General features: G+C 69.0%; 48 protein-coding genes and 4 pseudogenes (1 of these 52 running past the window's edge). 31 read left to right on the top strand and 21 right to left on the bottom strand.

Annotation, left to right across the window (positions count from 1 at the left end; translation table 11 throughout):
• The 4 genes in view from DTB53_RS32330 to DTB53_RS32315 are tightly spaced (each overlapping or abutting the next) and all read left to right on the top strand, a layout consistent with a single transcriptional unit that may run on beyond the window.
• On the top strand, window positions 1–916 hold the 3' portion of the coding sequence (locus DTB53_RS32330) for a polyprenyl synthetase family protein (protein ID WP_012377476.1). Its footprint begins 293 nt before the window's first position; the window shows 916 of its 1,209 coding nt (coding positions 294–1,209); the start codon falls outside the window, past its left edge; its stop codon occupies window positions 914–916.
• Complete coding sequence (locus tag DTB53_RS32325; protein WP_012377475.1) at window positions 913–2,430, top strand: phytoene desaturase; 1,518 nt, start codon at window positions 913–915, stop codon at window positions 2,428–2,430. The genes DTB53_RS32330 and DTB53_RS32325 overlap by 4 nt, the downstream gene beginning before the upstream one ends.
• Window positions 2,427–3,455: a phytoene/squalene synthase family protein gene (locus DTB53_RS32320; protein WP_012377474.1), complete on the top strand. Its 1,029-nt coding sequence runs from the start codon at window positions 2,427–2,429 to the stop codon at window positions 3,453–3,455. The genes DTB53_RS32325 and DTB53_RS32320 overlap by 4 nt, the downstream gene beginning before the upstream one ends.
• The gene (locus tag DTB53_RS32315; RefSeq protein ID WP_012377473.1) at window positions 3,452–4,456 is read left to right on the top strand and encodes a Rieske (2Fe-2S) protein; all 1,005 of its coding nucleotides are present in this window, start codon (window positions 3,452–3,454) and stop codon (window positions 4,454–4,456) included. The genes DTB53_RS32320 and DTB53_RS32315 overlap by 4 nt, the downstream gene beginning before the upstream one ends.
• Window positions 4,457–4,496: 40 nt before the next feature.
• Here DTB53_RS32315 and DTB53_RS32310 read toward each other — a convergent pair whose 3' ends face one another.
• From DTB53_RS32310 to DTB53_RS32300, 3 genes are read right to left on the bottom strand one after another with little or no spacing between them, the layout of a single operon-like run.
• On the bottom strand, window positions 4,497–6,050 hold the full coding sequence (locus DTB53_RS32310; RefSeq protein ID WP_078562734.1) for an FAD-dependent oxidoreductase: 1,554 nt from the start codon (window positions 6,048–6,050) through the stop codon (window positions 4,497–4,499).
• Complete coding sequence (locus tag DTB53_RS32305; protein WP_012377471.1) at window positions 6,050–6,766, bottom strand: class I SAM-dependent methyltransferase; 717 nt, start codon at window positions 6,764–6,766, stop codon at window positions 6,050–6,052. Before DTB53_RS32305 ends, DTB53_RS32310 begins: the two co-directional genes overlap by 1 nt.
• The gene (locus DTB53_RS32300) at window positions 6,763–8,022 is read right to left on the bottom strand and encodes a lycopene cyclase family protein (RefSeq protein ID WP_012377470.1); all 1,260 of its coding nucleotides are present in this window, start codon (window positions 8,020–8,022) and stop codon (window positions 6,763–6,765) included. Before DTB53_RS32300 ends, DTB53_RS32305 begins: the two co-directional genes overlap by 4 nt.
• Before the next feature lie 173 nt (window positions 8,023–8,195).
• On the opposite strand from DTB53_RS32300, the gene DTB53_RS37120 reads away from it, so the two are divergent.
• The 3 genes from DTB53_RS37120 to DTB53_RS32285 all read left to right on the top strand — a co-directional run bounded on the left by DTB53_RS37120 (window position 8,196) and on the right by DTB53_RS32285 (window position 10,280).
• Window positions 8,196–8,519, top strand: coding sequence for a hypothetical protein (locus DTB53_RS37120; RefSeq protein ID WP_174924800.1), 324 nt, complete (start codon window positions 8,196–8,198; stop codon window positions 8,517–8,519).
• A 314-nt stretch (window positions 8,520–8,833) separates the two neighbouring features.
• On the top strand, window positions 8,834–9,196 hold the full coding sequence (locus DTB53_RS37685; protein WP_106431654.1) for a hypothetical protein: 363 nt from the start codon (window positions 8,834–8,836) through the stop codon (window positions 9,194–9,196).
• A 406-nt stretch (window positions 9,197–9,602) separates the two neighbouring features.
• A complete protein-coding gene (locus tag DTB53_RS32285) occupies window positions 9,603–10,280 on the top strand; it encodes an HNH endonuclease family protein (protein ID WP_042495199.1) in 678 nt (225 codons plus the stop codon).
• 57 nt (window positions 10,281–10,337) lie between these two features.
• Here DTB53_RS32285 and kilB (DTB53_RS38165) read toward each other — a convergent pair.
• A pseudogene (gene kilB / locus DTB53_RS38165) lies at window positions 10,338–10,514 on the bottom strand (plasmid transfer protein KilB); the annotation flags it as partial.
• Between the two features lie 24 nt (window positions 10,515–10,538).
• The gene (locus DTB53_RS32280) at window positions 10,539–11,021 is read right to left on the bottom strand and encodes a MarR family winged helix-turn-helix transcriptional regulator (RefSeq protein ID WP_012377467.1); all 483 of its coding nucleotides are present in this window, start codon (window positions 11,019–11,021) and stop codon (window positions 10,539–10,541) included.
• A 109-nt stretch (window positions 11,022–11,130) separates the two neighbouring features.
• On the opposite strand from DTB53_RS32280, the gene DTB53_RS32275 reads away from it, so the two are divergent.
• A complete protein-coding gene (locus DTB53_RS32275; protein ID WP_012377466.1) occupies window positions 11,131–11,922 on the top strand; it encodes an SDR family NAD(P)-dependent oxidoreductase in 792 nt (263 codons plus the stop codon).
• A 498-nt stretch (window positions 11,923–12,420) separates the two neighbouring features.
• Here DTB53_RS32275 and DTB53_RS32270 read toward each other — a convergent pair whose 3' ends face one another.
• Window positions 12,421–13,053: a TetR/AcrR family transcriptional regulator gene (locus tag DTB53_RS32270; protein WP_012377465.1), complete on the bottom strand. Its 633-nt coding sequence runs from the start codon at window positions 13,051–13,053 to the stop codon at window positions 12,421–12,423.
• Between the two features lie 95 nt (window positions 13,054–13,148).
• Between DTB53_RS32270 and DTB53_RS32265 the strand changes: the two genes are divergently transcribed.
• Together DTB53_RS32265 and DTB53_RS32260 are read left to right on the top strand one after the other, a co-directional pair.
• Window positions 13,149–13,928, top strand: coding sequence for an SDR family NAD(P)-dependent oxidoreductase (locus DTB53_RS32265; RefSeq protein WP_012377464.1), 780 nt, complete (start codon window positions 13,149–13,151; stop codon window positions 13,926–13,928).
• A gap of 36 nt (window positions 13,929–13,964) precedes the next feature.
• On the top strand, window positions 13,965–14,375 hold the full coding sequence (locus tag DTB53_RS32260; RefSeq protein WP_012377463.1) for a nitroreductase family deazaflavin-dependent oxidoreductase: 411 nt from the start codon (window positions 13,965–13,967) through the stop codon (window positions 14,373–14,375).
• Window positions 14,376–14,828: 453 nt separating this feature from the next.
• On the opposite strand, the gene DTB53_RS32255 is transcribed toward DTB53_RS32260, so the two are convergent.
• Window positions 14,829–16,805: a tetratricopeptide repeat protein gene (locus tag DTB53_RS32255; protein ID WP_012377461.1), complete on the bottom strand. Its 1,977-nt coding sequence runs from the start codon at window positions 16,803–16,805 to the stop codon at window positions 14,829–14,831.
• A 421-nt stretch (window positions 16,806–17,226) separates the two neighbouring features.
• Here DTB53_RS32255 and DTB53_RS32250 point away from each other — a divergent pair, with 421 nt between their 5' ends.
• From DTB53_RS32250 to DTB53_RS37675, 3 genes are all read left to right on the top strand, one after another.
• On the top strand, window positions 17,227–17,430 hold the full coding sequence (locus DTB53_RS32250; protein WP_042495195.1) for a hypothetical protein: 204 nt from the start codon (window positions 17,227–17,229) through the stop codon (window positions 17,428–17,430).
• Window positions 17,431–17,835: 405 nt separating this feature from the next.
• Window positions 17,836–18,522 carry a hypothetical protein gene (locus tag DTB53_RS37680; RefSeq protein WP_176737654.1) on the top strand — a complete coding sequence of 229 codons (687 nt, stop codon included), beginning with the start codon at window positions 17,836–17,838 and terminating at the stop codon, window positions 18,520–18,522.
• 37 nt (window positions 18,523–18,559) lie between these two features.
• Window positions 18,560–18,961, top strand: a complete 402-nt coding sequence (locus DTB53_RS37675; RefSeq protein ID WP_236586447.1) for a hypothetical protein — start codon at window positions 18,560–18,562, stop codon at window positions 18,959–18,961.
• A gap of 203 nt (window positions 18,962–19,164) precedes the next feature.
• Here DTB53_RS37675 and DTB53_RS32240 read toward each other — a convergent pair whose 3' ends face one another.
• Window positions 19,165–19,494 (bottom strand): hypothetical protein, encoded by a 330-nt coding sequence (locus DTB53_RS32240; RefSeq protein WP_012377459.1) that lies wholly within the window; start codon window positions 19,492–19,494, stop codon window positions 19,165–19,167.
• 194 nt (window positions 19,495–19,688) lie between these two features.
• Here DTB53_RS32240 and DTB53_RS32235 point away from each other — a divergent pair, with 194 nt between their 5' ends.
• The 5 genes from DTB53_RS32235 to DTB53_RS38140 all read left to right on the top strand — a co-directional run bounded on the left by DTB53_RS32235 (window position 19,689) and on the right by DTB53_RS38140 (window position 23,976).
• The gene (locus DTB53_RS32235) at window positions 19,689–20,543 is read left to right on the top strand and encodes an RNA polymerase sigma factor (protein WP_012377458.1); all 855 of its coding nucleotides are present in this window, start codon (window positions 19,689–19,691) and stop codon (window positions 20,541–20,543) included.
• Window positions 20,540–22,504 (top strand): SsgA family sporulation/cell division regulator, encoded by a 1,965-nt coding sequence (locus DTB53_RS37915; RefSeq protein ID WP_012377457.1) that lies wholly within the window; start codon window positions 20,540–20,542, stop codon window positions 22,502–22,504. The genes DTB53_RS32235 and DTB53_RS37915 overlap by 4 nt, the downstream gene beginning before the upstream one ends.
• 730 nt (window positions 22,505–23,234) lie before the next feature.
• Complete coding sequence (locus DTB53_RS32220) at window positions 23,235–23,603, top strand: hypothetical protein (protein WP_075025147.1); 369 nt, start codon at window positions 23,235–23,237, stop codon at window positions 23,601–23,603.
• Window positions 23,604–23,671: 68 nt separating this feature from the next.
• Window positions 23,672–23,833 carry an RICIN domain-containing protein gene (locus DTB53_RS38145; RefSeq protein ID WP_012377454.1) on the top strand — a complete coding sequence of 54 codons (162 nt, stop codon included), beginning with the start codon at window positions 23,672–23,674 and terminating at the stop codon, window positions 23,831–23,833.
• Complete coding sequence (locus DTB53_RS38140) at window positions 23,830–23,976, top strand: hypothetical protein (protein ID WP_012377453.1); 147 nt, start codon at window positions 23,830–23,832, stop codon at window positions 23,974–23,976. The genes DTB53_RS38145 and DTB53_RS38140 overlap by 4 nt, the downstream gene beginning before the upstream one ends.
• A gap of 175 nt (window positions 23,977–24,151) precedes the next feature.
• On the opposite strand, the gene kilB (DTB53_RS38160) is transcribed toward DTB53_RS38140, so the two are convergent.
• A complete protein-coding gene (gene kilB, locus DTB53_RS38160) occupies window positions 24,152–24,451 on the bottom strand; it encodes a plasmid transfer protein KilB (RefSeq protein ID WP_494402648.1) in 300 nt (99 codons plus the stop codon).
• A 160-nt stretch (window positions 24,452–24,611) separates the two neighbouring features.
• On the bottom strand, window positions 24,612–25,040 hold the full coding sequence (locus tag DTB53_RS32210; protein WP_012377452.1) for a peptidoglycan-binding domain-containing protein: 429 nt from the start codon (window positions 25,038–25,040) through the stop codon (window positions 24,612–24,614).
• A gap of 1,027 nt (window positions 25,041–26,067) precedes the next feature.
• On the opposite strand from DTB53_RS32210, the gene DTB53_RS32205 reads away from it, so the two are divergent.
• The 3 genes from DTB53_RS32205 to DTB53_RS32195 all read left to right on the top strand — a co-directional run bounded on the left by DTB53_RS32205 (window position 26,068) and on the right by DTB53_RS32195 (window position 28,484).
• Window positions 26,068–26,643 (top strand): hypothetical protein, encoded by a 576-nt coding sequence (locus tag DTB53_RS32205; RefSeq protein ID WP_141727140.1) that lies wholly within the window; start codon window positions 26,068–26,070, stop codon window positions 26,641–26,643.
• Between the two features lie 9 nt (window positions 26,644–26,652).
• Entirely contained in the window at window positions 26,653–27,528 is an 876-nt protein-coding gene (locus tag DTB53_RS32200) for a DciA family protein (protein WP_012377449.1), read from the top strand.
• Window positions 27,529–27,716: 188 nt separating this feature from the next.
• Window positions 27,717–28,484: a DUF5131 family protein gene (locus DTB53_RS32195; RefSeq protein ID WP_012377448.1), complete on the top strand. Its 768-nt coding sequence runs from the start codon at window positions 27,717–27,719 to the stop codon at window positions 28,482–28,484.
• 78 nt (window positions 28,485–28,562) lie between these two features.
• Here DTB53_RS32195 and DTB53_RS37665 read toward each other — a convergent pair whose 3' ends face one another.
• The 4 genes and pseudogenes from DTB53_RS37665 to DTB53_RS32175 form a co-directional block, all read right to left on the bottom strand.
• On the bottom strand, window positions 28,563–29,636 hold the full coding sequence (locus tag DTB53_RS37665) for a three-Cys-motif partner protein TcmP (protein ID WP_042495184.1): 1,074 nt from the start codon (window positions 29,634–29,636) through the stop codon (window positions 28,563–28,565).
• Window positions 29,637–29,763: 127 nt separating this feature from the next.
• A pseudogene (locus DTB53_RS37660) lies at window positions 29,764–30,198 on the bottom strand (ALF repeat-containing protein); the annotation flags it as partial.
• 316 nt (window positions 30,199–30,514) lie between these two features.
• Entirely contained in the window at window positions 30,515–30,766 is a 252-nt protein-coding gene (locus DTB53_RS32180; protein ID WP_012377445.1) for a hypothetical protein, read from the bottom strand.
• 107 nt (window positions 30,767–30,873) lie between these two features.
• The gene (locus tag DTB53_RS32175) at window positions 30,874–31,467 is read right to left on the bottom strand and encodes an isochorismatase family protein (protein ID WP_012377444.1); all 594 of its coding nucleotides are present in this window, start codon (window positions 31,465–31,467) and stop codon (window positions 30,874–30,876) included.
• Window positions 31,468–31,661: 194 nt separating this feature from the next.
• On the opposite strand from DTB53_RS32175, the gene DTB53_RS32165 reads away from it, so the two are divergent.
• Together DTB53_RS32165 and DTB53_RS32155 are read left to right on the top strand one after the other, a co-directional pair.
• Window positions 31,662–32,866 (top strand): IS3 family transposase gene (locus DTB53_RS32165; RefSeq protein WP_106431653.1). Its coding sequence is split into 2 segments (ribosomal slippage): window positions 31,662–31,953 and window positions 31,953–32,866, totalling 1,206 coding nucleotides; the frame shifts between segments, so codons are not numbered across the junction.
• Window positions 32,867–33,241: 375 nt separating this feature from the next.
• Window positions 33,242–34,579 (top strand): NsdA family TPR-like regulatory protein, encoded by a 1,338-nt coding sequence (locus DTB53_RS32155; RefSeq protein ID WP_042497937.1) that lies wholly within the window; start codon window positions 33,242–33,244, stop codon window positions 34,577–34,579.
• Between the two features lie 348 nt (window positions 34,580–34,927).
• On the opposite strand, the gene DTB53_RS37655 is transcribed toward DTB53_RS32155, so the two are convergent.
• Window positions 34,928–35,065: a hypothetical protein gene (locus DTB53_RS37655; protein WP_236586297.1), complete on the bottom strand. Its 138-nt coding sequence runs from the start codon at window positions 35,063–35,065 to the stop codon at window positions 34,928–34,930.
• A gap of 38 nt (window positions 35,066–35,103) precedes the next feature.
• Window positions 35,104–35,853: an IS5-like element ISSgr2 family transposase gene (locus tag DTB53_RS32145; protein ID WP_012377440.1), complete on the bottom strand. Its 750-nt coding sequence runs from the start codon at window positions 35,851–35,853 to the stop codon at window positions 35,104–35,106.
• A gap of 164 nt (window positions 35,854–36,017) precedes the next feature.
• Here DTB53_RS32145 and DTB53_RS32135 point away from each other — a divergent pair, with 164 nt between their 5' ends.
• Both DTB53_RS32135 and DTB53_RS32130 read left to right on the top strand, forming a co-directional pair.
• Window positions 36,018–36,806, top strand: coding sequence for a hypothetical protein (locus tag DTB53_RS32135; protein WP_012377439.1), 789 nt, complete (start codon window positions 36,018–36,020; stop codon window positions 36,804–36,806).
• A 236-nt stretch (window positions 36,807–37,042) separates the two neighbouring features.
• Window positions 37,043–37,911 (top strand): IS5 family transposase gene (locus DTB53_RS32130; RefSeq protein ID WP_106431652.1). Its coding sequence is split into 2 segments (ribosomal slippage): window positions 37,043–37,382 and window positions 37,382–37,911, totalling 870 coding nucleotides; the frame shifts between segments, so codons are not numbered across the junction.
• A gap of 419 nt (window positions 37,912–38,330) precedes the next feature.
• Here DTB53_RS32130 and DTB53_RS32120 read toward each other — a convergent pair.
• Window positions 38,331–38,814 (bottom strand): annotated as a pseudogene (locus tag DTB53_RS32120) (transposase family protein); the annotation flags it as partial.
• Between the two features lie 18 nt (window positions 38,815–38,832).
• Window positions 38,833–39,474, bottom strand: coding sequence for a hypothetical protein (locus tag DTB53_RS37650; RefSeq protein WP_236586450.1), 642 nt, complete (start codon window positions 39,472–39,474; stop codon window positions 38,833–38,835).
• Between the two features lie 640 nt (window positions 39,475–40,114).
• Between DTB53_RS37650 and DTB53_RS32110 the strand changes: the two genes are divergently transcribed.
• The 3 genes from DTB53_RS32110 to DTB53_RS32100 all read left to right on the top strand — a co-directional run bounded on the left by DTB53_RS32110 (window position 40,115) and on the right by DTB53_RS32100 (window position 42,951).
• Window positions 40,115–40,378 (top strand): helix-turn-helix transcriptional regulator, encoded by a 264-nt coding sequence (locus DTB53_RS32110; protein ID WP_012377433.1) that lies wholly within the window; start codon window positions 40,115–40,117, stop codon window positions 40,376–40,378.
• Window positions 40,379–40,535: 157 nt separating this feature from the next.
• Entirely contained in the window at window positions 40,536–41,399 is an 864-nt protein-coding gene (locus DTB53_RS32105) for a DUF6083 domain-containing protein (protein WP_075025239.1), read from the top strand.
• A gap of 82 nt (window positions 41,400–41,481) precedes the next feature.
• Entirely contained in the window at window positions 41,482–42,951 is a 1,470-nt protein-coding gene (locus DTB53_RS32100) for a UvrD-helicase domain-containing protein (RefSeq protein ID WP_012377431.1), read from the top strand.
• A 506-nt stretch (window positions 42,952–43,457) separates the two neighbouring features.
• Here the strand turns inward: DTB53_RS32100 and DTB53_RS32095 are convergent.
• From DTB53_RS32095 to DTB53_RS32085, 3 genes and pseudogenes are all read right to left on the bottom strand, one after another.
• A pseudogene (locus DTB53_RS32095) lies at window positions 43,458–43,945 on the bottom strand (glycoside hydrolase family 30 beta sandwich domain-containing protein); the annotation flags it as partial.
• 612 nt (window positions 43,946–44,557) lie between these two features.
• A complete protein-coding gene (locus tag DTB53_RS32090; RefSeq protein WP_003969235.1) occupies window positions 44,558–45,691 on the bottom strand; it encodes an IS630 family transposase in 1,134 nt (377 codons plus the stop codon).
• A gap of 87 nt (window positions 45,692–45,778) precedes the next feature.
• A complete protein-coding gene (locus DTB53_RS32085) occupies window positions 45,779–46,066 on the bottom strand; it encodes a hypothetical protein (RefSeq protein WP_003969236.1) in 288 nt (95 codons plus the stop codon).
• 54 nt (window positions 46,067–46,120) lie between these two features.
• Here DTB53_RS32085 and DTB53_RS32080 point away from each other — a divergent pair, with 54 nt between their 5' ends.
• The 3 genes from DTB53_RS32080 to DTB53_RS32070 all read left to right on the top strand — a co-directional run bounded on the left by DTB53_RS32080 (window position 46,121) and on the right by DTB53_RS32070 (window position 57,469).
• Window positions 46,121–46,852 carry a MerR family transcriptional regulator gene (locus tag DTB53_RS32080; protein WP_003969237.1) on the top strand — a complete coding sequence of 244 codons (732 nt, stop codon included), beginning with the start codon at window positions 46,121–46,123 and terminating at the stop codon, window positions 46,850–46,852.
• A gap of 506 nt (window positions 46,853–47,358) precedes the next feature.
• Window positions 47,359–50,901 (top strand): laminin G domain-containing protein, encoded by a 3,543-nt coding sequence (locus DTB53_RS32075; protein WP_012377427.1) that lies wholly within the window; start codon window positions 47,359–47,361, stop codon window positions 50,899–50,901.
• A gap of 151 nt (window positions 50,902–51,052) precedes the next feature.
• Window positions 51,053–57,469: an RHS repeat-associated core domain-containing protein gene (locus DTB53_RS32070; protein WP_012377426.1), complete on the top strand. Its 6,417-nt coding sequence runs from the start codon at window positions 51,053–51,055 to the stop codon at window positions 57,467–57,469.
• Window positions 57,470–57,671 lie beyond the last annotated feature (202 nt).

The raw sequence follows: 57,671 nt of genomic DNA, 5'->3' as shown, positions 1-57,671 counted from the left end.
CGGGGCTGAAAGCGAGGCCGCGTTGCGGCTGGGCGTGGCTCTGGAGCTGATTCAGACCTGCGCTCTCATCCAGGACGATGTGATGGACCGTTCGCACACCAGGCGAGGGCGGCCTGCCGTCCACATCGCTCTGGCGGAGCAGCGGGGCCTTGCGGCCGGCTCCGGTCCGGGTGCGGCATTCGGCGCGTCTGCCGCGGTGCTCGCGGGCGACCTCGCGTTGGTGTGGGCCGACGACACGGTGGGGGAGACGTTCCTGCCGCCCGGCCGGCGACGGCAGGTCCGGGCTCTGTGGCGGTCCATGCGTGGCGAGATGATCGCCGGGCAGTACCTGGACCTGCGCGGCCAGATCGGCGGCGGTGCCTCGGCGGCGCGTGCCCTGCGCACCGCTCACCTCAAGAGCGCTCTGTACTCGGTGGAGCGGCCGGTAGCGCTGGGAGCTGCCCTGGCCGGGGCCGACGAGTGGACCACCGATGCTCTGCGCTCGGCGAGCCGGTACGCCGGTATGGCCTTTCAGCTTCGTGACGATCTGCTGGGAGTGTTCGGAGATCCGGCGGTCACCGGGAAGCCGTCCGGCGACGACATCCGTGAGGGCAAGCCGACCTACTTGCTGGCGGTGGCCCGTACCTGTGCCGACGCCGCCGGAGACCACCGGGCGCTGGCCGTGCTGGAACGGGCCGTCGGAAACCCTGACCTTGACGAGGACGGCCTTGAGGAGGTGCGCTCCGTGCTGGAGTCCACCGGTGCCCGCGCTCTGGTGGAGGACAAGGCGGAGCGCCTGGGGGAGCGCGCGGCCCGCAGACTGGCCCAGACCGAACTCGACGCACACGCCGGCGAGCAGCTGCTCGGCTTGCTGCACTCGGTGGCGGGGACCCGTGCCGTCGCTCTCACCATGATCCAGGAAGGCGGCACACAGTGATCATGATCAAGGGCCCGGTCGACCACGTCGTGGTGGTCGGTGCGGGACTGTCCGGGCTGTCTGCAGCGCTTCATCTGCTCGGCGCGGGTCGCCGGGTGACCGTCGTCGAACGGGACACGCTGCCCGGCGGGCGGGCCGGTCTCCGGGCGGAGGGCGGCTACCGCATCGACACCGGGCCGACCGTGCTGACCATGCCGGACCTCGTGGAGGACGCGTTCGCCGCCGTCGGCGACACGATGGCCGACCGGCTGGAGCTGATCCAGCTCGACCCGGCCTACCGGGCCAGGTTCGCGGACGGGTCGCAACTCGACGTGCACACCGACGGAGCGGCGATGGAAGCGGCCGTGGAAGAGTTCGCCGGGGCCCGCCAGGCGGTCGGCTACCGGCGGCTGCGGAAATGGCTGGAGCGGCTCTACCAGGTGCAGATGCGCCGCTTCATCGACGCCAACTTCGACTCGCCCCTCCAACTGCTGCACCCCGACCTCGCGCGGCTCGCCGCCCTGGGCGGGTTCGGCCGGCTCGACGCCCGGATCGGGCGCTTCGTCTCCGACGAGCGGCTGCGCCGCGTCTTCTCCTTCCAGGCGCTGTACGCGGGGGTGCCTCCGGCCCGGGCCCTGGCCGCCTACGCGGTGATCGCCTACATGGACACGGTCGCCGGGGTGTACTTCCCGCGCGGCGGCATGCACGCGCTGCCTACCGCGATGGCCGACGCGGCCGCCGAAGCGGGAGGCGAGTTCCGCTACGGGCAGACGGTGACGCGGCTGGAGCGTTCCGGCGACCGCATCACCGCGGTCGTCACCGACCGGGAGCGCATTCCGTGCGACGCAGTGGTCCTGACCCCCGACCTGCCCGTCAGCTACCGCCTCCTGGGCCACGCCCCGCGTCGGCCGCTGCCGCTGAGGCATTCACCGTCCGCGGTGATTCTCCACGCGGGCACGGACCGTACGTGGCCGGATCTCGCGCATCACACGATCTCCTTCGGGGCCGCGTGGAAGAGTACCTTCCGCCAGCTCACCCGTACCGGCGAGCTGATGTCGGACCCCTCGCTCCTGATCACCCGGCCCACGGCCACCGACCCCTCCCTCGCCCCGCCCGGCAAACACCTCCACTACATTCTCGCGCCCTGCCCGAACACCACCATCGGGCCCGGCGTCCGAGAGTGGAAGGAGCTGGGCCCCCGCTACCGGGACGAGCTGCTCGGGTGGCTTGAGCGGCGCGAGATGCCCGGTCTGAGCGCGGCGATCGAGCGGGAAGGACTGGTCACCCCCATCGACTGGACCGCCCAGGAGCACGCGGCCGGCACGCCGTTCGCCGTGGCCCACACCTTCCCCCAGACCGGCCCGTTCCGCCCGCGCAACCTGGTGCGGGGCACCGCCAACGCCGTCCTCGCCGGGTGCGGCACCACACCCGGTGTCGGCGTGCCGACCGTGCTGATCTCCGGGAAGCTGGCCGCCCAGCGGATCACCGGCCCACCTGCCGCCCCCGCCCGCCGCACGAGAGGCACTGCCGCATGACCGCCCGTGAGCTGGACGCCGCAGGCATCCACGAGCCCGGCCTCCGCACCGCCTACACCCACTGCCGCCACCTCAACGCCCGCCACGGCAAGACCTACTTCCTCGCGACGCGGCTCCTGCCCGTCGAACGGCGGGCGGCCGTACACGCCCCGTACGGCTTCGCCCGGTGGGCCGATGACATCGTGGACGACCTCGACTCGACCGCCACCGTTACAGAGCGCGCCGCGGCCCTGACGGCGCTGGAGGGACAGCTAGAGAACGGGCTGCGCGGCGGGCGGGCCACCGAACCGGTGATCCAGGCGCTCGCCGACACGGCCGGCCGCTACGGCATCGACCACCGGCACTTCGCCGACTTCCTGGCCTCCATGCGCAGCGATCTCACGGTCACCGGCTACGCCTCGCTGAACGATCTGGGCGGTTACATGCACGGGTCGGCCGCGGTGATCGGCCTGCAGATGCTGCCGGTGCTCGGAACGGTGACCCGGCACGAGGAAGCCGCCGGGCCCGCGGCCGCGCTCGGTATCGCTTTCCAGCTCACCAATTTCCTGCGGGACGTCGGCGAGGACCTGGACCGCGGCCGGCTCTACCTTCCGGCTGACCTGATCGCCGCCTACGGAGTGGACCGGGCACGCCTGGAATGGAGCCGGCGCACCGGTACGCGCGACCCCAGGATCACCGACGCGCTGCGGGCGTTCGCCGCCCACACAAGGACGGTCTACCGCCAGGCCCTGCCGGGGCTGGGGATGCTGGACCCGGTCGCCCGGCCCTGCATCCGTACGGCGTTCGTGCTCTACAGCGGCATCCTCGATGCCATCGAGGCCGAGGAGTACGCGGTCCTGCACCGCCGCGCCGTCGTCCCACGCCGACGCCGGGCGGTCGTGGCGCTGGACGGGCTCGCCCGCGCGCTCGCCGCCCGCGCCCCCGCCCGTCACCGGACGAGGACCGTCGCCGCCCGGTGCCCTGCCCCGCCGGCCCCTACCGTCATCACCGAGATCGCCACGCCGGTGCGAGGGGAGGCCGCGTGAGGCCGTCCGCGCGACGCCGTATCCCGTTGCGACTGCGGCGAGCACCCGTGCCGTGGGAACGCCAGGAGCCGACCTGGCGGGCCGCGAAACCCTCCCTCATCGCCCAGGCCCTCAAGCGGGCGCAGAGTCGCCCCTCCGGCAACTGGTACGTCATCGGCGCCTCACGAGACCTCCCCCCGGGAAAGGCTCTCGGCATCACGGTCGGTTCGACCGAGATCGTCGCCTGGCGCGACGGCGACGGCAGGCTGCGCACCGGCCCCGGGGCCTGCCCCCACCTCGGGGCGCCCCTGCAAGAGAGCCCCGTGCGCTGCGGCACGCTGGTCTGCCACTGGCACGGTCTCGCCCTGGACGGCGGGCCGGTCGCCGGATGGGAGCCCTACCCGGCCTTCGACGACGGTCTGCTGCTCTGGGTGCGCCTGGACCGCATGGGCGGCGAGAAGCCCACGGAGCGGCCCTGCCTTCCGGCCCGGCCGCGCCTGGGCGACGGGGTCGACGCGGTCTACACCGCAGTGGGGCGGTGCGAGCCGCAGGACGTGGTGGCCAACCGGCTCGATCCGTGGCACGGGGCCTGGTTCCACCCGTACTCCTTCGTCGACCTGACCGTGACCGACGCACCCGACGACAGCGCCGGGGACGACGACGGGTTCCTGGTCGAGGTGTCCTTCAAGGTGGCCGGGCGGCTGGTCGTCCCGGTCCTGGCCAGGTTCACCGCGCCCGAGCCCCGCACGGTGGTCATGCACATCGTCGAGGGCGAAGGGGCGGGGTCCGTGGTCGAGACCCACGCCACCCCGCTGGCCCCGGACGAGCACGGCCGGCCCCGCACAGCCGTCGTCGAGGCCCTCGTCGCGGCCTCCGACCGCCGGGGGTTCGCGGTGGCCCGGGCGGCGGCGCCGGTGCTCCGGCCACTGATGCGGGCATCGGCCGGCCGGCTGTGGCGCGACGACCTGGCGTACGCCGAGCGGCGCTGGGAGCTGCGGGCGCAGGGGCGGTTCCCCGGCTGACGTCCGGTGACACCGGCCGGGGGAACCGCCTGTTCGCGCGTCAGCGGCCGAGTGCGGCAAGCCCCCGCAGCGGCAGCGACCGTCCGGTGCGCGGGACCGTCCACAGTGTCTGCCCGCGTACGCCCCACCGCTCCAGGTGCGCGTTGGCGGCGAGGAACCCGCTGGTGGCCGCGCGTTCCATCAGCGCCACGGGCAGCCCGGTGCGGACCAGGTCTCCGGCCACCGTCACGGCGGCATCCGGGCTGCGAACGCCCGGCCTGTCCCCGTAGCCGCCCACCGGGAACATCGGGCAGTCCGCCCGCCATTCGTGGCGCTCGTCGACCACCCGGGCCCGGGACGTCTCCGGGTAGACCCGGTGCAGCTGACGGACCGCCTCCGCCTGGACCGCACCCCGGTCGGCATCCGGGGAGACGGCGTAGGCGTGCACCTCCAGCACCGAGCCCCCCGTGCGCAGGGCCCAGCGCGCCGCCTCGCCCTCCCAGCGGTCCAGGACGCTCACGTTGTCCAGCGGTCCGTAGCCGCTGGTGCCGAGGAATCCGGGCCGCTCGGGCGCCACCGGGCGGTCCAGCCACAACCGTGACACCAGGAACGGCGGGGCGGTCCGCAACCGGTCGATCCGCGCGCGCCAGTCCGGGTCACCCAAATCAGGAGAGGCGGCTACGACCTGGCGCAGTCCGGCGCCGTCCAGGGCGAGGACAAGGGCGTCACAGCGAGTGGTGTCCTGACCGGTGGTGACGCTGAGGCCGCCGTCGGGATGCGGGCGCACCTGCCGGACGGGGGTGCTCGTACGCACGGAAACGCCGTGACTTTCCAGGTAACCGCGCAGGGGGTCCCACAGGGCGGTGGGGAAGGGTTCGGCGGGGACGTCGAAGATCAGGCCCTCGCTGGAGCCGAGGAAGTAGATGTGGAACATCAGGACCAGCTCCGCGGCCGACAGTTCACGCGGGTCGGCGAAGAAGCTGCGGGAGAAAACTTCGAAGGCCAGGTGGTGGGCGGCCTCGGGGAAGCGGATACGGGCAAGGAAGTCGTGGGCGCTGACCCCGTCGAGTTGCTCGTAGACCTCCGGCACCCGCACGTCCAGCAGCGGCAGCGCGGCACGCGGACTCATCCTGGCCAGGTCACGCACCCCGAAGGTCGGGCTGAGCGCGACGAATCCGAGAGCGCTGAGCGGCGGGGTGCGAGGGACGCGGGCGAAGCTGTCGTGCAGTCCGGAGCTGTGCCGCAGGGGGTAGTCGGCAAGCGAGGTCAGGGAGTCGAGCCCGGGGTCGACCCGGCGCAGCAGCCCGCGCAGGTTGTAGTACTGCCGGAAGAAGGCGTGGAAGCCGCGGCTCATGGTGACGGTCGAACCGTCCGCGAGCCGGGTCGGCCACCCTGCCAGACGCCCGCCGAGATCCGGCTCGCTCTCGTAGAGAGTGACGCGCACGCCTCGCTCGGCCAGTCCGGTGGCGGCCGCGATCCCGGCGATGCCGCCGCCGACGACCGCGGCGGCAGGGGCCTGACCGGTGAAACGGGCGCGGCCGCCGTGCGCGTGGACCACGGCGGCCCGCCGGTCCCGGCCGTGACGGCTGCCGGAGCCGCCCCGCCTCGGCGCCATCACGCCTCCTGCGCGGTGCGGCCGACGAAGGTGTGCGTGATGCCGGTCTGCCAGCCGGGCAGCGGCAGGACGCGGACACCCTGGAACCCGGCCTTCCGTAGCCGTCCGGCGAACTCCGCAGCCGTGTCGAAGGTGTTCACGCTCTCCTGGAGATGGCGGTACAGCCGCGCGTTGCCGGTGAGCCGTCCGGCGGGCCGGATGATCATTGAGCAGACCGTGTTCCAGACGGCCCGGTCCACCGGTGATCCGCCTAGCGTGTACTCGTGCACGGCGAGCCGGCCGGACGGCACCAGCAGCCGGCGCACCAGGCCCAGCACCGCGTCCGCGTCCTGCACGTTGCGGAAGAGATAGCCCGCGAACACCGCGTCGAAAGAGCCCGGCGCCAGTCGGTCGGCCAGCGCCTCCGCCGAGGCGTGGACGAACTGGACGTGCGTCAGCCCGGGTTTGGCCGCCGCCCGCTCCAGCATCCCCGCTGAGGCGTCGACACCGGTGACGCTGGCGAGCGGGGCAGCGGCGATCAGCGCCTCGGTGGAGGCGCCGGTCCCGCATCCCAGATCCAGGACGCGCAGTCCCGCACCGCCGTCCGCCAGGCCGAGACGTCGCGCGGAGCGACGCAGATGCGCGTGGTAGCCGGGACTGGCCGCGACGAGCCGGTCGTAGGCCGCTGAGCCCTCATCGAAGGCTTCGGACAGTGCGGCACCGCGCAACAGGGTCATGAGCTGCTCTCTTCAAGGCGGACGGGTGGGGGAGGGAGGGGCTGGGGTGGACGGCGACGGACGAAAGGGAGCTCGGCGACGGTCCGCAGCATGGGAGCGACGGGTGTCCTTACCCCGATGAGCAGGTCCTCGTGCCACCGGGACCCGCCGTCCAGGAAGGTCAGCAGTCGTTCGGCGGGTACGCCGCGGAAGAGACGGCCGAAGAAGTCCGGCCCGTCGATCCTTCCGGTGTCCAGGGCCCGCAGCATCACCGCATCCATCGTCCGCGCCCGCAGCCCGTGGGCGGGAGGCACCCGCAGGGGCATGCCCGAACGCAGCCGGCCGGCCACGGCACGGCTCTGCCGTTGGATCGCGGCGAAGGTGTACCCCGTCGAGGGGCGGGTCGCGCCACCCGCGGTCCCGATGCGGTATACCGAACGCCCCACGCGGCGCGGGAAGCGGCCGTCGGTCATGGGGATGACCCCGTGCTCACGCGCCGTCACCTCGAACGACCCCAGGCCGAGGATCTCCCGGGTGTACCGGTCCAGGGCCCGCCGGTAGCCCTCGGAGGTCAGCGGCGCGGGGGAGAACTCTGTGTACTCGACGAGCGCGGTGTGCGGGTCGAGCGGCAGAACGTATCCGAAGGACAGGCCCCGCTCGGGCTGGGACGTGCGGAAGTCCATCAGGTCGGGTACGGCCGGGTCGAACACGGGCCGTTCGGCTCTGACGAACCAGCCGGAGAAGTGCTGGAGCAGCGTGGTGCGGGCGGACGGCAGAACCCGGGGCGGACGGGAGTCGAACACATAGCGGCCACGCACCAGGGCGCGTTCACTGCCCCCGTCCCGGACGCGGACCTCAGCTCCGCTACCGGGGAGGTCGCGTACCGAACTCACCGTGGCCACCACCCGCCGCACCCCGGGCGCACCGGAGAGCCTCCGGTGCACGAGAGCCTCGAAATCGTCGGAACGCAGCATCTTGTAGCGCAGCCGCGGCAGCCCAGCCACCACGACCCCGCCGTCAGCGGCACGGACCCGCAGCCGGGACCAGGAGGCGGTCAGCGACGCGTCGTAGGGCCCCGACTCCGGCTCCCAGAAGGACCAGGTCCGCCGCGGAGGACGCAGCCGACCCGGCGGCGCGTCGACGAGCACCACGGACAGAAGACGGCCGCCCGGCGCGCACAGGTGGTGGGCCAGGCTGAGACCGGCCGCCCCGGCCCCGACGATGACCACATCGACCTCGGCGACATCAGCTGGCACGGCACCCTTTCCTGCGGACATGGGCCACGCCCGCACCCGACGTCGGTTACCCACGCATGACATACATAGTCAGATGGAGGTATCGCGCTCTACGACCTGCACCGCCCCGCCTACCAAACTTTCGCGGCAGCCCGTCTGCCGGCCGATGAGGCGCAGATCGTCGTCTCCCACATCTTCAGCCTCATCGCCGACCGGTGGATCGCCATCGTCGCCGAGCGGGCCCCTGCCGCCTGGGCCTGGGGCCACCTCACCCGGGCCGTGACCCGCCGCGGCGGCGGGCCCACCACCCCGCCGAGGACATCGCCCTTCTCCGCGACCAACTCCAGCTGACCGTCGACCAGATCGCCACCCTGACCGGCACCGAGGACGCGACCGTCACCGCGCTGCTCGCCGCCGCCGACCGCACGGCGGGCACCCTCTCGGGGCCTGCCCGCCACCAGCCCGTGACGGGCAGGCCCACCGGGTCCCGTGAGGCCTGCTGGCCCGATGCCTTTCGCCTCCGCACGGCTCTCGCGTGAGCCCAACCCACGGTGCGGGCGCCGATGCGAGTGGAGATGCCCCGTCCGGGTATGACGCGTGCCGACCGGACATCGGGCTAAGCCCGGAGTAGTTGCGGCTGCCTGGCGGGCGCCGCCGTGCGGCCGTTGTCATCCGTTCTGCCCAGCCGGGCGGTGCAGCCGCCCTACGATGAGGGTTCGCATCGAGCTGGGAGGCTGCTGTGGCCGCCGAGGAGCACGCTCCGGACTATCCGCCGAAGACCCCGCCACCGCCCAAGCGCCCCGTGTCTCCGCCGCGCCCGGAGACAAGTCTTGCGGGTACGGCCCGGGCCAGGATGCAGGTGCGGAACCGGCGGTCGGCGAACTGGTCGCTGGAGGCCGCTGCGTGGTCCCCGCGGAAGGCGTCGGGCTTCGTGCTGGGGCGGTTGCACGAATGGGGGTACCGGGAGGTCGACGAGGCAGCGGCCGCGTTGACGGAGCTGCTGGTGCTGACCGCAGTCGCGGACGGCGGACGGCGGGTGTCCGTGCACCTCGCGGACCAGAAGCGGCAGGCGCTGATCGTCGCTCTGTCGCACCAGCCGGGACTCGCGGCCGCGGACACCAGGGTGTTGCCGGAGCTCACCAGGCTGGGTGCTGTGTCGTGCGGCACGGACACTGCGGACGACGGGCGCAGGGTATGGGCGGTGCTCGACCTGTGATGCTCGATGGGCGGCAGCGTGTCCTGGCCGCCGCCACGCCCATTGAGCTCGCATGGACTCTCCCACTGGTTCGTACCCGACGGCACCACGCCTCCCGTTGATCACTTTGGAGGAGGCTCGGGATGCTGGCGCCTGGGCCTGGGCCTGGGCCTGGGACGTGGCGTTGCGCTTGCCGGCCCAGGACTGAACGCACGAAAGTGGCCCCTGCCCGTCTGCCTGGGATCGGCGGTCAGCCGCCAGAGTCGCTCCTACGTCCAGGCTTCCAGCCGCCCTCGCCGCTGGGCCCCGGATTCCGCGACCCCGGTTGCGGCGACGGCACCTCGCGCGATCTCGACCGGGTGAACGGCCTCCGTGACCCGTAACGGGAGGCCCCGGCAGGCTGGTTGAGGTGATCATGAACCGACGAATGATCACCGTCCTGGCCCTCGCCGCGGCCGTTCTGGCCTCGGCTGCCCCCGCGACCGCTGTCTCCGCACCCACGGCGGTTCGGGCCGCTCCGGTGGCGGAGGTGACGACACTGGCCGACGCGGTCGGCCAGGTGAAGGTCACCGAGGAGGACCGCACCGGCTACACCCGCTCGTCCTTCCGCCACTGGAACGCTGGTGAGAACGCGACCGACGGCTGCAATACCCGCGCGGAGGTCCTCCTCGCCGAGGCGGTCGTCGCACCGACCGTGGGCGCCGGCTGCAAGCTCACCGGCGGCACCTGGACGAGCTACTACGACGGCCAGGAGGTCACCAGCGCCGGAGCCCTCGACATCGACCACATGGTCCCGCTCGCCGAGGCCTGGGACTCAGGGGCCTCCGCCTGGACCCCGGCCCGGCGCGAGGCGTACGCGAACGACCAGGGGGCGGAGGTCTCCCTGGTCGCGGTGACGGCCCGCAGCAACCGACAGAAAAGCGACCAGGACCCGGCCGACTGGATGCCGCCGTCCCCGGACGCCCAGTGCCGGTACATCGGCGAGTGGGTCTCGACCAAGCTCCGCTGGCAGCTCACCGCCGACGACCGTGAGCTGGAGGCGCTGAAGGTCTATGCCGACGGCCCGTGCGAGAACACCATCGTCCGCTACACCCCCGCCGCCTGACCTCGGACCTCTCCTGGAGCGCCAGGCCCGCCGTGCGCTCCACCAGGCCCGCACCGCACAGCCGGCCCGTACCGCGTGCTGCGCCGCCCCGGCGAGCTCGGGCAGCACCAGACGCACCCGAAGCGCAGGAGCGGTCACTGCGGACCGGGTCACGTGGGTCTCCGCACGTACCGCGCTCCAGCCCCCGCCTGCCAGCTCCTCCCGCACAGCCATCGCCCGCCGGTGATCCGCCAAAGCGGACCGGCGTGAGGGGCCGCTCTACTCGGTGGCCTTGGGGGGTGGTGTCCAGCTGTCCTGGGTGCGGATGGCCGTTGTGATGCGCCGGCTGATGTCGCGGAGTTGCCGTGTCTGGGCTGTTGTCAGGGAGTCGAAGACCAGCCGGTTGACGGTGGCCTCGTGTCCGGGGGCGGCCTGCTCGACTTTCTGCTCGCCGGCGTCGGTGAGGATGGCGAGAGTGAAGCGGCCGTCGGTCGGGTCGGGCGTCCGGCGTATCCAGTTCTTCGTCTCCAGGCGGGCCACCGCGCGTGAGAGGCGGGACAAGGTGCTGTTGGAGTAGCCGGCCAGGGTACTCATCCGCAGGGTGCGGTCTTCGGCGTGGGCGAGCGCGAACATCACGCCGTACTCGAAGTGCGTCAGCGCTGCGTCCCGTTGCAGCTGCGTGTCGAGGGCGGTCGGTAGCCATTCGAGGACGGTGGCCAGGGCGGACCAGGTTTCGAGGTCTTCGCTGCTGAGTCGTGACATGGTGCCAGCCTACCCCTGATGACTTGACTGGGAAAGTCATTCCGTTCTAGCTTTTACTTGCTCAGGAAAGTCAATGTGCCGGTGCGGCACCACAGGAACGAGAAGAAGCATGGATCTGCGACTGAAAGACAAGACCGCCTTCGTCAGCGGTTCGACACAGGGCATCGGCTTCGCCGTGGCACGTGCACTCCTCGGCGAGGGCGCCGCGGTGGTCATCAACGGGCGTAGCGAGGCCGGTGTCCAGGACGCCTTGCGACGGCTCCGCGCCGAGCTGCCGGATGCGGACGTCTCCGGACGGGGCGCTGACTTCAGCGATGCCGCTCAGGTCCGGGATCTGCTGGCATCACTGGGCGATCTCGACATCCTCGTCAACAACGTCGGTCTCTTCGGTCTGGACCGCTTCGAGGAGGTCTCCGACGACGAGTGGCAGCGCTATTTCGACGTCAATGTCATGAGCGGCGTCCGACTCTCCCGCCAGGTCCTGTCAGGCATGCTCGACAGGAAGTGGGGCCGTATCCTCTTCATCAGCAGCGAATCGGGCGTGAACGTTCCCGCTGACATGGTGCACTACGGGGTGACGAAGGCGGCGATGATCGCCCTCGGCAATGGCCTCTCCAAGCTCACGCGGGGAACCGAGGTCACCGTCAACACGATCCTCGGCGGGCCCACCTACTCGGACGGTGTCGCAGGTACCGTCGCCGGCATCGCCCAGGCCCGGAACGTGCCGGCCGATGAGATGAAGGCCGCGATCATCAGCGCCAATCAGACCACGCTCCTGCAACGGTTCATCGAACCGTCCGAGATCGCACAGCTTGTGCTCTACCTGGCCAGCCCACTGTCGGCAGCCACCAACGGAGCCGCGGTGCGAGCCGATGGAGGCGTCCTGACGACGATGATCTAGGCGCATTGACCAGCGCCATGTACTGGGCTGAGGTCAGGAAGGAACGCGCCGCTTCCCTCATGTGCGCAGCGCCGGGAGCGGACGGAAGGAGATGCCGGCTCGCTGGACGGCATCGGGCAGACCGCGCCTTATGGGTGTGCGGGACAGGCGGGTCCCCGGAGTACGCCTCGGGCCCCTGGCGCCGGAGATGGCCCTGCCTCCGGCATCAGGGGCCCGCTCGGCGCGCCCGCAGGGCCTATAACGGTCCCGTCGGTGACCGGCGACGGGACGCTGCCGGGGGGGCAACACGCCGCAGGGCGGTGACGAAGATGCAGCCAGCGCCGACCGTGCGCACGGGGGCCTTGTCCTCGGTCGCCTCAGGCCGAGGAGCGCCCCCGGCTGGTCTGGCTGGTCGCCTCTGACATCCGAGCCCCCGCCGACCGCTGAGCAGACCCCGAAGAAGCTCCTCTCCCGCCTTTCCGGAGGCCGCCGGGCGGGGGAGGGTGCGATGTGCGCAGCTCAGGCGGCGTACCTGGCCGCCATCATCAGGACGGCCTCGTCGACGACCGACTCGACGGCCGTACCGTCCGGAGCCCAGTGGGCCAGGAGCAGGCGGGGCCAGAAGACGTAGTTGGAGATCATGCCGAGGAACTGGGTCGCGGCCAGCTCCGGATCCTCCAGCCGGATCGTGCCCGCTTCCCGCTCCGCTTCCAGGTAATGGCGTACCGATTCGAAATAGGGCATCTTGCCGCGGTGGAACTGCGACTCTGCCAGTTCCGGGAAGCGTGGCAGCTCGGCGATGACGATCCGGAAGAGGTCGGCCATGTCCGGACGAGTGAGCAGGGCGGCGTAGCGCCGGCCGATCAGAGCGAGGCCCGCCCGGAAGTCGCCCGGCGGCGGGGCGTTCTCGTAGCCGTCGCCTGTCTGCCAGGACGCGGTGACGATCGCGTCGAACAGCGCCGCCTTGGTCGGGAACTGCTTGAACAGAGTCGCTTTCGACACTCCGGCCGCCTCAGCGATCTTCGCCAGCGACGTCCGGTCGTACCCGGAATCCAGGAAGAGGCTGGTGGCCGCGCGCAGGATCGCGCCCCGCTTCTCCTCGGCGACGCGCTGGTGATAGGCCGACGGTTCGGTGTTCACGAGAACCACCATAGACGAGGTGAGCCGCTTGACTCACCTCTCGTCGCTCTCGTACGGTCAAGGGCGAGGCGAGTCACTCGACTCACCACCTGGAAAGGAACCACCTCATGGGACGCTTCGACCACCGCTCCGTACTCGTCACCGGCGGCACCGGCGGCCAGGGAGCCAGTCACATCCGCGCCTTCCACGCCGAAGGCGCCGACGTCGTGATCGCCGACATCGACGAAAACCGCGGCCACGCGCTCGCCGACGAACTCGGCACCCGCGCACTCTACGTCCGCCTCGACGTCACCGACGAGAACTCCTGGAACGCCGCCGTCCAGGCCTCTGAAGAGCACTTCGGCCCCCTGTCCGTCCTCGTGAACAACGCCGGAGTGCAGAACCCCGCCGCCCCGATCGAGACCACCGACCGCCGGACCTGGGACCGCATCCTCGGCATCAACCTCACCGGAGCCTTCCTCGGCATCAAGGCCGCAGCCCCCTCGCTGCGCCGGAACGGCGGTGGCGTCATCGTCAACATCGCCTCCACCTCCGGCGTGGGCGGCACCGCGATGTACGCCCCCTATGTGGCAAGCAAGTGGGCCATTCGCGGCCTCACCAAGACTGCCGCCCTGGAACTGGGCCGCGACCACATCCGCGTCAACGCCATCCACCCCGGCGTCATTGCCACCCCGTTCATCACCGAACCCGCCGCAGGCAGCGACGCCCCCATCTCCGACTTCTACTCAGCCGAGCCATTTGCCATCCCCCGCCTGGGCGAGCCCGCGGACATTACCCGAGCCCTGCTATTCCTCACCTCCGACGAGGCCTCCTTCGCCACTGGCTCGGAGTTCGTCATCGACGGCGGCCTCCTGCTCGGCCCCGCCCTCAGGCACGAAGCCGTTTGATTTCCCCCACCACCCGTCCACTCGAAAGAAGCCCTCATGGACCCGGCGATACGCGCCGCCATCGAGATCACCCCCGCCGCAGGCACCCGCGACCGGATCGTCGACATCACCACGACCGGCCGCCGCACCGGCCGCCCCCGACGGATCGAAATCTTCTTCTACCGCGCCGCCGGCCGGACCTACCTCTGCAGCGGCACCTCCGGCCGTCCGACCAGCTGGTACGCCAACCTCCTGGCCCATCCGGACTTCACCTTCCACCTGAAGCAAGGCATTCGCTCTGACATCCGTGCCCGGGCCGTTCCCGTCACCGACCAGGAGGAACGGCGCCGCATCCTGACCGAAATCGTCACCGACCTCAACCAGCCCCACAATCCCGGCACCATCACCCAGCCCACCCACCTCCGGGACTGGCTGGACAGCAGACTGGTCCGCGTCACCTTCCCCTGACGTCCTCCCTGCCGGCCCAGCCGGCCACCTCAGCCGAGCATTGGGGCCGAGACGACGAAGTGCGGGGGACAGGTCCCGGAAGGGGAGAACGCCCAGAACAGCCCGCGGCGGCGGCGCACCCGCCGTCCTCAACCTCCTGCTCGCCCTCGTCGAAGCCGTCGAAGCCGCCACCGCCTGGCACCGCGCGCAGGACCACCGCGCCCAGACCACAGCCGCCGCCCAGGCCGCCGTCCTGCTCCGCGAAGCCGCCACCCTCACCACCACCGGCGCCCGCACCACGACACCCCGGACCTCCCCGCGCACCGTGCGGGTGACACCTGCTGCCGAGCGTGGCCCCGCCCCGCCCACGCCCGTTACCGGTGTACCGCCCCGCCCTCCGACTGGAACCCATCCGGGCCCTGACGTGGGGCCGGGGCGCTCGCGCTGAACCAGCAGGGAGGCGAAACCACGCGCTCACCTTCGGCGGGGCAGTTGCCACCATCGTCGGCGCCCGACCTCGGCCAGCCGGGCCTGTGCAGTGGCGAGGTTGTTGCGGGTGGTGAGCGTGTCGGGGTGGTTGGGGCCGAGGATGCGTTCGCGGGCGGTGAGGGTCTGGTGGTGGAGGTCGGCTGCTTGTTGGTGTTCTCCGAGAGCGTTCAGCGCGTTCGCCAGGTTGTTGCGGCTGCTGAGGGTGTTGGGGTGGTCGGGGCCGAGGATGCGTTCGCTGTCGGTGAGGTTCCGGCGGTGAAGGTCGGCTGCTTGTCGGTGATCACCCAGCCTGTTCAGCGCGGTGGCGAGGTTGTTGCGGCTGCCGAGGGTGTCGGGGTGGTGGGAACCGAGGACGCGTTCACGGTCGGTGAGGTCCTGGCGGTGGAGGCCGGCTGCTTGTCGGTGATCACCCAGCCTGTTCAGCACGTTGGCGTAGTTGTTGCGGCTGCTGAGGGTGTTGGGGTGGTCGGGGCCGAGGATGCGTTCGCGGGCGGTGAGGGTCTGGTGGTGGAGGACGGCGGCCTGCTGGTGTTCTCCGAGGTCGTTCAGCGTGCTGGCGAGGTTGTTGCGGGTGGCGAGAGTGTCGGGGTGGTCGGCGCCCAGGAGGCGGGTCTCGGCGTCCAGGAGGTGCCGGCGCAGGAGGAGTTCCTCGGAGGCTGCTCCTGCGTTGTTGAGTGCGTCGGCGAGATCGTCCAGCGTGCCGACGGCAGTGGTGAAATCGCGTTGCGCGCGGCGGTCGAGATGGGATCGGAGGTGGACGGCGAGGAGGCGTGCGGTGGGCCATCCGGTCCGGCCGGGCATGCTCGTCGTCGCGTCCACAGCCCGGGCGAGGTGCTCGTCGATCGCCGCGACCCAGGTGTCCGTGGGTTCCGGACGGGTGAGGGTGTGGGCGGTGACGTCCCGGACCAGGCGGTGGAGCCGGACTTGGTTCACCGGCGGACCACCGTCCCCGGGGTTGGCGTCCCCGGGGGTGTGGAGGAGCCCGTACTGGTGGAGCCCGGCGAGCGCGGCGTCCACCGTGGCCGCGGTCGCGGGCAGCCCGGTGGCGTCGGTGACGAGCCCGGGCGTCACCAGGCTGCGGGGGACCGGGGCGGGTTCGAGGAGGGCGAGGAGCTGGAGGACGGGGCGGGCGAGGGCGTAGCAGTCCTGGTGGAGCTGGTCGAGGGAGAGGTCCCAGGTGTGCCGGACGACCCGGCGCGCGGCGTCCGGGTCAGCCGCTGCTCCGGGGTGTTCGGCGCCGAGGAGGTCGGCGAACTCGGCTTCGAGAGCGTGCTGGTAGGCGGCGAAGGTCCGGTGCCGGCTGGTGGGGACCGACAGGTAGGTGCCCGCGGCGTTCAGCCCGAGCGGGAGCCCGCCGAGCCGGACAGCCAGGGCCTCGGCCTCGGTTTCGGTTCCGGCGTGCGCTGCGGCGTCCAGGAGGACCGTGCCGGCCGCGTCGTCGGCGAGGGGCTGGAGGTGGATCAGGTCGGCGTCCGGCCCCCAGGTCTGCCGGGTGGTGTCGCGGCTCGTGACGAGCAGGACTCCGCCTCCGTGCGGGCGCAGCCAGCCCCGGTAGGCGGCCGGGAGCCCCGACCCCGGCCCGACGCGGGAGGGGGTGTCGACGTTGTCGACGACGATCAGCCACCCCTTGACGGTGGCCAGGTGTTCCCAGACGGCGTCGACGAGCGACACCCTTCCCGTCCGGGCATCCTCCAGCCGGGACTCGGGAAGGCCGAGGATATGGGCGGCCTGGGCCAGGTCCTGCCCGAGCTGGGCGGCACCGTCGCGCCAACGGATCCACACCACCACCCGACCCTCGGCCCGGGCCCGGGCCGAGGCCTCTGCGGCGAGCGTGGTCTTCCCCAGCCCTCCGGCCCCGCACACCACCACCATGCCCCCGCCACGCCCCCGGACCAGGGTGCCGATCCGCTCCAGCTCCGCCGCACGCCCCCGTACCCGTGCCGAGACCGTAGGCGGGTTCATCGAGTGCCCCCCCTGCCGCGATTTGCTCCAGCGGCACAGGCCGCACACCGTCGTCCGGCACTCCGGCGGCCAGGCGTCGCTCCCAGAAGAACAGCCCGAGCGACACGACGGCCAGCGCCCCGAACACCGACCACACCAGGACGGTGTTCTCCGCCCACTCCGGCGGCTGCGCGGTGACGTAGTTCGTCACGATCGCCACCAGGAAGGCGATCGCCGCCGACCCCCCCCGACACCGCCGACCCCATCCTGGCCGCAAGCCTGTTGCCCGCCACCCCACGCCCCCTGCCCTGCCCGGAATCAGGACCACATCATCGCCCTGACCCGGCCGCGCGTCCTTGATCCGCTCAGGCCGGTACCGGCCCGTGACACAACGTCAGCACCGCGGGTGTGAGAGCGGGGCCGACAGGACAGCGGGGCCCGGGTGCAGCCCGCCCCGCGCACCGCTCGTGGCGGCGGCGCACCCGCCATCCTCAACCCCCTGCTCGCCCTCATCGAAGCCATCGAGGCCGGCTCCGCCTGGCACCGAGCACAGAACCACCGCGCTCAGACAACAGCCGCCGCCCTCACCACCACCGGAGCCCGCACCACGAAACCCCGGACCTCCCCGCGCGCACCGTACGGGTGACACCCACCGCCGAGCGTGGCCCCGTCCCGCTCCCGCCCGTTACCCCCGTACCGCCCCGGCCTCCCACCGGACCACACCCAGGACCAGACCCGGGCCCTGGGCGCTCACGCTGACCACACCGAAGGAGACCCCACCCCATGACCACCCCCGCGCCCGCCCAGCTCCAGGGTGAGCCGTTCTCCGAAGCCCTGTCCGAGGCCGCGGAGGCCGCGGCGATGTCGGTCCGGCTGATCCTCACGATCGCGGACGCGGTCCGCCGCGCCTCCCAGAAACACCACCACGGCCAGCAACAGGAACTCGACCAGGACTCCGGGCAGGTCGCGGAGTCCTGGTGGTCCGCCGACCGGCAAGCACCTGCCCGCCTCCCTCCTCACCCACCTCACCAACAGCCCCGACTGGCCGGTGATGGCCCGCCAGCTCATCTCCCTCAGCCACGCCGGCGTCGACCTCACCACGTTCCTCCCGAACCTGGGCGCCATGGCCGCAGGGGTCGAGCACGCGGTCGCGAAGAACATCGCCCGCATCCAGGCGGAGGGCACCGACCGCTGGGCCGACCTCCTGCGCACCACCATCCCCGAAGGCCTCATCCGCGACGCGATCCTCGCCTCCCCGGCCTGGCCCGACATCGCCGCCACCATGGGCCGCCTCCACGGCCAAGGCATCGACGTCGCCCGCATCCTCAACCACGCCCACACAGCCAGCCTCAACGTTGACCAGGCCATCGCCGCCGCCGTCACCGGCCACCACACCCGCCCCGGCCACCACACCCGCTCAGAGTCCCGCCGTCGCTCCACCCGCTTCCGCGCCCGCTCCGGCCGCCGCTCCCGCTCCGGCCCCTGCCGCGCCGGCTGCCACCACACCGCAGCCCGCCGCTGCGCCCGCCGCTCCGGCTCCGGGCACCGCGCCGGCTCCGCCCGCGCGCACACCCGCCCCTGCTCCGGCCGTCGCGCCGCCCGCTCCCGGCACCGGGCAGAAGCCCGACCCCCGGGCCGCCCCGGTGAGCGCCGACGCGAGGAACGTCTGGGGCCCGCTGACCGAAGGCCTGAACATCCCCCGCGACCTCGACCTCGGCGACCGGGCCCGCGCCCTTAACCAGCTCGGCGTCACCCCCGACGCTCACCGCACCCTGGTGAGGACGGTCAACGAGACCCTGCCCCAGCAGGAGGCCGGGTTCCTGGTGAGCTCCCGTCAGTGGCCCGTCCTCGCCCACCGCATGCACCGCATGACCCAGCAGAACCTTCCCCTCGCCGAACACCTCGCCCGCATCACCCCCGACACCGCCCCCTGGCGCACCGGCCCGCTCTCCAACATCGCCGCCCGTCTGCTCCTGGCCGCCCACCACGCACTCACCACACCCCTCGACCAGCCACTGCCCACCGGCCCCCGCGTCTCCACCACCGCAGCCCGCTCCCGCTCCACCACCGCGGTCCCGGACAGGACCACTCCGAAGCAGCCCGCCCCCGTCCGACCCGCCGTGCCCGCCCACCGCCAGCAGACCGCGCCCGCAGCACGGCACGCACGCGGCAGGTGAGAGGCGGGTACCGCGGCCCCGCTGCGAGCGGGCTCGGGGGAGTAGTCGGCGGGCCGGCCGGTGGGCTGCGTCGTTCCGGTGCCCGGTCCGGCCCCTGGAGGAAAAGGCCGGACCGGGCACCGGTCGCAGATGTCAGGCCATGGGCCTTGTACCGGCTGTGCTGGACGGGTGCTGAAGGCGGCCGGTGCCGGCGGGCTGTGCCGCTATCCGGCAATGATTTTCTGGAAGAAGAGGACGCCGCCGGCGAAGGCGCCGCCTGCTGCGAGGGCGGCGGTCGCGGGATCCTGCTGAGCGCTGTAGGTGAGGACACCGGCAGCGGTGGCGACGAGGATGCCGAGCATCAGGATGATGGCGCTGCGCAGGCCCAGCAGGGGCCCCTCACCGACGGGCCCCTGCTGCGGCTGGGGGCCCGTCGGATCCTGCTGGCGGGTGTGGTCCGTTGCCGCGGTGCGGGCAGGAAGCTCCTGTCCGGTGCCGTGGCCGGCGGTGCCGCCCGGGTTGCCCACGGGGCCCGGGCCAGGGGGTGTGTACATGAGGTCCTCCGTCTGCTGGGCGGCCCCGCGGTGCCGGCGCCGTTCGATGAAGGTCTAGCGGCGCCCACCACCCCGTCCCCCCGCGTGACGCACGTCACATACCTGTGTGGTCGGTGACCCGGGGGGAGATGCCCGCCCCGCACCTATGACCTCGAAGACGAACCGGTGGCTGGGACGAGGGCAAGGGAGCGGATGTGCCGGATGGAGACTTCAGGGGGCGCTCCGCCCACGACGCACTCCCAAACCTCGACGAGACGCCCGCAGACCCCGCAGCCGAACTCCGCGGCCTCGAACGCTCCCTCACCGGAAGCACGGACGAGGACACCGCAGCGCATACCCGGCTCCGGGAAGCCGACGCCAGCCTCGTCGCGTTCCTGCGCCGGCAGAACTTCGAAGGCCCGCACTACCGGACCTTCATCGCCGAGCTGATGGACTACGGGTGGCGCACACTGAGCAGCTGGACCACCAGCGGCCACATCTTCGAACGCACCGCCCGCATGGGCCGCCCCGTACCACCGGCGATGATGCCCGACACCTGGGCCTACGAGGACCGCACCCAGGTCGTCACCGACACCGTCATCAAGGGCAGCGGCCTCTTCCGCGAGCACGGCCTGGTCCGCGAGAAGTGGACCCCCGAAGGCGGCGCCAGCCTCACGACCTACTTCGTCGGCGCGACCATCCTCGCCTTCCGCCCCGTCTATATGCGCTGGCACAAGGACCACCACGTCGGACAGTCTGAACTCAACCACCGAACAGCCGACACCGACGACATCCTCTACGCCCAGCGGGACATCCCCGACCAGCGCGCCACCGACCCGGCCCACGCCGCCGTCACCCACGACGACATCACCCGGCTGCGCACGCTGCTGCCCGACGAGCAACTGCGCGAGGCACTCGGCTGGATGGCCCTGGGCTACACCCAGGCCGAGGCCGCCAACCGCGTGGGCCTGACACCCAAAGCGCTGGAGAGGCGCCTGGCCCGCGCCCGCACCAGGATTTCTGCCAGCGGACTGCACACCGTCCAGCTGGAGGAGGGGGGAGCACGATGAGTCTTCACCACGACAACGCGATGCCGACCGCCGACGACGACGAGTTCGCCGCCCTGATGGCCGCTTCCAGCCTGCGCGCCCCTCACGTGCGCGCTCTCAGCGACCCCATCCCCAACGAGGCGCGGAGCCGTCTCCGGGAAACCGCTGAAGGGCCCGACACCGAGCAGGAGCCCACGGCCTGCGAGACCCAGGAAGCCACCGCCGACGCCGGTGACGGCGACCACTCCGAGGAAGAGCCCCTCGCCACGTACCGGGCCGGCACCTGGCAGCCGCCCGCCCTCAGCAGATTCCTCACCGAGGTGTACCGCCGTCTCCCCTGGACCATCGACCGCGGCCCCCACGGGCACCACACATCCGCCCTCCACATCAGGCCACTGCTGGCGGCCGACCTCCTGGAGACGACGAGGGCGACCGACATCCTCGTATGGCTGTCTCGCGAACCCGACAACGACAGGCACTACCTCGTGACGCCCACCGGGGCCGCCCTCGCTCCCACGCTCCTGCCGTGCGCGACGGACCGCAGCCCGACGTACTCCAGCGCCCGCGCTCTTCTGCGCCTGGCCCTGCCACAGTGGCAGAAGGAGTACCTGCTCGACGCCCGCCCCGGCACTGGCAGTCCGGATTTCCGACTGGCATGCACGTCCCTCGGGCCATCGGCCTCACTCGCATGGGTAGATTCCGCAATCCGATTCCAGACCACTCGCGATGAATGCTCGGCATTCCGGTGGGTAGGAGACTCGGAAAAGCATGCCCCTGATGCTGATTCGAGGCACCGGCTTCACACGCTACTGAGCCAGGCATATGAAAGTGCCCTGGTCTACTACGCGGCCCGCGAACCCGGCGGAAACCTCCGGCCATTCGACCAGCTGGTCAGGACGCCCGGAACCGCAGACCCCACAGATACCGGCGCACCTGCACCGGCCCTCGCCAGTCTGACCGCAGGGCGCCTGACCGACCTGCTTCAGCCAGTTCAACCACCACACCTGGAACAGCTTCACCCACACCCGGCCGACAGGTGGACGGGATGCCGCATCAGCACCAACCCGGACAGGTTTCCCGCTGGTGCTTGGCGACCCCTGCTCCTGGGCGCCCTCGCCGACTCCCCGTGGGCGCCCAGAAAGACAGGACAGAGGCTGATCACGGGCGAAGCAGCTCCGGGCAGCCCGACCCCGCAGGACGCCACGCCCATGATCGACGTACCCCTCACTCCTGCCCACCTTCTTATTGCCGCCGACTCGGCGGTGAGCCTGGACCAGGCACACCGCCACACCATCCCCGAACAAGTGCCGACCCCACCCGACCTGGACGCCTATACAGCCCAGCCCGGCAGCCTTCTTCTGCTGCCCGCCACCACCTCGACGGCAGCCGGCCACGGGGACAACAGAGAAGCCGTGCACTGGACTCCACGCACTGAGAGAGATTTCCCCTCGGAAGGCGGTTCCAGCGGCCCGTCAAAGTTCCCGGACAACGACAGCAGAACGCCGAAACTGTGGAGCACGAAAACAGAAGACGGCGTCGACGACCTGGAACAGCGCATGCAGCTGTGGATGCGCCAGCACGACACGGAAGACGACCGCGGCGACCGCATCCTGATTGAACTCGTCTACCGCACAAAAGACCCTCACGCGGTCACGGCTGTCTTCTACACAGGAACGGAAGAGGAACTGGAGTGGACCTTCGCACGCGAACTCCTGGCCGACGGACTGCACACCAGCGTCGGCCTCGGCGATGTCATCGTCTGGCCCGGGCCTGAAGGACCCGGCGACACACAGCGCATCTTCATCCGGCTGCGCCCGCCGGGCAGCACCGCGCTGCTGTCACTGGACCGCGACGACGCCCTGGAGTTCCTGGAAGCCACCCACCCACTCCTACATAACCCCCGCGCCACAGCACGAACAGCCGTCCTCCCCGCATGGGAACAGGAACTGCGAGACCTCATCTGCCCAGGCACCGGCGAATAGAACACGATCGCAGTTGCGTGCCTCCACGTGAGTCGGCTCACGTGGAGGCACGCAACTTGCGCCACCACCCCTGGCGCGACGGCCCGCCCTCGGGAACGAGGGGCGCCGCCCGATGCGCCTCTGCCCACCGGTCCCCACATCTCCGCCACCGCGGTCCCGGTCGCGGCCCCCGCGGACGCGCTGAAGCAGCCGGCCCCCGCCGTTTCGCCGACTCGGCGCTTCTGAACCTTCTGATCTTCACCCACCAGACGGGGATGCTGCGCATCGTCACCCCCTCACAACAGGTACGACGCCTCTTCGGGATCTCCGGCGTTGACAGCGTCCTGGAGATCCGGCAGACGATCGAGGAAACCGTCGCCCCTTAACCCATACCGGCCAGCCGGGGGTTCGGGGTGCCGGTGGAGGCGACTGCGGTGTGAGCCCCGGGACGGTGTCCTGCCGGAGGGCTGTCCGGCGGAACCTGTGGGGCGCCCCGGGGCTCTTCCCGCCGTTTACCCGCCACCCTTAGGTCTAGACCTTTCCTCGTCGGCGGTGATCTCCCGGTTCCCTGGACGGTGGTGGGGCGGGAGCAGCCCCGCCCCCGCCCAACCCACCACACCCGCACACCACCGCCGGCAGGCCGCCCCCGCACCCCGCCAGGGACGCGGACGATAACCCTGTTCCCGCCCGACTGCCGCTCCCGCGACGGACCTTGTGGCATCGCGCCCGCGATCCGGGAGACGATGCCCGTGTGATCAACCGGGAGCTCTCCTCACGCCTGGCAGCCGGCCGCGACCGCCGTGTCACCCAGCTCGCCGAAGCAGCCGCCCGCTGGGGCGGACACGTACCCGACGACCCCGGCATCACGGAGCTCGCCGACCTCCTCGAAACCGCCGCCAACGCCCCCGACCGGTCTGGTAACCCCGACCACCCCGGCGGCCCTGGGCACACCGCGAGGGCCCTCCTGGCCGGTGCCGTCGAGAACCTCCGGGCAGCCGCCCGGCTCGGCGGCCTCCTCCCCGCCATCACCCTCTGGCACCTCCAACGCGCCATAGACCAGGAACACACCGCCCACCAACAACACACCGCCCCCGCACGACGAAAAGCACACGACCGGTAGACCCGAGCCCGCCCGTCTTCCTCCAGAACCTGGCCTCCCCCAGGGCTCGCCAGCGGTGGCGGCTGATCGTGTCGGGCCAGGACGAGGGCGAGGCCCTGTACCTGCGCAGCGGCAAGGCCCTGGAGGTCGTCGCAGGAGGCACCGTGGACGGGGCGGTGGTCGCCCAGCGTGCCTACGAAGGCAGCGACGCCGACCACCAGCACTGGAGCGGATCCCTGTCGGCCCGGTGACCGACACCCCGCGGGTCTACGAGATCGCGAACCGCAACAGCGGGCTCCTCCTGCGCGCCGACACCAACGCCCCCACGGTGATCAAGCAGTACAGAGCGCAGGACGACCACCGCGACCGCCAGTGGCAACTGCTCCCTGTGTGAACGCACGGAGAACCCAGAACCCTGACCACTCATGAGATACCGGTTCGCCCCGGCACAGCGCTCCGCCGTGCCGGGGCGAAACCACGTCGCCACCACAACCGCCTCTCCCGCGCCGCTGGAGCCCGCCGGGCCCCGGCGGGCGGCTGCGCGGCGAGCGCGGACCCGGCGGCGGTGGTCAGGTCGTCAGCGGCCCGGAGCGCCCGTTCCCGCGCCTCCTGGAGCGCCGCCGTGCTTGTCGGCCACCCGCATGCCGTACGCGCCCTGCACAGCACGCGGCGCCGCTTCGGCCAGCTCGGGCCAGCAGCAGACGCACTCGAAGGAGCAGACCGGTCACCGCAGACCGGGTTACGTGGCGTTCCGCGCGAGCCGCGCTCCAGTCCCCGCCGGCCAACCGGACTTCCTTCCTCACGGCCATCGCCCGACGGTGATCCGCCAGCGCAGCCGATAACCCGGCTACCGCATCCAGGCCCGCCATACCGCGCCGTTTCGTAGGGCCAGGCCCCAGAGGGTTCCTACTGCGTCCGGTGCGCGGTGGGGGCGGGACGCACAGGAGCCCCGGGAGGCTGTGACGGCTGCGGGGGCTCCTGTGGAGTCGGTCGTGGCCCCCCGATGGTGACTAGAGGACCGGATGGGGATTAATCGCGCACGCGCAGCTTGCGCCAGGTGTTCGCCCCGACGATGCCGTCATAGTCGAGGCCCCTGTTTTTCTGGAACGCCACGACTGCGGTACGGGTTGCGGGGCCGAAGTCGCCGTCGACCGCCCCCACGCCGAAGCCCTTGAATATGAGGAGGCACTGGATCTCCCTGACCCGGTCTCCGGTGTCTCCCTGAGCGACGTTGATGTTCCACGCCCAGCTGTAATTCGCGGTCCATCCCTTGTAGTTCGTCGATACCCGATAGATGACGTTGCACGAAGCCGCGGAGACGGACGTCGAGTTCTGCCCCGTCTCCGCCGAGGCGACTGCCGTGCCGGGTCCCGCCAGCACGCTTCCCAGTGCGAGGGCGGAGCAGACAGCCGCTCCGGTGATCGTGCTGCGGAAACGCGCCGATGACCGCATGCTCATGAACTCTCCTTGGTAGGTGCACTTCGTTGCGCATCAGACCGGGGCAGGCCGATGTGGCGACACACTGGCACGACAAGAACCTCACCAGCAGAAGCATCGCCCTGTTCCGGACAGACCGGAACTGTCCGGCGGCCGCCTTGACCGGCCACGAACCGGGATTCCATACGGGAATACGCCAACAAACGACAGGCGTTTCTTTCCTCCCCGGGACTGCGATACAGCGAGAGGACCATGGACTCAATCTCTCTGGTCCCTGCCGACTCGTACGCCTGCGCCACAGCTGGATCCATGGATCAAAAACAAGGAAACTTTCGGAAAACCTCAACACCGGAACGGCGAACACGGCACGCTCAGAACCCCCAAAGTGCATGTAGCCCGCGACCCATCGGATGCGTAGAAGATGACAGAAGAAGCTCAGCGGGCCGAAAAATCTTGATCGTCCTCAAGGACAGCAGCTGCCTAATTGGCCCAGAGCAACCGCCCCAGCCCGACCCTGAAATTTCGAGTGCGGTCCCCCCGATCCGACAGCTCCCCCTCCGGAACGTCCGTGCTCCCAGCACTTGCCGGGACCGGGCTCTCACCCCTCCGGTGCCGCCCCACGGAACGAGGACTCGCGGGACAGCCCCCAGATCCCCCATAGCTTGGACGACCCCAGAAGGCCCCGGACTCCTCTGGGCTGCCCGGCCCTGTCGGTGGTCCGGTGCGGGTGAATGCCTCGCCCGGGGTCGACCTGCTGCTCGCGATCGGCGCGGACCCGAGCTGCTGCTCACCGGGCGCACGCTCCGGGACCAGGGCCTCATGGTGACCGGGCTCCTGGACGCGGGCCGGCCGGTGCCGGTGCTCCTGGAGGTGATCGCCCGCCCGCTGCCTGACCCGCTCTTGGCGTGCCTGCGCAGGTTGGTTGAGTACTGCTCAGTTTCAGCGGTCCCCGGTATGCGAGACCCCTGATGCACGGCCCGAGGGTAAGACAGAAACCCAATCCCTACACAGAGACCGCATCGTGATGCACGCCGATGCCGGATGGACCGTGACCGACGTCCGGGCCTGGCTCCACATGCGCGGCGAAGTGGCCAGGGTCCGCCGGGGATCGGGCCTGCTCGCCGTGCTGCTGGCCGGTGCCGCGACCGTCCTCGACACCCCGGGGAAGCGCGCGGATGCGATCGAGCAGTGGCGCAGGGCCCAGGAAACCGCGCGCCGTCACCGCATCGAGCAGGTCCGCGACCGTACCGAGCGGTACGACGGGGGCTGGGCCATGCCGACCAGCTACTGCCTCCAGCAGGACGTCGCGGCGGCGTTCGCGAAGGTCAGGGAGGTCGCGACCGGCGGCCGCGCAGCCCTGACCAACCACCAGGACTCGGGCCCGGACACAGAGAGCCTGCCCATCGGGCCCGGGGTGCAGGGCCTCCAGGACGACGAGATCGTCCTGGCCCGCAACGATGCCCGCCAGCGCTTGATGATGGGCGACACCTCGCTGATCACCGTGGCGGTCGACACTCTGGGCCGCGAGGAAGCCGAACACCTCTACGGCCCCGCCCTGGTCCGCCGCGGCATGCAACTCGCCTGCGGGGCCCGCAGCTCGCTGATGACGTACGGACGCCGGTAGGAGGCCGACATGACCAACGTGGACACCCCCACCAGCCAGCCCGAGGACACCGCTCCGGAACTGTCCGGCGCCGACCTCGCCCGCATCGCCCTGCACCAGGCCCGCGAAGCCGCCAAGAAGCGCGGAGCCAGCGAGAGCCGAGCCCCGCGCCGCCACCGGACCCGCACCGTCCGGCCCAGCGGACGCGAGCCGTCAGGGTTCGCCGCCGTACTCCAGACCCTGATGACCGACCGCGCCTGGGAACTCCCGGCGGCCAGCGGAACCGTCCTGGACCGCTGGCCCGACATCGCCGCCACCATTACCCCCCACCTGGCCGACCGCGTCCAGGCCCTCGCCTTCCACGCCGAAACCGGACAGCTGGACCTGCTCCCCGAATCACCGGCCTACGCCACTCAGCTCCGACTGATCAGCGCCCGCATCATCACCGCCGCCAACGAGACCACCGGCACCGGCACCGTGCGCACCATCCGCGTCCTGCCCCCCGGAACGGCACCTGCGGACCGATCTCCCCTGCCCGCGTCGCCCGTTCCCGCCCCGGTCGCGCCGGGGGCACCGGTGAAGACCCGGGAGACGGCCGCCGACGGCTACCACCAGGCCCTCACCGCCCACCGCACCACCTGGAACACCACCCGGCAGCACACCAACCCGAAGGTCCAGGCGGCCGCCCAACGGCAACTCCGTGACCGGATCCGGGAATCCGAGGAGCGCTTTGCCGAGGGCCGCCGGGCACTCGAAGAGCTCCAGACCAAAGCCGCCGCCCAGCAGCAGGTCGGATCCAGCGATGCGGCCCGAGCGCGTGCCCTGCAACGCCTCGCGGCCGAACGGGCCGGGCTGCCCACGATCACCCCGGTGGCCGCGCCTGAGCGGCTGGACCGTACGGCGTGATCGACGGAATTTCACACACCCACTGGTTTTCAAACGGAGGTTCGAATGATGGGGTTACGGCGTAGCCCGAAGGGCGGTCGGATACCGGCATATCCACCCCGGTACTCCGGCGGGAACGGCATCGTTAGGCAGCACACCGGGGTCTCCCGTCATCGGGATGCCGCGGAGACCGGAGTGGGAGGGGCGCGGTGAGCGACCGCAGTTCGATCGAGTGGACCGAAGCGACATGGAACCCGACCACGGGATGCGACCGAGTGTCGGCGGGGTGTGACAACTGCTACGCCCTGACCCTGTCGAAGCGGCTGAAGGCGATGGGGTCGCCGAAGTACCAGAACGACGGTGATCCCCGGACGTCCGGCCCGGGGTTCGGCCTGACGGTGCATCCGCAGGCGCTGACCGTCCCGTTGAGGTGGCGCGCCCCGCGCACGGTCTTTGTCAACTCCATGAGTGATCTCTTCCACGCCCGAGTCCCGCTGGACTACGTGCGCCGGGTCTTCGAGGTGATGGCCTCCACTCCGCAGCACACGTACCAGGTGCTGACCAAGCGGGCCCGGCGGGTGCGGCAGCTCGCCGACCGGCTGGAGTGGCCCGAGAACCTGTGGATGGGCGTGTCGGTGGAGAGCGTCAAGGAGCTGCCACGGGTGGAGGACCTGCGGCAGGTTCCCGCCGCGGTGAAGTTCCTGTCGTGCGAGCCGCTGATCGGGCCGCTCCCCGGGTTGGAGGTGTCCGGGATCGACTGGGTGATCGTCGGTGGCGAGTCTGGCACCGGCGCCCGTTCCACGGACCTCCAATGGGCCAGCGACATCGTCGAGACATGCCAGGCGTCGGGCACCTCGGTGTTCGTCAAGCAGCTGGGATCGGGCTGGAACAAGGCGCTCCACAAGGACATCGACCAGTTCCCCGCAGCCCTGCGGGTGCGGGAGTACCCCCGGGCGAGGCACGGGGCTCCCGCCTGACGTCAAAGGCCGCCTGCACAGCGGGCCCGGCCCCGTATGCTCCGGGGCCGGGCCCGCTGTACGACTGCGGGCGACGGGTCAGGACCTCACGGGAGCCGGCAGACCCACCACACTCTTGTTGGTCAGCTTCCCGGCCGACTGGACGACCAGGGACCCGTCCTGGCGCATCACCCGGGCCGCCTTGAGGGCGTGGGTGGACATCCAGCGGCTGGTCTCGGTCAGCAGCCACCGGCCCACCGCTTCCACCGTGACGTCACCGCGCTCCAGGCGCTGGGTGACGAGTTCCACGAGCTCGGGGTCGAGGGTCTCCTCCATCTGGAACAGGTCGATCTGTCCGGCGACCGCGCCGCCGCGGTTGCGTGGGTCCCGGAAGCTCTCACCGTCGCGGTCGTCGACCTTCCACATCGCGTCCTTCATCGCCCGCAGGCCAGCATCGCTTCCGGTGCCGAAGACCAGGTAGAGCGGCTGCCCGGTACGCGGCACGAGCTGGAACTGCAGTTGGTAGCCGAACCCGGCCCGTTTCAGGGCGTTGCGGTAGGTACCCAGCCAAGCTCGCCAGCGTTCGTCAGACCGAGCTTCGTCGGCGGCCGGCATCCAGAAGCCGCGGCCGCCGAAGACGGTGTCGAGGAGGTCCGCGTTCAGCTCCTCGCGGCGGCTGAACCAGTTCGGCCCGAAGGTCGTGATCACCTCACTGGACCGATTGCGGGCGATCCGTGCCATCACCTTCAGCGGCACGTTCACGCTGCCCCAGCTGTCGAAGATTCCCAGGATCGGGTTGCCCCACGCGCCCAGCTCGGTCAGGACCGGCAGGCTGTCCTTCCCGGCCTCCCCACGGCGTACTTCAACCCGCACCGGCAGATCCTCCAGCGGGCCGAACACCGCGACCAGCTCGGACACCAGGTGCTCGTGTCGCGCCGGATCCCGCTCGATGAACACCAGATGCACCCGGCTCCGGCTCAGATTCATCCGCTCGACCGCGTGATGGTTCAGCAGCCGGTCCAGGATGAACACAGGCGAGCCGGGTTCCCCGGCCTCGTACCGTCCGGGGCCGGCGAACGCGTCCAGCAGGGTCACTCGCGGGAAGGCGAAGCCCGTTCGCTGCGAGGTCTGCAGCAGGATCGGCCACCACGCATCCAGGTACCGCTGATACAGCCTGTGCTTGGCCGCTGTCGCCGGCGAGAGCGGTTGTAGCAGCTGCGACTACCTCCGGCCCTCCGGTGTTGGTCAGGCGTGCGGCGGTAACCCTTTCGTCGGTGATGTGTTCGCCGTACTGCCCGATTTTCAGGAACTTGGCGAGGGCCAGGGCGGATCCGTTGCGGAGCGCGGCCTTGGCCGCCTCGGCAACGCCTGGTCCGCCTGTGCTGGTCAGCCGGGCGACGTCGACCTTCATGTCGTCGATGCCGGCCTCGTACTGGCCGTCGGTGTAGAAGGCTTCGATCTGTGCCGGCGTGCCGCTGAGGACTTCTGTTGCTACGGTGCGAACCGAGGTGTAGGGGCTCTGTGCCGGCGTGCCGCTGAGGACTTCTGTTGCTACGGTGCGAACCGAGGTGTAGGGGCTCTGTGTGCTCAGCTCGACGACTCGCTGGCGGATATCGTTGTGGTTGGCTTCCTTCCAGCGCGTGCGGAGGTAGTCCAGGACATCCTGGTCGGTTCCAGAGAGCGCGCGGGCGGCTGCCTCCTGGTGCCAGGGCCCGAGAAGTTTCAGGGCCTTCATGAGGAGGACCATGTACTCGATTTCCTGCTCGGTGGTGGTGGAGTAGTCGATGCGGCCGGTGCGGTGGCCGGGCTCCCAGTGCAGGTAGACGGCCAGGCCCCGGCAGTCGAGATGGCGGCACCGGTTGGGGGTTCTGGTGCCGGCCGGGACGACGATCGCGGTGCCGCCGTCGGGCCGGCTCTCTGCGCCCCGATGATGATGCTGTCGTTCTCCGTGGTCACTACGGAGATGGGGTGGCGTAGACGTTTCTCAAGCACGGCGACCGGGTTCCCGAGCGGGTCAGTACGGCGTGGTGCGGTGTTCCTGCGTGCTTGGTTCAAATTTCTCGGGACATTTTGGTCACCGCGTTCTTCAGGACTTGGGCGGCCATCTCTTCCGTCGGCAGTGGCTGTCCGGAGAGGCTGTGGACCATGATCCAGGTGCCGTCGTCCATGGCACCCGCGAAGACGGATGCGCCCCTGGTCGCGCCGTCGTGCCAGCGCAGTCGGCCCGCCGTCTGCCATGAGGGCGCAGGTTCGCCGAGACGTCGTTCGACGAGCAGCCTGGTCAGGGAGGCCGGCGTTATCACGCGGGGTGGCCCACAGGCCTCCGGCGGGCAGGATCGCTCCGTTCATGGTCCAGGGGCGTAAGCGCCACCCCAGGAAGCCGCGTCCGGACAGCTCCGCGCGCCTTCTCCTACTGCGGTGCGGGTGTGTCGCCGGAGACGGCGATGCCTGCCCTGCGGAAGTCCTCGAGGGTCGACGCCGTCGTGTGGGGGGCTACGCCGACGGAGTAGTCCAGGAGGACGCGGGCGCGGAATCCGGCGTTGGCTGCGTCCAGCGCGGTCGCTCGCACGCAGTGGTCGGTGGCGATGCCGACGACGTCGAGGTCCTCCACTCCTCGGGCGTGCAGCCAGTCCGCCAGGGGTGTGCCGTGTTCGTCGGCGCCTTCGAAGCCGCTCTTGGAGGCGCTGTGGGCTCCCTTGAAGAAGACGGCGTCGACCTTGCCGCTGTCGGCGGTCGGGGCGAAGTTGGGGTGGAAGTCGCTTCCCTCGTCTCCCGCCACGCAGTGGACGGGGAAGCTGTCCTTGTAGTCGGGGGTCTCGGAGAAGTGGCTTCCCGGGTCGATGTGGTGGTCCCGGGTCGCGACGACGTACTGGTAGTCGGTGCCCGCGGTCTGCTCCACCAGCCCGGCGATCTGGGTGGCGATCCGTGCGCCGCCGGCGACGGGGACGCTGCCTCCTTCGCAGAAGTCGTTCTGCACGTCCACGACGATCAGGCCTCGGCTCATCACACACCCTTCAGTACGACGGATCACAAGAGAGAGGGGAGACGCGTTCCGGGGTGCCGCGGCCGCGGCAGGCGTTGGCACCCCGGAAGGGGGGCAGTGCTACGGGGCAGGGGTGTAGCGGACGATGGGGGCCTTGACCCCGGATGTTGAACACACGAGACACTGGATCCTGAGGATCTGAGAACGGACATCTCGTGGTCATGAAGAACTACCCGCCACAGTTCAAGGCGGACGCGGTCGCGCTGTACGAGTCGCGGCCCGACGCGACGATCAGGTCGGTCGCAGCCGATCTGGGCATCAACCCGGAGACCCTGCGGAACTGGGTGAGGGCAGCCGGGGTGAGCCGTCCCCGGGGACGTCGGACGGGGGAACCCTCGCAGCCGCCGGCCCCGCTGGAAGCCGAGAACGCCGCCCTGCGGAAGAAGGTCCGCGGGCTGGAGGAGGAACGCGAGATTCTTCGGAAAGCGGCGAAGTATTTCGCCGGGGAGACGCGCTGGTGAACCGCTTCCAGTGTGTCGCCGATCTCCAGCGCCGTCACGGCGTGAAGCGGCTCTGCAGCATCCTCGGCGTCAGCCGCTCGAGCTTCTACTACTGGCGCCGGACGGCTGCCGACCGGGCCACCCGGCAGGTGGCCGACGCCCGCCTGGCCGCCCGGATACGGGCGGTGCACCAGGAATCGGACGGCACCTACAGAGCCCCGAGGATCACCGCCGAACTCCGCGAGGAGAACGGTGAGGCGGTCAACCACAAGCGAGTCGCCAGGATCATGCGAGCCTCCGGAATCGAGGGAGTCCGGTTGCGTCGTCGGCACCGCACCACCGTCCCCGGCCCGGCCGCCGCCAAGGCCCCGGACCTGATCGGCCGCGACTTCACCGCGGACAAGCCGAACACGAAGTACGTCGGCCACATCACCTACCTGCCCATCGAGGGCGGGAAGTTCTGCTACCTGGCGACCGTCATCGACCTCGCTTCGCGGCGGCTCGCCGGCTGGGCGATCGCCGACCACATGCGCACGGACCTGGTGACCGACGCCCTGGCCGCAGCGGTCCGCACCCGCGGCAGCCTCGCCGGATCGATCATGCACACCGACCACGGAGCCCAGTACACGAGCAGGATTTTCGCCGAAGCCTGCAGGTCAGCAGGGGTCCGGCAAAGCATGAGCGCGGTCGGGTCCAGCGCGGACAACGCACTCGCCGAGTCCTTCAACGCGACCTTCAAACGCGAGACCCTGCAAAGACGAAAGACCTGGCCAACCGAGCGCGAAGCCCGACTCGACGCCTTCCGATGGCTCCACCGCTACAACACCCGACGCCGACACTCCCGCCTCGGACAACGATCACCGATCGCCTTCGAGAACACCTTCCACCACACACCAACTACGCTGGCCCCAGCCGCATAACCCGTGTTCAGGATTCGGGGTCAAGGCCCCACTCCTCGTCGCCCGGGGCTGAACGGTCCGGACTCGGATGGGCCCGTGGGTCTGCGCGGAACCGCAGGTGTTCGGCCAGACACTCTTTCAGGGCGCCGGGCCAGGTCATGTCGACGGTGCCTTGGCCCGCGCCGTCCTCGCTGACGGAGGCCGACATGAGCACCCCTTGGCGACGCCCTCGACCGCCTCCGGGTCCTCGGTTCGTACCCGCGGGCATCCGTCCGGACTGATTTCCGAGAAGTTCTGTGATGCTCACCCAAATTCCCGGGAAGTCGTATGTTCCGGGACCACTGCGCCGTCCTGAACACCCCCAGGGACAGGAGCTGTCTTTCGGAAGGAGAGGTCGTGCCTCGCACACCCAACGAGAATCTGCGCGTCCTCGTGCGACGCAGCGGCTGGAGCTATTCACAACTGGCCAGAGCGGTACGGCTGGTGGCGGCCGAGCACGAGAGACCTGTTCTGTGCGACCACACCTCGGTGACGCGGTGGATCGCCGGGACTCAGCCCCGCCCCCCCGCGTCCACGTTCCTCATCGAAGCACTCTCGCGGAAACTGGGCCGCCGGATCACGGCCCAGCAGGCCGGACTCACCCGTGCCCCCGAGACCTCGCTCATCCTGTCCTGGCAGGACGACCCACTGTTCCGCCTCGGTCTGCTCGTCGAGTTCGAACTCGACCCGGCCCGCGTCCACCTGCTCGAAGCTGGGACGTACCGCCCCAGCGCCCTATCGCCTCCCGATCCCTGGGGGCCGCTCGGCTCAACGGTGACAGCCCCGGCCCCGGCGACCGGTCGCATCGGCGGCGCGGAGGCTGACCAACTCCGCTCCATGACACAGATGTTCGGCGCTAGTATCGCCCAGCACGGCGGCCAGGCGATGCGGGCGGCACTCGCCGCGTACCTGGCACACACCGTCACTCCCTGGCTGCATGGCCCCGCCTCGGACAGTACTCACCGTGAAGTGCTGTCTTACGGGGCCCAGTTGACGCTCCTACTTGCCGACGCCTGCATCGACGCGGACGGTCACGTCGCAACCCAGCACTACCAGCAGCTGGCCGCCCGCCTCGCCGCCGACGCGGGCGACCACGCGACCGTGGCCATAGCCCTGCGGGCGATGGCCACACACGCCTCCAGCCTGGGCCACCGGGGTCCCGCCGTCCTGCACCTCACCCAGCGGGCCGTTGAGCACGCCCGCCACGCCCCGCCCGCCGTCCGCAGCTACGCGTACGCTCATCTCGCGGTCGTCCAGGCCCACCACAACCGTCGCGCCGCACTGGACGCGCTCGCCAGCGCTGAACGAATCCATCCTGAAAGGGCCGACACCCCTCCTGGCCCCTTCACCAGCTACCCGAAGGGTGCTCTGCACTACCAACGGGCACAGACGCTCGACGCGCTAAAGGACACACCTGGTGCGTTGCGCGCCCTGAATGCCTCGCTCCACGCTCGGACACCTGGCGAACACCGCGCGGCACTACTCACCCACGCACGCCTCGCCGAGATGCTTCTTCGCCACGGCCATCTCGAGCGGGCCCTGGCACAGTGGTACATCTTCGTCGACGAGTACCCCACTCTCCGGTCCCCCCGTACACACCGCCTGCTGGCAGTCATGCAGGGGCAATTGCGCCACCATATTCGACACGCGGGAGCGCGGGTCCTCCTCGCACGCGCCGAGACGCTCCTGCGCTGAGGTGGATGCCGACGGACCGGAAGGGAAGGGGTCGCCCCCCTCCCCGGCCCGGACCACCGGGCCGGGGGGAAGGAAGGCCATCGTGTAATCTAAGGGATCTTGCATGATCGATAGCATGCGCGAGTCGGGGTTTTTGATTCGGCGACACCACGGCCTTCGCGACCAGGTACCACCTTTAGGCTCAAGGCGCCCGTTGAACGCGCCGAAGGCCACGGCGGCCGGCACCCGGATCCTCTTTGGGGAAGGGCCGGAAAATGTCACCTCCCGACCAGCGGGAAGGACGGCTTTGAGGGAAGCCCCCTATTTCAGGGACGGTGACCCCTCCGTCGACGAACTGGGCGTGCCCGCTTACGTAGGAGGCCACCGCGGTGGCGCGAGGAAGATCGTGGCGCCAGCGATCTCGTCCGTGGTGGCCCACCGTCCCAGCGGGACGTGGCTGGTGAGCCAGTCAGAAAGCGCGTCCGACCCGGTAGCGAGGGCGGTCATGTCCGTGCGGGTCCAGCCCGGACAGACAGTGAGCTTCTTCAGCGTTGCCGCTCCAGTGTGAGGACTGCCTTGGCGATTGACGTCATGCGGTCGGGGCTGCATCGGGACCTGCGGAAGATCCGCCAGGACTTCAGCCTTGCGACGCCGCGTTCGACGGGTGCTCGTGCTGCGGCCAGTGCCTGATTGAGGGTCTTTTCGGTGGGGGTGAGTTCCTGCAGGGGCCTGCGTTTGATGCCGGTGGTCAGCCACGGGCCGGCGCCCTGGTAGGCGAGATCGGCCAGGATCGGGACGCCCTGGCGCTCGCAGATCCGGATGATCCGGTGGGTGCGGGCGGCGGTCAGGTCGTGGGTGCGGCCCGGCAGGGCGGGCGAGAGCCACAGCAGCCGGCCGCCGGGGTCGGTGACGACCTGCACGTTCACTCCGTGGCGCCGGTGTTTGTGGGAGTAGTCGGCCCGGCCGTCGCCGACCCGGTCGCATTCGGCGAGGGTGCCGTCGAGCAGGACGAAGTCGGGTTCGTGCTCGCGCAGCGTCTTGAGCAGGCCCGGTGCTCGTTCGGCGAGCAGGTCGACGACCGTGCTGGTGTAGGCGTGGGCGGTGGACTCGCTGATCCCGAACCCGGCGGCGATCTTCGCGAGCGTGGTGTGTTCGCGCAGGTACACCAGTGCCACCATCGCGCGCTGGGACGGGCGGAGCTTGCAGCGCCGGTCGCCCTCACGGGTGATGATCAATATGGTGACCCACTCCACGAGTGCATGCGGCAGGTCGAGTGCGGCAGGATGGATGACCAACGAGGCCCCCGAGCAGTGTTGTCGAGACGTCAGACATCTCGATCAACAGCCCGGGGGCCTCGTCCGTTGCGCCCCACGGCCCATCACCCGATCGGTGGCCAACTCGAAGAAGCTCACTGAACCAGGCCCCGGAAGACCCGGCCGCACAGGACACGGCCCGGTCCGTGGTGCAGGAGGAGATCGAGGCGGACCCGCAACTGCGGCGTCAGCTGCAACTGCAGCTGACCGCACCGGGAACGAACGCCACGGGCAGCCTGTTGATCACCGACAGCCAGGTGTCACGCAGCACCATCGCTCTTGGCCCGCTGACCATCAACAACACCCGGAGCGGGCGGGCCGTCATCGCCCTGGTGGCTGCTCTGCTGCTGGCCCTGGTCGTGCTGGCCGTGTACGGGGGCACACGGCTGATCATGGTCGACGACTCCCCCAAGTCGTCGCAGGACTACAGCGCCCGCCATGCCGTGCGAACCCTGGACGTCAGTGAGGTCAAACGGGTCGTTCCGGACCTGACGAGCATGCCCTCCGGATGGGAGAGATCCGGTTCCCTCGAGGCGGGCAAGGACGAGGAAACCGGGTGCTCAGGGGCTCAGGAGCGCTTCAGCACGAACAACTGGAACGACGGCAGCACGAGGACGGTCTGGGCCGAATTCACGGTCCAGTCCTGCCCCAGTGCGGCACTGACCGCGAAGGGTTTCGAGGAGACCCGGTCGGGCGTCGCCAACAACAACAAGGCGAGCGAGATCTCCCTCCCGGAGCTCGGTGACCAGCGCGCCGCGATCACCCACTACAACGCCGACCTCGACGAGACAACAGCTGTCGCCCTGGTACGCGTCGGCACCGTCCTCGTCGAGCTGGAATACGACCCGGTGCCCGACGACCCGGGCTGGTCTAGGGAGTTCGGACAGTTGGCCTCGATGGTCGCCGCCCGCGCCCAACAGGTCCAGAACGCCTGACCCGCGGCCTCGTTCCACACCGCGGGTTGATGCCACCGAGGGAGCGCGCTGCCACTGAGCGCAGGGGCAGCGCCGCGCCGCTGGACGGGCTTTCTCGGTGGATACCGCAGTCGATCCGGTCACCCGTCAAGCGACGAGAAACGTGGCTGGGCGCTCCCCGGACTCTAACTGATCGTTTCAGAATGAGTTGAGCTGCGGGTCTTGCGCTTGCCGATCTTGGTCGGCAGGGTGTCCAGGTGCGTGCTGATCTTGTTCCTGACGACCTGTGGGAGCGGGTGGCCCCGCTGCTGCCGCCACCTCCCGAACGGCGCCGCCGGCATCCCGGGCGGCTTCGCGTTCCGGACCGGGCGGCTCTCGCGGGCATCATGTACGTCCTGCGGACCGGCGTCGCCTGGCGGGATGTCCCGGCGGAGACGGTGGGCTGCTCCGGTGTGACGGCCTGGCGCCGGCTGCGGGACCGGACCGAGGCCGGTGTCTGGCCCCGCCTGCACGCCGCCCTGCTGACCGAACTGCGCCGCGCCGACTTGCTGGACCTGGATGACTGCTCCGTGGACGGATCACATGTCCGGGCCCTCAAAGGGGGGATCACGTCGGCCCCTCGCCCGTCGACCGCGCCCGCCCCGGTTCCAAGCACCACCTGATCGTCGACCGGCACGGAACCCCGCTCGCCGTCACCCTCACCGGCGGCAACCGGCACGACGTCACCCAGCTCCTGCCGCTGCTCGACGCCGTCCCGCCGATCCGGGGCAGGCGGGGACGTCCACGCCGCAAGCCCCGGCGCCTGTATGCCGACCGGGGCTACGACTTCGACAAGTACCGCCGCCTGCTGTGGAAACGCGGCATCAAACCCCTGATCGCCCGACGCGGCGTCGCCCACGGCTCCGGACTGGGCAAGGTGCGGTGGGTCGTCGAGCGCACCTTCGCCTGGCTGCACCAGTTCAAACGACTCCGCACCCGCTACGAACGACGCGCCGACCTCCACCAGGGACTGCTCGACCTGGCCTGCAGCCTCATATGCCTACGCCGACTCCCACGGACGGCCAATCGCTCAGTCAGTAGCGGAGGCGAGCTTCAGCCCCATAGATACGCACCATGCAGTCCTTGAAGAGCTGCAACGGAGTCTGCTGACCGTCAACCGGAGCCAGTGTGAGCCCCAAATCCTGCAACGGCTTGGCCAGGGCGACGAACCTGAGCCCATCCGGGTCCGGGCCCCTGTAGGTCGCCAATGCCTCAAACGACGGCCTCACGCTCTCCCAGCCAGGTCCCGGGGTGAAGCGCGCCAGGAAGAACGGCTGATCACAGCCGTACTCACTGAGCTCACCGACCAGGACGTCTCCCTGCAAGAGCTGCCACCGCGTCATCTGGTGTCCCCGTCCCCCACCACCCAGTCGAATTCGCATCATCGCAGCGCATAACTCTCTGGCCAAGCGCTTCATTCTGAAACGATCAGTAAAGCGTGTTGCAGATGTCCGGTGCTGGGCAGGTGGAGCCTGGTTCTGGTGTCGTGTGGATCATGCGGCCAGGGGCGTGGTTGTGGAGTGTGGCGACGGCTTGGACGGCGTGGTGGAGGCCGTCTCCTTTCTGGCGGCAGCCGCGGAGGATTTTCCAGTTCTTTATGCGGGCGGAGGTGTGCTCGACGCGGGTGCCGGACGCATCGGTGTTCGGCGTTGTCCTCCTCCTGGCCGCGCAGGAGTGGGCGTCTGGCTCTTCTGCGGTGCGGGACGATCAGTCCGGTTCCCAGGTGTGCGCCGTCCGCGATGACCGTGGTCCCGGCCGCGATGGCGGGCAGGTCCGATTCTCGCCAGGTGTGGGCGTCGGCCTCGTTCCCGGGGACGGGGCGGGCTGAGGCGATCACCAGGCGGCCGTCCGCATCGATGATGGCCTGCACATTCGCCGAGAACCGGTAGTTGCGCGAGGACGCGGCGACCGTACGGTCACGGACCGGGATGAGGGCCCCGTCAACGATCCATAACCGCTCGACATCCGCGACAGGCCGCGGCGCCGGCTGAGCGGAAGATTGTGGGAATTACTCTGCGCCAGGGTCTTCAGCCTGGCCGGTATGTGAGGTCACACGGTCAGACTCAAGGCTTGAGCGGTTTCCGGTGAGGTGGTTGTGCCGGTCGAGCTCCCAGTGCAGGTCTTCGGGGACAGCGCCGTGTGCCCAGGAGCGCAGGAAGTGCGTGGCGGCAAGTGTGTCGAGCAAGGGGATGAGCTCTTGAGGCGGGAGGCCGCACATGCGCGCGAGGACTTCCTGTTCAGCAGATGCTGGCGCGCCGGGCTCGTCCGGGAGGTGCGCGGCCAGTGCCAGTGCCAGCAGACGGGGGGATGTGCCGAGTTGGCGGATTTCGCTCATCTGGCAGGTGCGCAGAATCCAGTTGGCCGCGCGGGCGCGGTCTGCGCGAGTCGGCGCTTGCATCCGCACAGCGGTGTCCAAGAGTTCCACGGAGAAGCCTGCGCGCTGCGTCGGTCGGGTGGGGGAGCGCAGCCAGCCGGCGGCTTCCAGTTCGGTGAACGCAGACGGCTCCGAGGGAAGCCGCATACCGCGGATCAAGCCGGCAGGGATGGTCACGTCCCCGGCGACGGTGGAACGCAGGGCGCACTGGAGGGCCAGCAGGCGAGCAGTTGCACTGGTCCGGGCGGGAAGAGCAGCGGCCAGATAGCTGAGCATCTCCCGCACGCGCACCTGCTCCGAGGGTCCGTGCGGCGTCCTCCCGCGCCGCCTTTGCCGGATTCGTTTCACCGACTCTGCCGGAGAAGCCGTAGCGAGGACTGTGTCGGGTACGACCGCGGCGTGGGCAGTCGCTGCCGCGCAGGCGGCGCAGGTGTCGGCGAGCCGCCAGAGCCGGCCGCCGCGTTCGCGGGTGAGGACGAGCAGGACGGGTCCGGAGCAGCCGCGGTGGCGTGGGTGCCAACGGCAGCCGTGTGAGTGGCACTGGCAGGTCCGAAGGTGCCGGGGCAGGAAGTCGTGGCGGGCGTGGCCGGCCAGGTGGGTTAGTGCCTGGGACGGCGCGGTCCGCACGGACGGAGCGGAGGGCGAGCACTGCAGGCAGTGCAGCATGCTCCCTCCGTGGTCAGGGCGCAGCTCCACGGTCCAGATGCGTCGCACCAGCGGCGTCGTGCAGAGCCTCATCTGATTGGTCTTTCTCCTGGTCCTGGGCGAGATTGATCTGCCGGTGCTGTGGGGCGGGGGAGTGGGCGGCAGCACACCGTAGTGCAGACCTCTGCCCCGTGCGGGAGTGCGGCGACCTGCGGAAATAGGGCAGAGGTCTGCACTGACAGGGCAGGGGTCTGCACCTTCGGATGGTGGGGTGACGATCTTCCCGCCCGACCCGAACCTCACCGCCCTCCGACTGGAGCTGGCACGGCTGAGGAGCGAACACGGCTGGACCTACGACGAGCTTGCCCACCGAACCGGCCTGGCCAGGCGCACCCTCATCGAAATCGAGCAAGGCCGCACCATCGGCTCACTCAAGACCTGGCACGCCATCGCCCACGCCCTCGACGTCCCCGTCGACCACCTCTTCGCCCGCCTCTGCGAAGGCCACGAACCACCGGCCGAACCCGCCCCCTGACCACCCCGGGGCCGCAGCCTGGAGATCACCCGAACCAGTCACCGAAAGGAACCTCTGCGCGATAGGCCGCGCAGAGGTTCGACGCGGTTGAGCCATCCGCAGGACACCCCGGCACGTTCATCGCAGTACCGGCGTGTCACCTGCCACCTTCACCGCCATGTGCTCCGCCAACGCCTCATCCCCTCGCCGGTGGGACGGCACCCCTGCCCGCTCCCCACGCTCACGGTCCCTGCGCGTCGCCCCCGACAGCCCCACCCGTCTCGTCCGCAGCGCGCAGCCCGGCCACTGCCCTGACTGTGGCAACCGCATCGACTGGCACCCCCGCACAGACGGCGACGACCGAGCCGTGGGACTCCACCCCCAAGAACTTCCCGCCGCTGCTGTCCCTGCCGTCAGCCGCTGGCACGTCAGCTCCGGCATCGCCCACCCCGCCCACGACGGCACCCCGTGGTGCCGCATCCCGCACACCGCCCTGTGCCCCGCACGCAGCGCTCCCGCAGCCCTCACGCCACAACTGGCCGCGCTGCGCCGCCACCTCGCCCTGCATACTCGCCGCCTGATCAACAATGACGTCCTCACCACACCGGCCGCCCCACCATCCGAACGAACCGAGTCCTGCAGGCCCGCCCGGCCGGTCGCTCACCTTCTAGGCGTCTGCTACATCGCCGGCCACCCGATCGACGTCATCCAGTGCGTCGCCCAGACCCGGCAACGGCACCGCTGTACCCGCCCCGTCCTCGACGACCAAGCCCCGCACGGCACCTGGACCCTGTTCCCCACCGCCCTCCCCAGCAACCGACCCCTTTCGCTCCCTACGGACAGGATGGCCGTCTACGACCTGACTCACCTGGCCTTTGCCGAGCAGCTGCGGTGGCGTCACCAGCACTGCCCCGGCCACGCCGCCTCCTCAGCCGCTGATCTCGCCCGCACTGAGTGGGAACCCTTCGACCCGCGGCTCCACCACCAGCACATCCACCAACGCCTCCCTCACGGCGCACGCAAGCAGAACCACGGGGCATAACCCCAGCCCGCCACACGCCTCGGCAACGCCCGCCCACCCCACCAGCTCCTGGCGCACCCGCCCCAACCCACGGAGACCCCCGGTGCCTGCCCCCACCGACGAACAGACCGCCGCCGCCGACCGCTTCCACGCCGGCGACCACCTCGCCCTCCAAGCAGGAGCAGGCACCGGCAAGACCAGCACCCTCGCGCTCCTCGCGCACAGCACCAGACGCCGCGGCCGCTACATCGCCTACAACAAAGCCATCGCCCAGGAAGCCGCCACCCGGTTCCCCTCCACCGTCACCTGCAAAACGGCGCACGCCCTCGCCTACGCCGCCGTCGGCCACCGCTACCGCACCCGCCTCAACAGCCCCCGCCAGCCCAGCTGGAAAACCGGCCACCACCTCGGCATCACCAAGACCCTCCGCATCGGCGACCGAGACCTCTCACCCCGCGCACTCTCCTACGCGACCCTGCGCACCCTCACCCGCTTCTGCCACTCCGCGGACCCCGCCCTCACCGACCACCACGTCCCCCGCCTGCGCAACCTCGAAGACGCCGGCCACCACCGCGAACTCACCGCACTGGTCATGCCCTTCGCCCGCACAGCATGGGCCGACCTCCAAAACCCCGACGCAGGCGCCGTCCGTTTCGACCATGACCACTACCTCAAGATCTGGGCGCTGACCGAACCGGCGATTCCCGCAGACTTTTTTCTCCTCGACGAAGCCCAGGACACCAACCCCGTCGTCGAACAGGTCTTCAACGCCCAGCGCAACCATGCCCAGCTCGTCATGGTCGGCGACTCGGCCCAGGCCATCTACCAGTGGCGCGGCGCCCGCGACGTCATGACAGCCTTCCGCGGCACCGGGCTCACTCTGTCCCGGTCCTTCCGCTTCGGCCCCGACCTCGCCGCCGAGGCCAACCGCTGGCTCTCCATCGCCACCGCGCCCCTGCGCCTCGCGGGCACCGACACGATCCCCACCACCCTCGGCCCCGTCGACCAGCCAGACGCCATCCTGTGCCGCACCAACGTGGGTGCCATGCGCGAAGTCATGCAGCTCCTGGACACAGGCCATCGCGTCGCCCTGACCGGGGGAGGGGAATCCCTGCAAGCACTCACCCGCGCTGCGGACGATCTCCGTGCCGGCCGACGCACCTTCCACCCCGAACTGCTTCTCTTCTCCACCTGGGGTGACCTGCAGGACTACGCTGCGAACGATCCCGCTGGGCGAGATCTCCAGCCGCTCGTCGACCTCGTCGATACTCACGGAACCGAAGCCATCCTCAACGCCGTGCACCGTCTCGACCCCGAGAGCACAGCGGACGTCACCGTCTCGACTGCCCACAAGTCCAAGGGGCGGGAATGGGCAAGCGTCAAAATTGCCGACGACTTCACCCCGCCCCGCGACACCGACAAGAAGGACGATCACGGGCGGCCTATCCCTGGTCGTGTCGACGAGGCGGAAGCGCGTCTTGCCTACGTCGCTGTCACCCGCGCCCGCCACCGGCTCGACCTGGGCGGCCTGTCATGGATCAACGACCATCCTGACGGAACGCCTCCGGCATAACCCTTTCCCTGGGCCGAGGTGTTACCAGATGCTGTGTTCGAGCTCTTCCAGTGCGAGGGTCCACTGCGAGGCATCATCCGCCCAGCGGGCCGAGAGTTCTTCGGGACCCATGTCGCTGTCCTGGTCGACCAAGGTGGCGGATCGCCATTTGTCTCGTTGGGGGTTGAGCCCGCAGGCCAGGGCCTTGCGGTGGGTCTCGTGCCCACCTGTTCCCGGCGCCCACGGTCGGCGAAGGGCGGAGTGCCCGCCACTGCGGTTCAACCATGTGTCTGACCTGCGGCGCAGTCGGTTGCTGAGAACTCGACGAGACTGCCTGACGGGCGGTGCGACAGGACACCGGTCGCTTCACGCTGACGTCCGGCGGCCTGTCTGGGCCCCTGGGGCCGTCGCGTTCGGCCACGGACTCAACCGCCGCTTCCTCGCTGGTAAAGGAAGCGTTGAGCCCTGTGCGCGAGCTGTCGCGTGCCGGTATGCCTCTCGCCGAAGGGTCAAGACCGCTGGTGGGTTCACTTCTGATTGGCTGCTCCTGTGCAGGACCAGATCCCGTCGGCCGAATTGTTGCCCGTGACGTCCAGACACTTGTCCGCAGCGGTGTTGACCACGTCGTGCGTGGTCGCGCTGTAGGACCGTCGCTGGGCGACGGTGCTGTTGCAGGTGTGGAGTTGGGCGGCGGTGCCGTCGGCGCTCGATCCGTCGGCCACGTCCAGGCACTTGCCCGCGAGCGCGGTTAGCGGCCCGATCTGCGGTGATGGGCCGCGGGGCGTGCCGGCCCAGGTGAAGGTGGCGGTGGTGCGTGCCGGGAGGGTGTAGGTGAAGGACTGGCCGCCCCAGTCGACTCGGAGGGACTGGGCGGAGCCGCCGCTGTTTGCGCGATTAGTGCCCTGGAGCCGTCCGGGTTGCGCCAGGCCACGTTCTGCACGGTCGCGTTGTCGGTTGAGGCGATCCGCTGGGCTCCGGGCTTGAGGGCGGTGCAGGTGCCGTCCGGGTGGAATTCGGGGTCGGCGGCCCAGTACGGGCCGTCGGCGTTGGAGAAGCGGTGCAGCCGCACCTCCCGGGCCTGGTGCGGGATGCCGAGGGTGGCGTCAAGAGCGGCCCGTACGGTCGCCACTGTCGGCTCGGCGTGGTCGGAGCGGATGTGCACATACGGGGCGTCGAGGCGGGAGTGGACCGGCTTCGTCCAGGCGCTCGATCACCATCTGCGGCAGCTCGTCGGCGCTTCGGTGGCGGGAGATGAGCAGGTGCGGGCCGGTCGCGAAAACGTGATGGCCTTCCAGGCGGGTGTCGGTCAGCTCGCCGATGCCGACGAGCGGTGTGAAGCGGAGCTCGCACGCGACCGTGGCGGCGCCGTGCCCGAGCGCGTCGAGCAGTGGCCGGACCCGCAGCGAGGTTGTCGACGTACGCCTGGCGGTCGGTACCGGGGCGCCCGGCGAACCCGAGGGTGTAGGGGGTGATGGAGAAGCGCACCCCGTCGAAGGAGCCGGTGTGCTCGGCCACCAGGCGCTCGTGAGTGACGAAAACCCATGTCATCTCCGCAGCGACTGCTAGTGACTCCCTGCCTCGTGCTCGGGGCAGGGCCTGGCTTGTTTTTGGAAGATCTAGTGCCGCATCAGGCAACGTTCGCCCTGTCGACGACGGCGCGAAGGCGCCGGTCGTCGGCATGGCGGTTTCGCCAGATGATGTAGCGGCGGATCATGCTGCCCTGTTCCTTGTGGTCAGCGTGGTCGGTGCCGTCGAGGGTGAAGTAGCGCAGGGCGGTGAACTGGGCCTCGACGCGGTTGAGCCAGGAGGAGTTCGTTGGGGTGTAGGCGATCTCGACGTTGTTCGCGGCGGCCCAGGTGCCGACCCGCTGGCATCTCTTGGTAGTCAGGTGCGGGGAGAAGTTGTCGCAGACGATTGCGATGCGGGTCTCGGGCGGGTAGAGGCTGCGCAAGTAGCGGCAGAACTCCAGGAACTGCGTCCGCTTCTTGATCGGTTTGATGTGGCCGTAGAGCTTGTCCCTGGCCAGGTCCAGGGCGGCGAACAGGTGCCGCACTCCGCCGTAGCGGTTGTAGGTCGCCCGCCGTCGGCGGCGGGATTCGCGGTCGGGGTCCTTATGCTTCCCGCCGCGCTCGGCCCATTGCCGGCCCGGGTGCGGCATCAGGTTCAGCGGCCCGAACTCGTCCATGCAGAAGACGACGTCGGGCTCGCCATGATCGGGTATGACCTCACCGTCGGCGATCGCGTAGAGGTGCTCAACCCGGGCCTTCTTGACCGCGTATTCCGGATCGTGCGAGGTCTTCCAGGTCTTCAGCCGTTGAAAGGAGACGCCTTCCTCGCGGAGCAGGATGCGCAGGCCCTCGTGGCTGATGTCGTCGACCACCCCCTCGGCGACCAGGAAGTCCGCCAGCTTGGTCAGGCTCCAGGTGGAAAACGGCAGGTCGTGCTCGGTCGGCTTCGACTTCGAGATCTTCTTGATCTCGCGCCGCTCGGGCAGCGTGAACGTCTTGGGGCGGCCGCCCCTGTACTTCGGATACAGCGACTCGAAGCCATCGGCGTTGAAGTTGTGGATCACGTCCCGGATCCGGTCATCGCTGGTGAACGACACTTCGGCGATCTTCGCCACTGGCATGCCCTGCGCGGACAGCAGCACCATCTGAGCCCGCCGCCAAGTGACCACCGAGCCGGTACCGCGGCGGACGATCCGCAGCAGACGCCGGCCCTCCTCATCGTCTATTTCGCGCACACGCACCGGCTCGGCCATGCCAAACACCTTGGCCCGAGCGCGCCGACCATGAGGCGGATTCGATCTTTGCGTCCCGGATCGCAGCCACAGCAACCGGTCAGAGTCTCAATCCCTCGGTTCGTCGGCCGGCACCTTCAGCACTCGGTCCAGCTCGTTCCCGGCCTCCTCGTAGCCGGCGTCGGAGATCCGTTGCAGCTCGCGCAGGTCGCCAGCCGCTACCGCGCGTCGAGTCAGCAGGAGCCCAGCGTGCATGGATCCCTCGTCCAGCAGCTCGCTCAGCTCCACGACGTCGCCCGCTGCGTCGGCGAGATCGGCCAGCCGGTCCAAAGCGGTCTCGTTACCCTCATCGGCCAGCTCACGCAGGGTCTCCCGGTCGGCATTCATGTTCGTCATGACGCCATGGTGCAACCTTGCCCCTAGGGAAAGGTCAAGTGGGAACATAGTCGGGTGATCACCATCGGGCAGCTGGCCAGGTACATCGGGGTGTCGACCAAGACCATCCGCGTCTACCACGACAAGGGACTGTTCTCCGAGCCCGACCGCGATGCGTCCGGCTACCGGCGATATGGCGCGAAGGACGCCATCGACCTGGTCAAGATCCGCACTCTCGCCGAAGCCGGCGTCCCCCTCTCCCGTATCAAGGACCTGAGATCAGCAACCGACCAGGAGTTCCAGCAGGCGCTGCATGAGATCGACAACAACCTCACTACCCGCATCCGTGACCTGCGGGCAACACAGGGACGCCTGCGCGAGCTCGCTGCCGGGCATCTGGCGCCGCTGCCTACCGAGGTGGCTGCCCACCTACAGCACCTAGCTCGCTGGGGATTCACGCCCCGATGGGTGGACCTGCAACGGGACCTATGGATTCTCGTGTTCGCCACCCACCCGGACCGCGCAATCAACCTCTTTCACGATCAAGCCGAGACCCTGGCCGACCTGGCGCTGCGACAGCTCTTCCTCGACTACGACCGCGCGCACGACCTCAACGCCGACGATCCCCGCATCGACAACCTCGCCCGCCGGATCGCCAAGGCGATCCAGGACCGCTACGGACCCGACGAGCCGCCCGAGTTGGATGCAGCTTCCGCGATTCCCGCCCTCATTCAGGACACAGTCAACGCCTCCTCCCCGGCATGGCAACGAGTCGACACACTCATTCGCGCCCACCTGGGGGCGTGACTCGACGCATGCGGCACACGGCCCCGGCCTGTGTGCGGAGAGTGGTCAGCGCTCGCCGCGAGCTAGAGGGCGACCGTTGTCTGATGCGGCACTAGCTTCAGGATGGCGTGTAGCCGACGAGGCAGCTCTCCGGGCGCAAGGGCGCAGATCGATGCTGACCGTTGCGAATCAACCCTGTCTTGACCTTCCGTCGCATTTGGGGCCGAGTCGCTGTTTTTGCAGGTCGGGCGGTGATTCGTTGGATGGGATCTCTTGACTGGGTGTGGTTCTGCATCGTTTACTCACGGAACTTGTGAAGCGTTTGTAACTCTGGGGTGGGGACTGTGGAGTTGAGATGGGGGCGCAGTCATGCCCAAAAGCGGCGAAGAGTCAGAGCGCGCCGCGGTGCGTCGGCGGTAGTCGGTACAGGGATCGCGGCGTTGGTGGCAACGCTGCTTGCCCAGGCTCCGTCTGCTGTGGCGGCGCCGGCGGCTGCCGCATCCGAGGCCGCTGGCACGGCGGAGTCGATGGCGAGTGCTCTTGCCGCGGAGAGCGGTGAGCGCGTGGCTGTGGACGAGGCGACCACCGATTCATCTCAGGTGTTTGCCAACCCGGACGGCACCTTCACGCAAGAGATGAACGCAGCTCCGGTCCGTGCCCGCAAGACCGACGGCGCTTGGGCTCCCATCGACACCACCCTCGTGCGTGAGGCCGATGGATCGATCCGGGCGAAGAACACCACAGCCGCTCTCACCTTCTCGGGTGGCGGCTCGGGCACCGGCCTGGTCACGCTCAAGGACGACGGGCATGAGCTGAAGCTGGGATGGCCCACCGAGCTTCCCGAGCCCCGGCTCGACGCCAACACCGCCACCTACGCCGACGTTCTCCCTGCTGTCGATCTGAAGCTGACTGCCCTCAGTTCCGGCTACACCTCGGTGCTGGTCGTCAAGACCGCCCAGGCGGCGGCGAACCCGGCGCTGGCCACGATCGAGATGACGATCTCCGGTGGCAGTCTGGATATCGCTGCGACTGCTGATGGCGGCTTTGTCGCGCGCGACGGCGACGGCACCCCGGTGTTCGAGAGCCCGGCGGGCCGGATGTGGGACTCGGCCGGCGACAATCCGGCGACGGCCTCGACTACGTCCGCCCGTTCTGCTGCATCGGCGGAGTCGGTCGTGGTGCCGGAGGCCGAGGGCGAGCCGGCTCCCTCGGAGGCGCCGAGCAGCGGTGACGCGGAGGCCGAGCTCCCGCTCAAGGTCACGGGCACCACGATGGAGATCACACCTGACCCGGCGTTGCTCAAGGGCAAAGACACGGTTTTCCCTCTGTACATCGACCCGCCCACCAAGGGCATTGCGCTCGGTGACTGGACGGCGCTGTCCTCGGACGGCGACAAGTTCTGGGAGTTCGACGGAGACAAGGGTGTGGGCCGCTGCTCCAACCACGCCGGCTACCTGTGCTCCAACTCTCCGTACACGCAGCGCCTGTACTTCGAGTACCCGCTCTCCTCGATCCACGGCAAGAAGATCCTGGACGCGACGATGGAGGTGTACCAGGTCTGGACGTTCACGTGCGATCCACATTGGTACGACCTGAGCACCGTGGACAAGGGCATCACCTCGAGCACCACGTGGTCGGTCCGCCCTAAGGAGATCAACCTAATGGGCGACCGGAACGTCGCCTACGGCCGCGGGGGCCTGTGTGACCCGTCGCAGCCAGCGAACTGGGTCCGCTTCAGCGACAACCTCGATGAGACGAACGAGAACCTCACGCCTACCCTCGCCTCCGCCGCACAGAACAAGACGTCGCAGATCACCTTTTCGTTGACCGCACACGACGAATCCGACGCGGCTTCGTGGGCCCGCTTCCGCAATGACGCGAAGCTGTCCGTTACTTACGTGTCCTACCCGAGCACCCCGACCAGCTACGGCGTGCAGCAGGGCACCACCGGGCGGGCCTGCACTGCCTCCACGCTGCCCTTTGCCACCAGTGACACCACACCGAAGATGCTTGCCGCGGTGCAGTCAGCGGACGGCTCCCAGTCCCAGTTGCGCGCATTGTTCGAGGTGTGGAAGGCAGACGGCTCCAGCCGGGCATGGTACGCGGCCTCCCCGGACGGCGCCTGGGTGGCCGACAACGCTTCCCGGGACGCGACCTCGAGCGCGCTGCCCCCGCAGACGGACTACCGGATGCGGGTCAAGACGCAGGCGTACTACAAGACCGACCGGGGCGCTACCGGCGTCCTCGACTCCTCTTGGTCGTCCTGGTGCTACTTCAGAGTGGACACCGATTCGCCGCCGCCACCCATCGTGGCCAGTGCCGACGGCATCTACAAGCCGGCCGCGACCGACCCAGCCGCCGGCGGAGTCGGTACGCCGGGTAAGTTCACCTTCACCCCCGGGGACACCAACGCGACCACGCCCGGCATCCAGTCCGACGTCGTGAGCTACAAGTGGAAGCTGAACAGCGGCGCGGTCTCCCTGTCGATACCCGTCGCCAAGGGTGCGCCGACGACCCAGTCGATTGCACCGAACCAGGCAGGCGAGAACACCATCCAGGTCTGGGGCTTCGATGCTGCCGGGCACAGTTCGCTCACCGGCTATTACAGTTTCCTGGTCAAGGGCGCGGAAAAGCCCTCGGGTGTCTGGCACTTGGACAACGCCCTCACAGACTCCACCACCGCAACGCCGCACGCGCTGACCGCTTCCGGCGTGACATGGGACGCCAAGTCGCGCAGTGGCGCGAGCGCATTGAAGTTCAACGGCACCACAGGCTATGCCCAGTCGTCGGGGCCGGTGGTGGACACGACCAAGTCATTCAGCCTTTCCGCCTGGGCCCGGCTTTCCGATCTCTCGCGCAGTCAGACGATTGTCTCCCAGCAGGCCACCACCCTGTCCGGCTTCGCACTGCACTACTCAGCCACCAGCCAGCGGTTCGCCTTCTCCCGCTACCACAGTGACGTCGCCTCACCGGCAGCGAGCCGTTCCACCGCCGCCACTGCCCCCGTCGCAAACGCGTGGACCCACCTCACCGGTGTCTACGACGCTGCGGGCCAGACCGTGCAGCTGTTTGTTAACGGCCGCCCCCAGGGGCAGCCCGTACCCTTCACCACGCCATGGTTGGCCACCGGATCGCTCCAGATCGGGCGGTTCCACAACAGCACCGGTTACGTCGAGCACTTCAGTGGGGTTGCCGACGAGGTGAAGGTCTGGGCTCGCGCACTCGCGGACACCGAGGTCGCCCATGACGCATGGCTGGAGGACGAAGACCTCAGCGACGGCACCGCCGGCGATCCCGTGCCGGCGCTCGTGGCCGAGTGGGATGCCATGGACATGATTAACGCAACGGGTGCCACGATTAGGGACACCAGTGACTTCGGCCGGAACCTCACTCTGAATGGGGCCGTCCTGACCAAGTTCACCACCGGTGACCCGGAGCTCGGCGAGGAAGTGACGACCACCCAGACGATGACCTTGAACGGCACCAGTGCCTACGCCACGGCCCCGGGGCCGATCGTCGATGACTCAGGATCGTTCACCGCGACCGCGTGGGTGACGCTGGACCCCGCCAAGTTCACCGACACCAGCAAGTCGTACGCCGTGCAGGTGTTCGGCCAGTCTGGGGCGAACCAGTCTTCTTGGGGTGTCTGGTACGAGCAGCCGGCCGGCAGCACCCAGGGGCGGTGGACGTTCGGCCGCCCCGACAAGGACGGCACGGGTGCTGCATGGACCAGGAGTGACTCCACCGCCTTCACCACCGCTCAGCTTGGCGTACCAGTCATGCTGACCGTCGTTTACGACGCCCAGGCAGCAGCCAACCCTGATGACACCTCCAAGCTCGGCGGGCTCAAGCTCCACGTCGACAGCGCTCGGATGGGCGACGAAGACGGCGTGGCGTACTCGGCCCCTTGGCAGGGCAGCGGAGTGTTCGAGATCGGCCGGGCGAAGATCAATGGCGCTGCGGCGCGCCATTTCCCCGGGAAGATCAACAGCGTGCGCGTCTGGGCCGGCTCCACCTCCACCGGCACGATCGCCAACCGGTACAACACCGAGCAGCAGTTCCAGCAGTAGAGCGCAGCGGCAGGGCAGGCATCCCGCCTGCCCTGCCGCCCCTCGTTGCCTCCTCGCACGTTGCCGCGCGCTCCCAAGATTCAGCGTTGCGGGTGCCGACCCCGTTACCTGAGCGCTTCCTGCCCACACTTCCGAGAACCGGGACATCACCGTGTCGTCAACACCTTTCCGCAGACGCGTGCCAGGGCCGGGCCTACGCCGCTGGCTCGGCCGCGGCGCACTCGTCGTCACCTTGTCTGTCTTTCCACAAGTCGCGATACCCGCGGAATTCAGCTCCCTGGCCCAGGCGCAGCCCTCGGCCCAGAACAAGGAGTTGGAGGACCGGCCTGACGCGAAGATCGACAAGGTCGGTCGACTCAAGCCCGGAAAGTCCAAGGCCCCGAACAACAAGGCTGCTCCTGCTGCCCGTGAAACGCGTGAGCGCCTGAAGAAGGCCGCCTGGCCGAAAGCCGACAAGGCCACTGCCGAGGTGGAGGCAAGCGGCGGCACCGAGACCAACGTCGGTGGCCTCGGCGTGAAGCTGGCCCAGCAGCCCGTTGCTCCGGCAGGTAAGCAGGCGAAGAGCACCACCAAGGCGAAGGCCACGGGCCCGGCAGAGAAGGTGGCGCTCAACGTCCACTCCCAGGCGGTGGCGAAGAAGGCGGGTATCAACGGCGTCCTGCTCACCGTCGACCCGGCGGGAGCCGCATCCAGCAAGTCCGCCGACGACACCGACACGCTCCGCGTCTCCCTGGACTACTCCACCTTCAACGACGTCTACGGCGGCAACTTCGGCCCCCGACTGAACCTGGTAGCACTCCCGGCGTGCGCGCTGACCACTCCGAAGAAGAAGTCCTGCCGCACCCAGACCCCCGTATCCGGCGCGGACAACGACGCCAAGTCCCAGACACTGACTGGCACGATCCCTGCACGCAGCCTCAAGGCCGGCACCCCCATGGTGCTGGCAGCAGCAGCCAGCAGCTCCGGCAGCGGAAGCGACTACAGCGCCACCCCCCTGTCCCCGACCGCGACCTGGGAGGCCGGCGGCAGCACCGGTGACTTCACCTGGAACTACCCCCTGCGGGTTCCCCCGGCGACGGCCGGCCCGTCCCCGAACCTGTCCATCCTCTACAACTCTGCCTCGGTGGACGGCCGCACGGCCGGCGAGAACAACCAGACCTCGGTGATCGGCGAAGGCTTCGCCCTCACCGAGTCCTACATCGAGCGTAAGTACGGCTCCTGCAAGGACGACGGCCATTCCAGCAAGGGCGACCTGTGCTGGAAGTACGCCAACGCCACTCTTGTCCTCAATGGCAAGGCCGCCGAACTCGTCAACACTTGCGCGGACAAGGCGGCCTGCGACGCTGCCGCTCTGTCGGAGGCCGCCGGCGGCTCGTGGAAGCTGAAGAACGAAGACGGCACCAAGGTCGAGCACCTCACCGGTGCCACTGGCAACAACGACAACAACACCGAGTACTGGAAGGTCACCGACGCCTCCGGCATCCAGTACTTCTTCGGCAAGCACCGTCTGCCCGGCTGGAGCAACAAGGGCACCACCGACACCGCCGACGATGACCCGGTCACCAACTCCACCTGGAACGTCCCGGTCTACGGCGACGACCCAGGCGAGCCCTGTTACAAGTCCACCGGCTTCGCCGACTCCTCCTGCATGCAGACTTGGCGCTGGAACCTCGACTATGTCGTCGACCCGCACGGTAACGCCTCCACCTACTGGTACACCAAGGAGGCGAACTACTACTCCAAGAACGCCGACACCACCGTCAACGGCACCGCCTATACCCGCGGCGGCTACCTCAACCGCATCGACTACGGCCTGCGCAGCGAGCTGCTCTACTCCAAGCCCGCAGCCCAGCAGGTCCGCTTCACCTACGCGGAACGATGCGTCACCTCCGGCGCTTGCACCAGCCTGACCGAGGACACCAAGGCCGACTGGCCCGACGTCCCGTACGACATGGTCTGCGCGTCGGGCACCAAGTGCACCACGCAGATCGGCCCGGCCTTCTTCACCCGCAAGCGCCTTACCCACATCACCACCTCGGTGTGGACCGGCACCGGCACCACTCGTCGGGACGTCGACACATGGCACCTTGACCAGAGCTTCCCCAACACGGGTGACGCCTCGTCGCCGAGCCTGTGGCTGAAGTCCATCCAGAACACCGGCAAAGCCAACGACAAAGCGGCCGCCATGCCGCCCGTCGTCTTCGGCGGCATCCAGATGCCCAACCACGTCGAAGGCAGCGGCCCCGACACCCTGCGCTACATCAAATGGCGCGTACGCACCATCAAGTCCGAAACCGGATCAACCCTCACCGCTAACTACTCGAACCCCGACTGCATTTGGGGCTCGAGCATGCCAGCAGCCGTCGACAAGAACACCCGCCGCTGCTTCCCGGTCAAGTGGTCCCAGTCCGGAGCGACACCGACCACCGACTGGTTCCACAAGTACGTCGTCACCTCCGTCTTCCAAGAAGACCCCTACGGCCATGGCGACACCATGGAGACCTACTACGACTACCAAGGCGGCGCCGGTTGGGCGTACTCCGACGACGAGGGCCTGACCAAGGCGTCGAATCGCACCTGGTCGCAGTGGCGCGGCTACGGCAAGGTCGTCACGACCTCCGGCGATTCCGAAGGCCCACGCTCCAAGAATTCCGCCCTCTACATGCGCGGCCTGAACGGCGAGAAGGAACTCGACGGCACCGCACGCGTGGAAAAGGTCACCGACTCCACCGGCACCGCCATCGACGACTCCCGCCAATACGCCGGCTTCGTCCGCGAAACCATCGCCTACAACAACACCGCAGAAGTCAGCGGCACGATCAGCACCCCCTGGTCCCACAAGACCGGCAGCCACACCTACAACTGGGGCACCACGGACTCCTGGATCGTCCAAGCCGGCGAATCCACCAGCCGCACGAAGACATCCACCGGAACCCGCACGACCAAGCAGAAGACCACGTACGACACCACGTACGGCATGCCACTCACGATGGATGACAGCGGGGACACCGCCAAATCCGGCGACGAGACCTGCAGGCGCACCAGCTACGCCCGCAACACATCCGCCTGGCTGGTGAACAGAGTCTCGCGCGTTGAGACGTACGCAGTGCCGTGCACGACCGCCCCGACGATCCCGGATGACGTCGTCTCGGATGTGGCCACGGCCTACGACAATCAGGAGGTTGGAACAGCCCCGTCGAAGGGCGAAATCACCAGCTCCTACCGTGTAGCCAACTACGGTGCCACGGACAAGAAACCGATCTACCAGAAGGTCTCCGGGGCCTCTTACGACAAGCTGGGTCGCCCACTCACCAAGACCAACGCCCAGGACCAGACACTCAAAACCACATACCTGCCTGACGACACGGGCTATGGCCCGCTGAGGTCTAAGACGCTCACCGACCCCAAGCTCTTCACGGCCACCACCGAGGTAGACCCGGCCTGGGGCACTGCAACCAAGATCACGAACGCCAACGGCAACGTCACCGAGTGGTCCTTCGATGCACTCGGCCGGCTGCTGTCGGTGTGGAAACCAGACCGCTCCCGCGTCGGCAACGACGCAGCCAGCATCACCTACGCCTACAGCATCAACAACGAGAAGGAGACCTGGGTCCGCACCGACACCCTCAAGGCTGACGGGAAGACCTACAACAGCTCCTACGAGATCTTCGACGGCCTGCTGCGCTCTCGTCAGGTACAGACTCCCGCGCCGAACGGCGGCCGGGTGATCTCCGAAACCCTCTACGACGACCGCGGCCTGGCCTACATGGCCAACAGCCAGATCCACGACAACAACGCCCCGTCGGGCACCCTTGCCAACACCTACCCTGGCTCGACGCCCGCCTCCACCGAGACGGTCTACGACGAGGCCGGCCGCGCCACCGACTCCATCTTCCGGGTCTACAACCAGGAAAAGTGGCGCACCAAGACCGACAAGCAGGGCGACCGCACCGCTGTCACCGCCGCTGCAGGGGGCTCCGGAACGCTGACGATGGTCGACGCGCGGGGCCGGGTCACCGAACGCCGTGAATACGCAGGCCCCACTCCGACCGGCAGTGACTACACCCGGACGCTGTATGAGTACACCGCGGCCGGTCAGCTTAAGAAGCTGAGCGGGCCGGATGGGGCGGTCTGGACCCGCAGCTACGACCTGCGTGGCCGTGAGATCACCTCCACCGACCCCGACAAGGGATCCATCACCTCCACCTACAACGACGCAGACCAGCCGGTCTCCGCTACCACGACCCTCAACGGTGTCTCCCGCACCGTGCTCACCGACTACGACGAGCTTGGTCGCCGGATCGGCACCTGGGACGGGACCAAGGACGACGCCCACCGGCTGACCAAGTTCACCTACGACTCCCTGGCCAAGGGACAACCCACCGCGTCGATCCGGTACGTCGGTGGTACCACTGGCAAGATCTACTCCAAGTCGGTCACCGGCTACGACGTCCTCGGCCGCGCCAAGGGCACCAAGACCGTCATCGCCGCCACCGACCCGCTGGTCACTGCAGGCGCACCGCAGTCATTCACCACATCGACCGTCTACAACATGGACGGCACAGTCCAGTCGACTTCACTGCCGGCAGCAGCCGGGCTGCCTGCCGAGACCATCGAGAACAGCTACAACGGCCTCGGCATGCTCACCGGCACCGATGGCATGACCGACTACGTGCAGAGCATCGGCTACTCCCCGTACGGTGAGATCGAGGAGACCCGCCTAGGTACCTCCACCGGTGCCAAGCAGATGCAGATCCTCAACCGCTACGAGGATGGCACCCGACGCCTGGCCAATTCCCACACCGTCGACCAGACCAACACCGGCTACACCAGTGACGTCGACTACCTCTACGACGCCACCGGCAACGTCAAGTCGATGACGGACAAGGCGAACGGCAAGGACACCCAGTGCTTCGCGTACGACGGCTACCGTCGCCTGACCGAAGCGTGGACCCCGTCCTCCAACGACTGCGCCACCGCACGCTCGTCCAGCGCACTCGGCGGCCCGGCTCCCTACTGGACCAGCTGGACCTACAAAGTAGGGGGCCTGCGCGACACCCAGACCGAGCACAAGGCAGCTGGTGACACCAAGACCTCATACGGCTACCCCGCCGTCAAGGCCGACGGCACCGGCCAGCCCCACACCCTGACCTCAATCAGTGTGGGCGCCGGCACCGCCAAGCCCTTCACCTATGACGAGAGGGGAAACACCACCAAGCGCTACGGCCCCACCGGAAGTGCGCAAACCCTCGTCTGGGACATCGAAGGAAAGCTCACCCGCCTCACCGAAGGCACCAACACCACTGACTACCTCTACGACGCCAACGGTGAACTCCTCATCCGCCGCGGCTCTGGCGAGACCGTCCTCTACTTGGCCGGGCAGGAACTCCACTACGACGTGAACAGCAAGAAGTTCACGGCTAAGCGCTACTACACGGCGGGGGGTGCGACCGCAGTCCGGACCGATGCCGGCCTGTCCTGGGTGGTCGACGACCACCATGGCACCGCATCGATGACAGTCGACGCCACCACCCAGTCGGTCACCCGCCGCTACACAAAGCCCTTCGGAGAGAACCGCGGCAACGCGCCGACAACGTGGCCCGACGACAAGGGGTTCCTCGGAAAACCAGCCGACGCCGACACCGGACTCACCCACATCGGTGCCCGCGAGTATGACCCGATCACCGGACGTTTCCTCTCCGTTGACCCCATTCTCGTGCCAGAAGACCACGAGTCCCTTAACGGCTACGCCTATTCCAACAACACCCCCGTCACCCTGTCCGATCCCACCGGACTGCGCCCCGACGGCGCGTGTGGCGGCTCATCGAGCTCCTGCAACGGCGGAACCGAGACCTGGACCAAGACCAGTACAGGCTGGGACTACAACTACCAAAAGGAAGTCACGCTCCCGGGCACAAAAACGATCATGACCAGCACGGTCACCTATTCCAGCGGCGTGACGTCGACAAAGGTTGAATTCAAGCCAGGCCCGACCCCTCTGCCGGTACTGAGAGCGGGAGCCGGCCCGGGTTTTCAGCTCTTTAGTGGCGGTCCTGCGGGTGTCCGACTTCCTGGGCCCCTGGGGTTTCTTGGCGGTCTTACCCGTGAGTTGGATGGCAGTGCCATTAGGGAGATGGCAGAGGAACTCGCTGAAGGCCGCACAGACGAAGATGATGATGAGTTCTATTATCTGTATCGGGCGCCACACATAGGTAATAAAGAGGCGGAACGTCACGGACCGCGACCGGAGAACCATCCGCCTACGAAGACGAAGTTCAGGACCGAACCAGGGCTGGCTTTTCTTGGCGATACGGCGAGTGTGGCCGAACAGTACGCAGGTGAAACTCAGTTCGAGCACGGCTACTGGCGGTATAAAATGAAGCCAGGCTTCAAGAAAGCATTTCCTGCGGCGAAGTACCGCACTCCCCATGAAAACAGCAGAGGGGCCATCGAATTCGAATGGATAATTCCGCAAGCGGAAATCCCTCGATTCAATTCATTTATTGAGGGCGGGAGCTCGAAATGGACGAACTACTATAGTAGTGGTGGGTACGTCTACCGAGACTGAAGGTTCGGCGTATGTCGCGCGAGCGCGGGTGGCATCCCCGTGAAATTCGAGGTGCGGCCACTCGCGCTCACGGGACCTTTTGAAGGTTAAAAAGGACTTAGATTGTGAGGAATGCATAATGATTTGGTCGGCAGGGCAGAAGTTTAGGGAGGGTGATGTCTGTAAAGGGGTGGTCTCTGATGTCTTCGACTTCGGCGTTTTC

Origin of the sequence: Streptomyces griseus (assembly GCF_900460065.1) — a bacterium.
Lineage (GTDB): Bacteria > Actinomycetota > Actinomycetes > Streptomycetales > Streptomycetaceae > Streptomyces > Streptomyces griseus.
Note: the sequence above shows the minus strand (reverse complement) of the source record. Positions and strands in the feature narration are given on the sequence as shown.

Excerpts from the sequence above, each read along its gene's own strand:
- DTB53_RS32320 (WP_012377474.1), top strand. The coding sequence starts at position 2,427 with ATGACCGCCCGTGAGCTGGACGCCGCAGGCATCCACGAGCCCGGCCTC.
- DTB53_RS32310 (WP_078562734.1), bottom strand. The coding sequence starts at position 6,050 with ATGGCGCCGAGGCGGGGCGGCTCCGGCAGCCGTCACGGCCGGGACCGG.
- DTB53_RS32305 (WP_012377471.1), bottom strand. The coding sequence starts at position 6,766 with ATGACCCTGTTGCGCGGTGCCGCACTGTCCGAAGCCTTCGATGAGGGC.
- DTB53_RS32300 (WP_012377470.1), bottom strand. The coding sequence starts at position 8,022 with ATGTCCGCAGGAAAGGGTGCCGTGCCAGCTGATGTCGCCGAGGTCGAT.
- DTB53_RS37685 (WP_106431654.1), top strand. The coding sequence starts at position 8,834 with ATGCAGGTGCGGAACCGGCGGTCGGCGAACTGGTCGCTGGAGGCCGCT.
- DTB53_RS32285 (WP_042495199.1), top strand. The coding sequence starts at position 9,603 with ATGATCACCGTCCTGGCCCTCGCCGCGGCCGTTCTGGCCTCGGCTGCC.
- DTB53_RS32280 (WP_012377467.1), bottom strand. The coding sequence starts at position 11,021 with ATGTCACGACTCAGCAGCGAAGACCTCGAAACCTGGTCCGCCCTGGCC.
- DTB53_RS32275 (WP_012377466.1), top strand. The coding sequence starts at position 11,131 with ATGGATCTGCGACTGAAAGACAAGACCGCCTTCGTCAGCGGTTCGACA.
- DTB53_RS32270 (WP_012377465.1), bottom strand. The coding sequence starts at position 13,053 with ATGGTGGTTCTCGTGAACACCGAACCGTCGGCCTATCACCAGCGCGTC.
- DTB53_RS32265 (WP_012377464.1), top strand. The coding sequence starts at position 13,149 with ATGGGACGCTTCGACCACCGCTCCGTACTCGTCACCGGCGGCACCGGC.
- DTB53_RS32260 (WP_012377463.1), top strand. The coding sequence starts at position 13,965 with ATGGACCCGGCGATACGCGCCGCCATCGAGATCACCCCCGCCGCAGGC.
- DTB53_RS32255 (WP_012377461.1), bottom strand. The coding sequence starts at position 16,805 with ATGAACCCGCCTACGGTCTCGGCACGGGTACGGGGGCGTGCGGCGGAG.
- DTB53_RS37680 (WP_176737654.1), top strand. The coding sequence starts at position 17,836 with ATGGCCCGCCAGCTCATCTCCCTCAGCCACGCCGGCGTCGACCTCACC.
- DTB53_RS32240 (WP_012377459.1), bottom strand. The coding sequence starts at position 19,494 with ATGTACACACCCCCTGGCCCGGGCCCCGTGGGCAACCCGGGCGGCACC.
- DTB53_RS37915 (WP_012377457.1), top strand. The coding sequence starts at position 20,540 with ATGAGTCTTCACCACGACAACGCGATGCCGACCGCCGACGACGACGAG.
- kilB (WP_494402648.1), bottom strand. The coding sequence starts at position 24,451 with ATGGCGGGCCTGGATGCGGTAGCCGGGTTATCGGCTGCGCTGGCGGAT.
- DTB53_RS32210 (WP_012377452.1), bottom strand. The coding sequence starts at position 25,040 with ATGAGCATGCGGTCATCGGCGCGTTTCCGCAGCACGATCACCGGAGCG.
- DTB53_RS32200 (WP_012377449.1), top strand. The coding sequence starts at position 26,653 with ATGACCAACGTGGACACCCCCACCAGCCAGCCCGAGGACACCGCTCCG.
- DTB53_RS32175 (WP_012377444.1), bottom strand. The coding sequence starts at position 31,467 with ATGAGCCGAGGCCTGATCGTCGTGGACGTGCAGAACGACTTCTGCGAA.
- DTB53_RS37655 (WP_236586297.1), bottom strand. The coding sequence starts at position 35,065 with ATGACCGCCCTCGCTACCGGGTCGGACGCGCTTTCTGACTGGCTCACC.
- DTB53_RS37650 (WP_236586450.1), bottom strand. The coding sequence starts at position 39,474 with ATGCTCAGCTATCTGGCCGCTGCTCTTCCCGCCCGGACCAGTGCAACT.
- DTB53_RS32105 (WP_075025239.1), top strand. The coding sequence starts at position 40,536 with ATGTGCTCCGCCAACGCCTCATCCCCTCGCCGGTGGGACGGCACCCCT.
- DTB53_RS32090 (WP_003969235.1), bottom strand. The coding sequence starts at position 45,691 with ATGGCCGAGCCGGTGCGTGTGCGCGAAATAGACGATGAGGAGGGCCGG.
- DTB53_RS32085 (WP_003969236.1), bottom strand. The coding sequence starts at position 46,066 with ATGACGAACATGAATGCCGACCGGGAGACCCTGCGTGAGCTGGCCGAT.
- DTB53_RS32075 (WP_012377427.1), top strand. The coding sequence starts at position 47,359 with ATGGCGAGTGCTCTTGCCGCGGAGAGCGGTGAGCGCGTGGCTGTGGAC.